Annotated in this window: 54 protein-coding genes and 1 rRNA gene; 21 read left to right on the top strand and 34 right to left on the bottom strand. The window is 70.8% G+C overall.

Features of this window, described 5'->3' with window-relative positions; translation table 11 throughout:
* Positions 1-612: 612 nt before the first annotated feature.
* Positions 613-1,080, bottom strand: coding sequence for an HIT family protein (locus ACFWRO_RS24380; RefSeq protein ID WP_384513206.1), 468 nt, complete (start codon positions 1,078-1,080; stop codon positions 613-615).
* Between the two features lie 343 nt (positions 1,081-1,423).
* Positions 1,424-2,101 (bottom strand): GAP family protein, encoded by a 678-nt coding sequence (locus tag ACFWRO_RS24375; RefSeq protein ID WP_384513205.1) that lies wholly within the window; start codon positions 2,099-2,101, stop codon positions 1,424-1,426.
* Positions 2,102-2,179: 78 nt separating this feature from the next.
* Here ACFWRO_RS24375 and ACFWRO_RS24370 point away from each other — a divergent pair, with 78 nt between their 5' ends.
* The 5 genes from ACFWRO_RS24370 (at position 2,180) to ACFWRO_RS24350 (ending at position 8,167) form a co-directional block, all read left to right on the top strand.
* On the top strand, positions 2,180-2,302 hold the full coding sequence (locus ACFWRO_RS24370; RefSeq protein WP_384513203.1) for a hypothetical protein: 123 nt from the start codon (positions 2,180-2,182) through the stop codon (positions 2,300-2,302).
* A gap of 769 nt (positions 2,303-3,071) precedes the next feature.
* Positions 3,072-3,524 (top strand): nucleoside deaminase, encoded by a 453-nt coding sequence (locus ACFWRO_RS24365; protein WP_384513201.1) that lies wholly within the window; start codon positions 3,072-3,074, stop codon positions 3,522-3,524.
* Positions 3,517-4,437 (top strand): isopenicillin N synthase family dioxygenase, encoded by a 921-nt coding sequence (locus ACFWRO_RS24360; protein WP_384513199.1) that lies wholly within the window; start codon positions 3,517-3,519, stop codon positions 4,435-4,437. Before ACFWRO_RS24365 ends, ACFWRO_RS24360 begins: the two co-directional genes overlap by 8 nt.
* A 126-nt stretch (positions 4,438-4,563) precedes the next feature.
* A complete protein-coding gene (locus ACFWRO_RS24355; protein ID WP_384513197.1) occupies positions 4,564-6,624 on the top strand; it encodes a hypothetical protein in 2,061 nt (686 codons plus the stop codon).
* A gap of 4 nt (positions 6,625-6,628) precedes the next feature.
* A complete protein-coding gene (locus ACFWRO_RS24350) occupies positions 6,629-8,167 on the top strand; it encodes an ABC transporter substrate-binding protein (RefSeq protein WP_384513195.1) in 1,539 nt (512 codons plus the stop codon).
* An 11-nt stretch (positions 8,168-8,178) separates the two neighbouring features.
* Here ACFWRO_RS24350 and ACFWRO_RS24345 read toward each other — a convergent pair whose 3' ends face one another.
* The 8 genes from ACFWRO_RS24345 to hemL all read right to left on the bottom strand — a co-directional run bounded on the left by ACFWRO_RS24345 (position 8,179) and on the right by hemL (position 16,643).
* On the bottom strand, positions 8,179-8,709 hold the full coding sequence (locus ACFWRO_RS24345; protein WP_384513193.1) for an SRPBCC domain-containing protein: 531 nt from the start codon (positions 8,707-8,709) through the stop codon (positions 8,179-8,181).
* Positions 8,710-8,746: 37 nt separating this feature from the next.
* Complete coding sequence (gene ccsB / locus ACFWRO_RS24340; protein WP_384513289.1) at positions 8,747-9,832, bottom strand: c-type cytochrome biogenesis protein CcsB; 1,086 nt, start codon at positions 9,830-9,832, stop codon at positions 8,747-8,749.
* Between the two features lie 11 nt (positions 9,833-9,843).
* The gene (locus tag ACFWRO_RS24335) at positions 9,844-11,598 is read right to left on the bottom strand and encodes a cytochrome c biogenesis protein ResB (protein ID WP_384513191.1); all 1,755 of its coding nucleotides are present in this window, start codon (positions 11,596-11,598) and stop codon (positions 9,844-9,846) included.
* A 3-nt stretch (positions 11,599-11,601) separates the two neighbouring features.
* A complete protein-coding gene (locus ACFWRO_RS24330) occupies positions 11,602-12,339 on the bottom strand; it encodes a cytochrome c biogenesis CcdA family protein (RefSeq protein ID WP_384513189.1) in 738 nt (245 codons plus the stop codon).
* Positions 12,340-12,343: 4 nt separating this feature from the next.
* A complete protein-coding gene (locus ACFWRO_RS24325) occupies positions 12,344-12,949 on the bottom strand; it encodes a TlpA family protein disulfide reductase (RefSeq protein WP_384513187.1) in 606 nt (201 codons plus the stop codon).
* A 111-nt stretch (positions 12,950-13,060) separates the two neighbouring features.
* On the bottom strand, positions 13,061-14,314 hold the full coding sequence (locus ACFWRO_RS24320; protein WP_384513185.1) for a hypothetical protein: 1,254 nt from the start codon (positions 14,312-14,314) through the stop codon (positions 13,061-13,063).
* Positions 14,315-14,601: 287 nt separating this feature from the next.
* Entirely contained in the window at positions 14,602-15,339 is a 738-nt protein-coding gene (locus tag ACFWRO_RS24315) for a histidine phosphatase family protein (protein ID WP_384513184.1), read from the bottom strand.
* On the bottom strand, positions 15,336-16,643 hold the full coding sequence (gene hemL, locus ACFWRO_RS24310) for a glutamate-1-semialdehyde 2,1-aminomutase (protein WP_384513183.1): 1,308 nt from the start codon (positions 16,641-16,643) through the stop codon (positions 15,336-15,338). The genes ACFWRO_RS24315 and hemL overlap by 4 nt, the downstream gene beginning before the upstream one ends.
* Positions 16,644-16,911: 268 nt before the next feature.
* Here hemL and ACFWRO_RS24305 point away from each other — a divergent pair, with 268 nt between their 5' ends.
* Positions 16,912-17,517, top strand: coding sequence for a hypothetical protein (locus ACFWRO_RS24305; protein WP_384513181.1), 606 nt, complete (start codon positions 16,912-16,914; stop codon positions 17,515-17,517).
* 3 nt (positions 17,518-17,520) lie between these two features.
* Here ACFWRO_RS24305 and ACFWRO_RS24300 read toward each other — a convergent pair whose 3' ends face one another.
* Positions 17,521-19,488: an APC family permease gene (locus ACFWRO_RS24300; RefSeq protein WP_384513180.1), complete on the bottom strand. Its 1,968-nt coding sequence runs from the start codon at positions 19,486-19,488 to the stop codon at positions 17,521-17,523.
* Between the two features lie 79 nt (positions 19,489-19,567).
* Between ACFWRO_RS24300 and ACFWRO_RS24295 the strand changes: the two genes are divergently transcribed.
* Entirely contained in the window at positions 19,568-19,954 is a 387-nt protein-coding gene (locus ACFWRO_RS24295) for a MerR family transcriptional regulator (RefSeq protein WP_384513287.1), read from the top strand.
* Positions 19,955-20,276: 322 nt separating this feature from the next.
* Here the strand turns inward: ACFWRO_RS24295 and ACFWRO_RS24290 are convergent, their stop codons facing one another.
* Complete coding sequence (locus tag ACFWRO_RS24290; RefSeq protein WP_384513178.1) at positions 20,277-21,161, bottom strand: ABC transporter substrate-binding protein; 885 nt, start codon at positions 21,159-21,161, stop codon at positions 20,277-20,279.
* A gap of 306 nt (positions 21,162-21,467) precedes the next feature.
* On the opposite strand from ACFWRO_RS24290, the gene ACFWRO_RS24285 reads away from it, so the two are divergent.
* The 3 genes from ACFWRO_RS24285 to ACFWRO_RS24275 are packed head-to-tail and all read left to right on the top strand — an operon-like array spanning position 21,468 to position 23,176.
* A complete protein-coding gene (locus tag ACFWRO_RS24285; RefSeq protein WP_384513176.1) occupies positions 21,468-21,713 on the top strand; it encodes a hypothetical protein in 246 nt (81 codons plus the stop codon).
* A gap of 51 nt (positions 21,714-21,764) precedes the next feature.
* Positions 21,765-22,619: a DUF6597 domain-containing transcriptional factor gene (locus ACFWRO_RS24280; protein WP_384513174.1), complete on the top strand. Its 855-nt coding sequence runs from the start codon at positions 21,765-21,767 to the stop codon at positions 22,617-22,619.
* 20 nt (positions 22,620-22,639) lie between these two features.
* Positions 22,640-23,176, top strand: coding sequence for a GNAT family N-acetyltransferase (locus ACFWRO_RS24275; protein ID WP_384513285.1), 537 nt, complete (start codon positions 22,640-22,642; stop codon positions 23,174-23,176).
* On the opposite strand, the gene ACFWRO_RS24270 is transcribed toward ACFWRO_RS24275, so the two are convergent.
* Positions 23,173-23,616 carry a GNAT family N-acetyltransferase gene (locus tag ACFWRO_RS24270; protein WP_384513172.1) on the bottom strand — a complete coding sequence of 148 codons (444 nt, stop codon included), beginning with the start codon at positions 23,614-23,616 and terminating at the stop codon, positions 23,173-23,175. The genes ACFWRO_RS24275 and ACFWRO_RS24270 overlap by 4 nt on opposite strands.
* Positions 23,617-23,750: 134 nt before the next feature.
* Here ACFWRO_RS24270 and ACFWRO_RS24265 point away from each other — a divergent pair, with 134 nt between their 5' ends.
* Both ACFWRO_RS24265 and ACFWRO_RS24260 read left to right on the top strand, forming a co-directional pair.
* Positions 23,751-24,638 (top strand): NAD(P)H-binding protein, encoded by an 888-nt coding sequence (locus ACFWRO_RS24265; protein ID WP_384513170.1) that lies wholly within the window; start codon positions 23,751-23,753, stop codon positions 24,636-24,638.
* Between the two features lie 93 nt (positions 24,639-24,731).
* Positions 24,732-25,469, top strand: coding sequence for a Mut7-C RNAse domain-containing protein (locus tag ACFWRO_RS24260; protein WP_384513168.1), 738 nt, complete (start codon positions 24,732-24,734; stop codon positions 25,467-25,469).
* 81 nt (positions 25,470-25,550) lie between these two features.
* Here the strand turns inward: ACFWRO_RS24260 and ACFWRO_RS24255 are convergent, their stop codons facing one another.
* Positions 25,551-26,036 (bottom strand): MarR family winged helix-turn-helix transcriptional regulator, encoded by a 486-nt coding sequence (locus ACFWRO_RS24255; RefSeq protein ID WP_384513167.1) that lies wholly within the window; start codon positions 26,034-26,036, stop codon positions 25,551-25,553.
* A gap of 247 nt (positions 26,037-26,283) precedes the next feature.
* Here ACFWRO_RS24255 and ACFWRO_RS24250 point away from each other — a divergent pair, with 247 nt between their 5' ends.
* Entirely contained in the window at positions 26,284-27,705 is a 1,422-nt protein-coding gene (locus ACFWRO_RS24250; protein WP_384513165.1) for an FAD-dependent monooxygenase, read from the top strand.
* Positions 27,706-27,754: 49 nt separating this feature from the next.
* Here ACFWRO_RS24250 and ACFWRO_RS24245 read toward each other — a convergent pair whose 3' ends face one another.
* Positions 27,755-28,159, bottom strand: coding sequence for a hypothetical protein (locus ACFWRO_RS24245; protein ID WP_384513163.1), 405 nt, complete (start codon positions 28,157-28,159; stop codon positions 27,755-27,757).
* A gap of 217 nt (positions 28,160-28,376) precedes the next feature.
* Between ACFWRO_RS24245 and ACFWRO_RS24240 the strand changes: the two genes are divergently transcribed.
* On the top strand, positions 28,377-29,141 hold the full coding sequence (locus ACFWRO_RS24240) for an SDR family NAD(P)-dependent oxidoreductase (protein ID WP_384513161.1): 765 nt from the start codon (positions 28,377-28,379) through the stop codon (positions 29,139-29,141).
* A gap of 70 nt (positions 29,142-29,211) precedes the next feature.
* Here ACFWRO_RS24240 and ACFWRO_RS24235 read toward each other — a convergent pair whose 3' ends face one another.
* The gene (locus ACFWRO_RS24235; protein ID WP_384513160.1) at positions 29,212-30,405 is read right to left on the bottom strand and encodes an RtcB family protein; all 1,194 of its coding nucleotides are present in this window, start codon (positions 30,403-30,405) and stop codon (positions 29,212-29,214) included.
* Positions 30,406-30,579: 174 nt separating this feature from the next.
* Here ACFWRO_RS24235 and ACFWRO_RS24230 point away from each other — a divergent pair, with 174 nt between their 5' ends.
* The 3 genes from ACFWRO_RS24230 (at position 30,580) to ACFWRO_RS24220 (ending at position 33,715) form a co-directional block, all read left to right on the top strand.
* Positions 30,580-31,461 (top strand): DUF3558 domain-containing protein, encoded by an 882-nt coding sequence (locus tag ACFWRO_RS24230; RefSeq protein WP_384513159.1) that lies wholly within the window; start codon positions 30,580-30,582, stop codon positions 31,459-31,461.
* A gap of 105 nt (positions 31,462-31,566) precedes the next feature.
* Positions 31,567-32,292 carry a DUF3558 domain-containing protein gene (locus ACFWRO_RS24225; RefSeq protein ID WP_384513157.1) on the top strand — a complete coding sequence of 242 codons (726 nt, stop codon included), beginning with the start codon at positions 31,567-31,569 and terminating at the stop codon, positions 32,290-32,292.
* A gap of 163 nt (positions 32,293-32,455) precedes the next feature.
* The gene (locus ACFWRO_RS24220; protein ID WP_384513155.1) at positions 32,456-33,715 is read left to right on the top strand and encodes a DUF2637 domain-containing protein; all 1,260 of its coding nucleotides are present in this window, start codon (positions 32,456-32,458) and stop codon (positions 33,713-33,715) included.
* 34 nt (positions 33,716-33,749) lie between these two features.
* On the opposite strand, the gene ACFWRO_RS24215 is transcribed toward ACFWRO_RS24220, so the two are convergent.
* On the bottom strand, positions 33,750-33,956 hold the full coding sequence (locus ACFWRO_RS24215; RefSeq protein WP_384513153.1) for a hypothetical protein: 207 nt from the start codon (positions 33,954-33,956) through the stop codon (positions 33,750-33,752).
* Positions 33,957-34,081: 125 nt separating this feature from the next.
* Positions 34,082-35,806: a lysine--tRNA ligase gene (lysS, locus tag ACFWRO_RS24210; RefSeq protein WP_384513151.1), complete on the bottom strand. Its 1,725-nt coding sequence runs from the start codon at positions 35,804-35,806 to the stop codon at positions 34,082-34,084.
* Between the two features lie 199 nt (positions 35,807-36,005).
* On the opposite strand from lysS, the gene argS reads away from it, so the two are divergent.
* The gene (gene argS, locus ACFWRO_RS24205; protein ID WP_384513150.1) at positions 36,006-37,769 is read left to right on the top strand and encodes an arginine--tRNA ligase; all 1,764 of its coding nucleotides are present in this window, start codon (positions 36,006-36,008) and stop codon (positions 37,767-37,769) included.
* 116 nt (positions 37,770-37,885) lie between these two features.
* On the opposite strand, the gene ACFWRO_RS24200 is transcribed toward argS, so the two are convergent.
* The 7 genes from ACFWRO_RS24200 to ACFWRO_RS24170 all read right to left on the bottom strand — a co-directional run bounded on the left by ACFWRO_RS24200 (position 37,886) and on the right by ACFWRO_RS24170 (position 44,853).
* Positions 37,886-38,155: a DUF1876 domain-containing protein gene (locus ACFWRO_RS24200; RefSeq protein ID WP_384513283.1), complete on the bottom strand. Its 270-nt coding sequence runs from the start codon at positions 38,153-38,155 to the stop codon at positions 37,886-37,888.
* Positions 38,156-38,206: 51 nt separating this feature from the next.
* On the bottom strand, positions 38,207-39,220 hold the full coding sequence (gene hemB / locus ACFWRO_RS24195; protein ID WP_384513149.1) for a porphobilinogen synthase: 1,014 nt from the start codon (positions 39,218-39,220) through the stop codon (positions 38,207-38,209).
* Between the two features lie 246 nt (positions 39,221-39,466).
* The gene (locus ACFWRO_RS24190; RefSeq protein ID WP_384513147.1) at positions 39,467-41,137 is read right to left on the bottom strand and encodes a uroporphyrinogen-III synthase; all 1,671 of its coding nucleotides are present in this window, start codon (positions 41,135-41,137) and stop codon (positions 39,467-39,469) included.
* A complete protein-coding gene (gene hemC / locus ACFWRO_RS24185) occupies positions 41,134-42,120 on the bottom strand; it encodes a hydroxymethylbilane synthase (RefSeq protein WP_384513145.1) in 987 nt (328 codons plus the stop codon). Before hemC ends, ACFWRO_RS24190 begins: the two co-directional genes overlap by 4 nt.
* Positions 42,117-43,499, bottom strand: coding sequence for a glutamyl-tRNA reductase (locus tag ACFWRO_RS24180; RefSeq protein WP_384513144.1), 1,383 nt, complete (start codon positions 43,497-43,499; stop codon positions 42,117-42,119). Before ACFWRO_RS24180 ends, hemC begins: the two co-directional genes overlap by 4 nt.
* Positions 43,496-44,287: a redox-sensing transcriptional repressor Rex gene (locus ACFWRO_RS24175; protein ID WP_384513143.1), complete on the bottom strand. Its 792-nt coding sequence runs from the start codon at positions 44,285-44,287 to the stop codon at positions 43,496-43,498. Before ACFWRO_RS24175 ends, ACFWRO_RS24180 begins: the two co-directional genes overlap by 4 nt.
* A 272-nt stretch (positions 44,288-44,559) precedes the next feature.
* Positions 44,560-44,853 (bottom strand): glutaredoxin family protein, encoded by a 294-nt coding sequence (locus ACFWRO_RS24170; protein ID WP_384513141.1) that lies wholly within the window; start codon positions 44,851-44,853, stop codon positions 44,560-44,562.
* Positions 44,854-45,009: 156 nt separating this feature from the next.
* On the opposite strand from ACFWRO_RS24170, the gene ACFWRO_RS24165 reads away from it, so the two are divergent.
* From ACFWRO_RS24165 to ACFWRO_RS24155, 3 genes are all read left to right on the top strand, one after another.
* Positions 45,010-45,966, top strand: coding sequence for an HAD family hydrolase (locus ACFWRO_RS24165; protein WP_384513140.1), 957 nt, complete (start codon positions 45,010-45,012; stop codon positions 45,964-45,966).
* Positions 45,967-46,398: 432 nt separating this feature from the next.
* Complete coding sequence (locus tag ACFWRO_RS24160; protein ID WP_384513139.1) at positions 46,399-47,190, top strand: ECF subfamily RNA polymerase sigma factor, BldN family; 792 nt, start codon at positions 46,399-46,401, stop codon at positions 47,188-47,190.
* A 340-nt stretch (positions 47,191-47,530) separates the two neighbouring features.
* Positions 47,531-48,739, top strand: a complete 1,209-nt coding sequence (locus ACFWRO_RS24155; protein ID WP_384513138.1) for a DUF5667 domain-containing protein — start codon at positions 47,531-47,533, stop codon at positions 48,737-48,739.
* Positions 48,740-48,823: 84 nt separating this feature from the next.
* Here ACFWRO_RS24155 and ACFWRO_RS24150 read toward each other — a convergent pair whose 3' ends face one another.
* From ACFWRO_RS24150 to rrf, 9 genes are all read right to left on the bottom strand, one after another.
* Positions 48,824-49,882, bottom strand: a complete 1,059-nt coding sequence (locus ACFWRO_RS24150; RefSeq protein ID WP_384513137.1) for a lysophospholipid acyltransferase family protein — start codon at positions 49,880-49,882, stop codon at positions 48,824-48,826.
* Between the two features lie 2 nt (positions 49,883-49,884).
* Positions 49,885-50,925 carry an NAD-dependent epimerase/dehydratase family protein gene (locus tag ACFWRO_RS24145; protein ID WP_384513136.1) on the bottom strand — a complete coding sequence of 347 codons (1,041 nt, stop codon included), beginning with the start codon at positions 50,923-50,925 and terminating at the stop codon, positions 49,885-49,887.
* A 218-nt stretch (positions 50,926-51,143) separates the two neighbouring features.
* Positions 51,144-51,242 carry a 30S ribosomal protein bS22 gene (locus tag ACFWRO_RS24140; RefSeq protein WP_003948845.1) on the bottom strand — a complete coding sequence of 33 codons (99 nt, stop codon included), beginning with the start codon at positions 51,240-51,242 and terminating at the stop codon, positions 51,144-51,146.
* Between the two features lie 121 nt (positions 51,243-51,363).
* A complete protein-coding gene (locus ACFWRO_RS24135; RefSeq protein ID WP_158988220.1) occupies positions 51,364-51,573 on the bottom strand; it encodes a helix-turn-helix domain-containing protein in 210 nt (69 codons plus the stop codon).
* A 128-nt stretch (positions 51,574-51,701) separates the two neighbouring features.
* Positions 51,702-52,517, bottom strand: a complete 816-nt coding sequence (locus ACFWRO_RS24130; protein WP_384513135.1) for a phosphatase — start codon at positions 52,515-52,517, stop codon at positions 51,702-51,704.
* Positions 52,518-52,613: 96 nt separating this feature from the next.
* Positions 52,614-53,792 carry an acetoin utilization protein AcuC gene (locus ACFWRO_RS24125; protein WP_384513134.1) on the bottom strand — a complete coding sequence of 393 codons (1,179 nt, stop codon included), beginning with the start codon at positions 53,790-53,792 and terminating at the stop codon, positions 52,614-52,616.
* The gene (locus ACFWRO_RS24120; protein WP_384513133.1) at positions 53,761-54,963 is read right to left on the bottom strand and encodes an MFS transporter; all 1,203 of its coding nucleotides are present in this window, start codon (positions 54,961-54,963) and stop codon (positions 53,761-53,763) included. The genes ACFWRO_RS24125 and ACFWRO_RS24120 overlap by 32 nt, the downstream gene beginning before the upstream one ends.
* Positions 54,964-55,006: 43 nt before the next feature.
* Positions 55,007-55,654 carry an HAD family hydrolase gene (locus tag ACFWRO_RS24115; protein WP_384513132.1) on the bottom strand — a complete coding sequence of 216 codons (648 nt, stop codon included), beginning with the start codon at positions 55,652-55,654 and terminating at the stop codon, positions 55,007-55,009.
* Between the two features lie 72 nt (positions 55,655-55,726).
* Positions 55,727-55,818: ribosomal RNA gene (gene rrf, locus ACFWRO_RS24110) — 5S ribosomal RNA — on the bottom strand; the annotation flags it as partial.

Here is a 55,818-nt window from a genome sequence, read left to right as displayed (position 1 = left end):
AGGCCGCGGACGTAGTACGCGAGGAATCCGAGGCTGACACTGCGTGATCGTTGACTGATCGTCACCGTTCCCGGCAAGGGCTCTTGCGTTCTGCCCACCGCCGGGCAGAACGGCCCCGGGACGGAGGCCTGAGGAGAGGCTCTCGGGCCGAACGCCGACGCGAGCTTCTGGCGGGGCCGCCCTCTCTCCGAGAGTCGCACCTTCCACCGCCGCGTCAAGGGCGCTCCCTGCGGTCGCGTCGCTCCGCGATGGCCTACGGCCACCCTTGACCCGGCGCCTCCAGGCGCGAAAACACTCTCGGAGGGCGCCCCGGGGGCGTGGCCACGGGGGAGGCCGGGGATCGCTCCGGTGACGGGACCGGCCTGCGGCCCGGTGGGTGGGGGGCCGGGCATCGCTCCGGCCGGACGGGTCCCTCCCGCCCGGTGGGTGGGGGGCCGGGCATCGCTCCGGCCGGACGAGTCCCTCCCGCCCGGTGGGTGGGGGCTCGGTTCGCGGCGGGGGCAGGTGAGTTAGTGCCGGTCGGTCCAGAGTGCGCGGCAGTGGCATGGGGCGGTGGCGGCCCCTGCTCAGCGACTGACGCCGGGCGGGCGGCCGGGCTTCAGGCCTGGCTGGTCACTGAGCGTTCGGGTGCCCGTGAAGGTGAGCTCGGAGAGAGTGGGCGATTTGGTCTGCCTGGCCAGCCGTTACGCGCTCCTGCTCTGGTCGCCGAAGCAGCTCGAAAATGCCCGGCCCGCGATGCTCGGGTTGCAGATCTGCCATGCGCGGAACGATGTGGAAGTGCACATGCGCGAAGCCTTCTGCTTCCGCGAATTGGACGACGTAGGTCTTGGCGCAACCAGTCAGGTTTCGGAGAGCGCGGGAGAGCTTGACCTGCCACCCCCCTAGGGCAGCTGCCTCTGTGTCGGTGAGGTCATGAACCGCGGCAACGTGGCGCCGAGGCAGCAGCACCAGCCAGCCGGGCACTGCGGTGTTGAAGGCGTGGACAACCCGCCAGTGCTGGTCATATGCGACGCACTCGCGTGGGGGAAGGTCGTCGAATTCTGCTTCCTTGCTGCATACGTAGCAGTCGGGAGTGGTCATGAACTGGGATCGTAGAGCTGTCGCACTGCGAATCGCCTGTCGTCCTCCGAAGGCCGACACGACGGCCATCCCGTCACTCACGCCAAGGCGGGTCGGGGCGGGAAGGGCCCCGTGGCTTCGTCGATGTCTCGTGACAGCCCTTGTGCATGGGTTCCGGCGGCAGTTGGTGATCAGCTCGCCCTGGGTTGCTGATGAGAAATGACGGCACAGCAGGTTGCCTCGCGCGCCGCGTCGAGCACGCGCTGTGCCTGGATGAGGGCCTCTGTGGGGTTCGTGCATCGCGAAGGAGAGCGAGCCGGCCATTCGGGGTTTGACGCCTCACCCGTGCTGACGATGGGAGGACTCACCGACCAAGTCCGGTGAGTCCGTCGCCCAGGATGCTGGCGCCCAGAACGAGGAGCACGATCACGGTGATCACGGTGCTGTTGGTGATCATGAATTGCCTGACACTGTCAAGGAACGACGCCGCGCGCGGACCGCCGAAGAGATGGATGATGACGGCGCCGAGGACGGTGCAGGAGCCGACGAGAACGAAGACAATGACGGCCAGAGTGAGATCGCCGTTGTGAGCCCCCGCTTCGACGATCGACGTGGTGGCCGAGGCCGTCAGGACGAGGTTCTTCGGGTTGGCGCCCGACAGCAGCGCGCCGAGGAGCAGCGCCCGCCGGGCCGAGACGTCATCGAGTGATGCCATCCAGCGTGGCGTCTCGGTCTCGGTGCCGGCACCTGGACGCTGCCACCATTTGCGCGCCCCCAGCACGATGAGGGCGACTCCGGCGAGTACCCGTCCCCAGTCTGCGATCGCTGACGAAGGGCTTTCGGGGTCGTCGGCTCCACCGAGCACGACCACGACGAGCGTTGCCACGGTTCCGAGCCCGGCGATCCACCCGGCCGTGAACAGCAGGCCGTTGCGCCGGCCCTGTCGGCCGGCCAGGATCAGCACGATCCCGATCAGAGGGAAAGGGCTGAGGGCGACCGCGAGCGCCGCCGGCAGCACGGCTCCAATTGCCTGGATCAACACCGGTTCCCCTTCCAAACTCCATGCCCAGGACGCTGCGCAGCGCCCTCCCGGGACCGTACCGAGCGCACCATCTGGCGCATGACCAGCACCTTTCGCCAAGAGCATCCCGATGCTGCCCTGGCAAGAGCCACCCTGCCTCCCGAACTCGTCAACATCACCCGCCCGTGGATCGGGGCGCCTCCCAAGCCCATCGACAAGTGACGTCACTAATGCTCGACAAAGCCAGGCCCCGGGTTCGCCGCTCAGGTGCATGTTTCTCCCCCAAGTCGCCACCAGTGCCCGAATTGCCCGCTCCTAGCTGCTGTTCACATGGTGATGCGCGCAGTTCGGGGCAGTTGAGACACCACACGCGGGCCCATGCCTTCCCTTGGCCGCTCAAAGCGGTGCCCGCAGAACTCTCGGACCCACCGGCAGTGATCAGCCGGGCATGAGGCCCAGCCGGACGACGGCCGCCGGCCGCTGAGCCGGTGCCGTCACCGCCCCACGCCACTGCCGCCCACCCCACGCCGACCGGCACCAACTCACCCGCCCCCGCCGCGAACCGAGCCCCCACCCACCGGGCGGCGGGCCGCCCTCATGCCGGAGCGATACCCGGCCCCCACCCCACCGGGCGCAAGGGACCCGCCCCGCCCGGCCAATCCCCGAGCCCCCACCCCACCGGGCCGCCACCCCGCCCCCGTCACCGCAGCGATCCCCGGCCGGCCCGGTGGCCACGCCCCCCGGCCGCCCCCCGAGTAAAAGCAGGCGGCCGGAGGTGGTGTGTCAAGGGTGGAGCGAAGCGCAATCGGCGAAGCCGACGCGACCGCAGGGAGCGCCCTTGACCCACCACCGGAGGTCGCCACACTCAGAACGAGGGCGGCCGAACCAGAAGCCCGCCAGACCCCCGAACACGACCGCCCCCCTCCCCCCCCCGTACCCCTTCAGCCGTTTCGCGGGTGATGTGGGTGGTTGTCCGGGGAAGAGTCACCCCGTGGACCAAGAACAGGCACGCCAGTGGCTCGCCACCGCTCTCGCCGAAGCCCGGGCCGGGCTGGCCGAGGGTGGGATTCCGATCGGCGCCGCCCTCTACGCCGCCGACGGAGCCCTCCTCGGGCGGGGGAGGAATCGGCGGGTGCAGGACGGGGATCCGTCGCTGCACGCCGAGACCGCCGCCTTCCGGGCCGCCGGGCGGCAGCGGTCGTATCGGGGGACGACCATGGTGACGACGCTCTCGCCGTGCTGGTACTGCTCCGGGCTCGTCCGGCAGTTCGGTATCTCGCGGGTGGTCGTCGGGGAGGCGGAGACCTTCCACGGCGGCCATGACTGGCTGGCCGAGCACGGGGTGGAGATCCTCCTGCTCGACGATCCTGCATGCGTCGCGCTCATGCGGGAGTTCGTCGCCCAACACCCCGCTCTCTGGAACGAGGACATCGGTCATGGTTGAGCAACCCCCCACAACCGCCCTCCCCACCATCGACCTCCGCCGCGCCCCCGCCCCCCAGCTCCCCGCCGTCGACCGTGCCCTGCGCGAAGCCGGGTTTCTGCTGGTCAGCGGGCATGGGGTCGACGCGGGGCTGCGGGCCGAGATCCGGGACGTCGCCCGGCGGTTCTTCCATCTGCCGGCCGCCGTCAAGGAGCCGTACGCCGTGCGGGTCGGCGGGCGCGGGTGGCTCGGGCCCGGGGCGGAGGCCAACGGGTACGCGGAGGGGACCGTCACCCCGCCCGACCTGAAGGAGTCGCTGTCCTTCGCGGCCGACCGGCCCACCGGCGACGCCGCCATCGACGCCGAGTGGTTCCTGCCCAACACCTGGCCCGCCGAGGTGCCCGAGCTGAAGCCGCTCGTCGAGAGCTATCTCACCGCCATGCAGACGCTCTCCGACCACGTCCTCGATCTCCTCGGCGAAGCCCTCGGCGAGGAGCGGGACTTCTTCACCCGGCACACCGGACACCCCACCTTCGGCTTCAACATCAACTGGTACCCGGGGCGCGAGCGGACCGGTGAGCCCGAGCCCGGGCAGTTCCGGATCGGGCCGCACACCGACTTCGGTACGGTCACGATCCTCGACCGGCAGGCCGGCAAGGGCGGGCTCCAGGTGTACACCGACGCCGGCGGTTGGCAGGACGCGCCATTCGATCCCGAGGCCTTCACCGTCAATATCGGGGACTTGATGGCGGGTTGGACCGGGACGCGCTGGCGCTCCGGTCGGCATCGCGTGCTGCCGCCGCCCGCCGACGTGCCCAGCGAGGAACTCATCTCGCTCGTCTATTTCTACGAGTGCAATCCCGGCACCACCATCCACGGCATCGAGTCCCACTCCTACCTCCGGGGGCAACTCGACGCGATCGCCACGGACTGACCCCTTCCACGCAACAGACCCACAACAGAGTCGAAAGGGCGGCCGCCAATCCAACACCCCCTCGATATCCTGGAGTTGACTGTGGCAGGTGGGGCGGCGCAGGTGGCGTGACGGGGGTGGCGGCACGTGGACAGGGAGCTGTACGGGCGGGAGGCGGTCTTCCAGGACGCCGGGCTCGCCGCGCGACTGGTCGGGCTCACGCCGTACCGCTACGCGCGTACCCCGTACGAGCACGACGACGACCCGCCCGTCACCGTCTTCACCGGCGGCCGGGGCATGGGCAAGACCGCCCTGCTCAAGCAGGTCCGCAACGCCTACAAGGCCGCCACCCCGCTCGCCCTGCTCGACTGCGCGCACATCGAACCGCCCGCCGACCACGGCCCCGGCTGGAACCCGCTCACCGGCGCCCTCGCCGAGCTCGCCGTGCAGTTGGCGCCGCGCGTGCTCGCCGCGAAGCCCGTGCAGTTCCCGCGGCTCTCGCTCGGTCTCGTCGCCGTCGCCTCCATCAGCTGGTCCCAGGAGGACGACGAGCGGGCCCGGCGCGACCTGCAGCGGCTCGGGCCGGTCCTGTCCACCGTCGACGCGGCCAAGGGCGCCGCCGCGAACTGGGTCACCAAGGTCCTCGCCAAGCTCGCCGCCAACTTCGCCGAGGCCACCGCCCCCATGGCCGGGCTGCTCGCCGAGGCCACCGTCGAGACGGTCCTGGAAGAGGTGTTCGGGCGCTTCCAGCAGAAGGCCGAGGGGTGGTACGGCAGTTATCGCAACGCCGGTGGGCGCGGCAAGGCCGGGCTCCAGCAGCTCGCGATGGACTTCTCGCAGGGCGGCGGCCGCCGCCGCGAGGCCGAGGACTTCCTCGTCGGCGCCCTCGTCGAGGACCTGGCCCGCGCCTTCACCGGCCTCGCCAACCGCGGCGCCCGCCGGGGAAGACCCGTGCTCCTCCTCGACAACGCCCACGAGCCGCTCGGCCGGCGCCTGATCGAGCCGATCCTGCGGGCCCGCGCCGACGGCCGCCGCGACCGGGTCGTCGTCATCGCCGCCTCCCGCGTCCGCGACCACGACGGCATCCGGCACGCGACCCGGCTGCGGCTGCCCGAGACCGCGCACCGCGCGCCCTGCCCGCGCGGCCCGGACGTCACCTCCGGCATCCTCGCCGTCGAACTGCCCCCGCTGTCGCCCGCCCAGACCCGCAGCGCCTTCGACCGCTTCGACCCGGCCGGGCGCACCCCCGCCGAACTGGCCCGCGCCATCCACCGGCTGACCGGCGGCCGGCCCCTCGGCGTCGTCCTCCTCGGCCGCGCGGCCGGCGAGGCACCGGCCGGCCAGAAGCCCTCGCTGACCCCCGGCGCACTCCTCGACCTCACCGTGGAGCTGCGCGAGGACAGCGCCCCCGTGCCGGTCGCGCCCACCCTCCTCGAAGTGCTCCTGCCCGGCCTGCGCCACGCCACCTTCGCCGTCCTCGCCGCCGCGCACGACGAGGACTCGGCCCGGCTGCTCGCCCGGACCCGGCTGCGCGGCGAGTCCCTCGACGGCGACATGGCGCTGCGCGTACGGGACCTGCTGCGCGCCGAGGACTGGCCCGAGGGCCCCGAGCGGTTCGTCGCCGATCCGCTGCTGCGCGCCCTGCTCCTGCACCGGCTCCGCTTCGAGGACGGCGAGGAGTACGCGACCTGGCGCGCCGTCCACGAGACCCTGCACCGGCACTACGCCCCCGGGCCAGTCCCGTACCGGCTGCACCAGGAGCTGGCGCTCGGCCGCACCGAGGACGCGGTGACCCACCTGCGCGTCACGTTCCCCGACGCGGATGTCCTGGGCTGGCTCGAACGGCTCCGGTTCATCGCCTCGGCGCCGTACCCGCGCGACCGGCACAGCCCCGGCCAGCCCGATCCGCGCCGGGCGACCGCGCTCGGCCAGGTCAGCGGCGACCCGCTGCCGAACACGTACGACGACGACACCGTCGAACTCCACCTCTCGCTGCGGCGGTTGCTGCACGCCGTCTGGCTGCTCACCGATCCGCTCGCGCTGCCCGACGAGGCGGTGACCGACAAGCTGGCGCACGAGCTGCGCCAGCTCTCCGGCCGCCACCGCACGGGGAACAGTCCGCTCTGGGACGCGGCCACCCACTGGCCGAGTGACATCCGTGCCTGGCGGGGCCTCTCGCTCCCGCCCGGCACGGAGAACGGAGACTGAGGCCATGGTCAGCCGGCTGCGCGCCCGCTTCTGGTACACCGCCCGTCAGAAGATCCTCACCGGCGTGGTCGCCGTGGCCGTCGTCGGCTCCGTCGCCGGGTACGCCGTGGACCGCGCCCTGACCCCGGAGGACCGTTCCTGCGCCGCGGGCGTGGAGCGTCCGGCGGGCAGCGCCGAGTGCGTCGGCGTCAACGGCGACGGGTACGACTTCGGCGTCCCGGATCTCACCGAGATCGCCGGTCTCATCCGCACCGAGAACCGCTCCCTGAAGTCCGGCGAGTACGCGACGATCGCCCTGCTGCTGCCGCTGACCTCCACCGACCCGGGCATGCGGAAGAAGGTCCTGTACGAGATCCAGGGCGCGTACGCCCGCCAGTACCGGGCCAACCACGAGTCGAACAGCGAGACCCCGAAGATCCGGCTCGTCCTCGCCAACACCGGCAAGGGCAACGCCCATTGGAGTACGACGGTCGAGCGGCTGAAGCGGATGACCGGCGGGGAGGACCGGCTGCGCGCGGTCTCCGGGGTCGCGACCTCCTCCACCGAGGTACGGCAGGCGGTGGCGGCCCTGACCGGCGCGGGCATCGCCGTCGTCGGCACCACCATCACCGCCGACGACATAGCCAACGGCGCGGGCGCCGGCAAGAACCGTTACCCCGGTCTCGCCCGGGTCTCCCCCACCAACGGCGACGAGGCCAAGGCGCTCGCCCACTTCGGGAAGGTCGAAGGGGCGAAGGCCCTGCTCGTCCAGGACACCCGGACCGGCGACCACTACACGGACACCCTGAAGGCGGCGTTCTCGGCCTCCCTCAAGGGCGCGCCGTACGAGCCGCAGCTCTTCACCTCGCCGCCGGACCCCACGGAGGAGGGCACGACCGCGAACACGTTCCGCCAGATCACGCACCTCATCTGCGACACGAGGGCGGAGACGGTCTTCTTCGCGGGCCGCCACACCCAGCTGCGCCAGTTCATCAACGCGCTCGGCGCGCGGGGCTGCGCCGAGCGGCCGTTCACGATCCTGACCGGCGACGAGGGCTCGTACCTGGGCGCCGACGCCAAGCTCAACCGGTCCGCCCTGAAGGCGAAGCTGACCGTCCGCTACGCCTCCCTCGCCCACCCCGACGCCTGGCAGCCGGCCCCCGGCCGCGCGGTCCCGGCGACGGGCGGTTCGACGGCCGCGTACGAGACGTTCCTCGCGGACATCGCCCGCGCGTCGGCGAAGCCGGTCCCGCTCGCGGACGGCCAGGCGATCGTGGCGTACGACGCGATGGCGACGGCGGTCCACGCGATCCGGCAGGCGACCCCGCAGGGCGCCCAGTACCCGGAACTGGCGGACGTGAGCACGCAGTGGCCCCAGGTCAAGGGCTCGCTCCGGGTCGAGGGCGCGAGCGGCTGGATCTGCCTGGACAACTACGGCAACCCGTTCAACAAGGCGGTCCCGATCGTGGAGCTGTCCCAGGACGGCACCCAGAAGTTCGTCCAGATCGCCTGGCCGGAACGCACCCCGCCGAAGGAGAACTGCCTCCCGCCGAGGAGGGGGTAAGAGCGGGGTCTTTACGGCTCCCACTTGGGCCAGGGCGCCTCGTCCCGCTCGTACAGATCCCGTAGGTGCTGCCACCGCTCGGCCGTCCAGGTCCGCCAGTCGGTGGGGTCACCGTCCAGCGCGCGCACGAGCCGCTCGAAGTGGTCGTGCCACCCCGCCATGACGTCCAGCTTCTCGTCCCGCGTCGCCCGGAACTCGTTCGTGAAACGCAGCACGGTCGAGCCGTCGCCCCCGCCGGACGGTTCCAGATGGAACCGGATCCGGCCGTGCGTCGGCTCGACCGTGTACTCCGCCACGTACTCCGGGTCCCAGGCCGTCACCGTCCCCGAGACCACCGTGTCCCCGTTCAGCCAGCGCAGCGTCACCGCCCCGCCGAGCCTCGGCTCCAGCGGATCCGCCGCGCAGAGCCACTGCGGCAGGCCCTCCGGCGTCGCGACCGCCGCCCAGACCCGTACGGGCGGGTGGGGCAGATCGATCACGTACCGCAGGTGACGCAGGTTGCCGTCGTGGGACTCGCAGCTGCCCCGGGGTATCTCGCTCATACCTCAAGCGTCCCGCCGGGGCAGATACCGTGCCAGCTCAGACGCCCGCGTACGAGTGCTTGCTGCTCACGAAGATGTTCACGCCGTAGTAGTTGAAGAGGAAGCAACCGAAGGCGATGAGCGCGATGTACGCGGCCTTGCGGCCCTTCCAGCCGGCCGTGGCACGCGCGTGCAGGTACGCCGCGTAACCGACCCAGGTGATGAAGGACCAGACCTCCTTGGCGTCCCAGCCCCAGTAGCGGCCCCACGCGTCGCCGGCCCAGATCGCGCCCGCGATGATCGTGAAGGTCCACAGCGGGAAGATCGCCGCGTTGATCCGGTACGAGAACTTGTCCAGGGAGGCCGCGGACGGCAGCCGCTCCAGGACGGAGCGGGCGAAGGAGCCCGGGTTGCCGCCGGTGGCGAGCTTGTTCTCGTACGAGTCGCGGAAGAGGTACAGCAGCGTGGCGACCGCGCCCAGGTAGAAGACGGCGCCGCAGAAGATCGCGGTGGAGACGTGGATCCACAGCCAGTACGAGTCGAGCGCCGGGACCAGCTGGTCGCTGTCGGTGTACAGCCAGGTGGTGGCCAGGCCGAGGTCGAGCAGGACGGTCGTCACCAGCGGCAGACCGATCCAGCGGACGTTCTTCTTCGCGACGAGGAAGCCGAGGTACGCGCCGACCGCCACGGTGGAGAACGTGGTGGAGAACTCGTACATGTTGCCCCAGGGGGCGCGCTGCACCGCGAGGGCACGGGAGACGACGCCTGCGGCCTCGATCAGGAACGCGAGGGCGGTGAGCGAGACGGCGATACGGCCGTACAGGTCGCCCTTGACCGTGCCGCCGGCCGCGCCGGGGCCGTCGGGCACGTCGCGGACGCCCGCGCCTGACCGGGTGACGACCGTGGGCTTGTCGAGGACGGCGGTGGCGCCACCGGCCTGCTTCACCTGGACGGCGGGGGCGGAAGCGGTCGCCTTCGCCCGGTCCGTCAGCGCGGCGGCCGTACGGCCGACCTTGCTGCGGCTGCCGAGCACCCACTCGGCGATGTGCGCGAGGAAGGCCAGGGTGTAGACGGCCATCGAGGCGTAGATGAGCTCGTTGCTCAACTGCGCCAGGCTCTCGTTGGTCTCGGCGGCGAGACTCACGGCGGCGAGATTCACTTCTCAGCCCCTTCGGCTTCGGCAGGATCGGCTGCTACGAGATCAGCTGCGGGTTCCGCGGTTTCCGGCGCGGTCGGCGCCTGTGCGTGGAGCGCGGCCGCCAGTTCGGCCAGCTCCTCCGGGAGCTTGGCGGACTCGCTCCGGCCAAGACCCGCCATCTCGACGACGGTCACGCCGTCCTTCCCCCGTACGGCCCGCACCCAGATCCGGCGGCGCTGGATGAAGAGCGAGCCGGTCAGGCCCGCGATCGCCGCGATCGCGCCCGCGAGGGCGAGACCGTTGCCCGGCTGCTGGGAGATCTGGAAGCTCGCCCACTCCTTGATGTCCTTCTCGAAGGTGATCGAGCCGGCACCGTCGGGCAGGGTCATCGTCTCGCCGGGCAGCATCCGCTGCGCGACTCCGGTCCCCGACTCGACCTTGAACTGCTTCATCTTGGACGTGTCGAGCTGGTACACGTTCTGTGGCAGCCCCGAGTTGACGCGCAGGTCGCCGTGGTAGCCGGTGAGGGCCATGACGGGGAAGTCGAGCGCCGGGAACTGGGAGAACATGTCGCCCTTGCCGGCGCCCGCGAACGTCGGCACGAAGAAGGCCTGGAAGCCCAGCTGCTCCTTCTTGCCGTTCTTGTCGCGGTAGCCGTCCATCACCTTGATCGCGCCGGTCGAGGTGATGTTGTTGTCGAACGGCAGCAGCGGGACGGCGCCGTGGAAGACGACCTTGCCGCGGCCGTCCTTGACGGTGACGACGGGCGCGTACCCGTGGGCGATCAGATAGACCTTGGAGTCGCCGACCTTCAGCGGCTCGTTGACCCGGACGATCGCCTTCTTGTCCTTCCCGCCCGCCTCGGAGTACGTGACGGCGGCCTCGAAGGTGCGCGGGGTGCCGCGCTGCGGGCCGCTCTTCTCGTACGTACCGGTGAAGGTGTCCAGCTGGAAGCTGAACGGGGCGAGGTCGTCGGTGCTGTAGAGCGAGCCGGACTTGAAGTCGTCGTACTGGGTGAGGGTGTTGGCGAAGCCGTCGCCCTCGATGATCAGCTTGCCGCCCTCGGACTTGAAGAGCTGGCCCCAGGCGAAGGCGACGAGCATCACGATCAGCGCGATGTGGAAGAGCAGGTTCCCCGTCTCTCGGAGGTAGCCCTTCTCGGCGGCGACGGCGTCCTTGACGGTGTGCGCGCGGAACCGGCGGCCCTTCAGGAGCCCGAGCGCGACCTCGCGGACCTGCTCGGGCTCGGCCTCGGTCCGCCACGTCGTGTACGCGGGCAGCCGGGTGAGGCGGCCGGGGGCGCCGGGCGGGCGGCCGCGGAGCTGGCCGACGAACTGCCAGGTGCGCGGGACGATGCAGCCGATGAGGGAGACGAACAGCAGTATGTAGATCGCGGAGAACCACACCGAGCTGTAGACGTCGAAGAGCTGGAGCTTCTCGTAGATCGGCGTGAGCGTCGGGTGGGCGTCCTTGAAGGTCTGCGCCTTCAGCTCGTCCGCGTCGGTCTGCGGGACGAGGGAGCCGGGGATCGCGCCGAGGGAGAGCAGGAAGAGCAGGATCAGCGCCACCCGCATGGAGGTGAGCTGCCGCCAGAACCAGCGGATCCAGCCGATGACCCCGAGGGTGGGGCCGGCGACGGCGGTCTCGGCGGCGGTCTCCTCGCGGGGCGCGGTGGACAGCTGCGAACCGGCGGCGCCGAGCTCGTCGCGCTCGTCGCCGTCGTGTGGGCCGGTCTCGTTCGGGTCCGTGTGGCTTGGGCTGGTGTGGGTCATGGATCAGATCCCCGGGGTAAAGCCGGCAGTCCAGACCTGCATCTCGGACACGATGCGATCCCAGGCTCCGGTGACGAGCAGCAGGCCGGTCGCGATCAGCATGATGCCGCCGACGCGCATGACCCAGACATAATGCCGCTTCACCCAGCCGAAGGCGCCAAGGGCCCTGCGGAAGGCGATCGCGGTGAGGATGAACGGCAGGCCGAGGCCCAGGCAGTAGGCCACGGTGAGGACGGCCCCGCGCCCGGCGCTGGCCTCGTTGGAGGCGAGCGCGAGGACGGCGGCGAGGGTCGGGCCGATGCAGGGCACCCAGCCGACGCCGAACAGCACGCCCAGCATGGGCGCGCCGAGGAGCCCGGTCACGGGCCGCTTGTGGAAGCGGAACTCGCGCCTCGTGATCGAGGGCATCGCGCCCATGAAGAAGAGGCCGAGCAGGATGGTCAGGGCGCCGAGGACCTTGGAGATGACCTCGCGGTGTTCCTGCAGGGTGTTGCCGAAGCCGCCGAAGAGGGCGCCGCCCGAGACGAAGACGGCGGTGAAGCCCAGGACGAACAGCGCGGCCCCGCCCGCCATCCGGCCGCGCTTGGCCTCGGCCAGGTCGGTGCCGGTGACGCCGGTCACGTAACTGAGGTAGCCGGGGACGAGCGGCAGGACGCACGGGGAGAAGAAGGAGACCAGGCCGCCGAGCACGGCGATGGGCAGGGCGAGCAGGAGGGCCCCGCTGAAGACCGTCTCGTTCACCGGATCACTTCTCCGCGAGAAGCGGCTCGATCATCGAGCGGAGCTTCTTCTCGTCGAGGGCCATCAGGGCGCGGGCGGCGATCTTGCCGTCCTTGTCGAGGACGACGGTGGACGGGATGGCCTGGAGGTTGAGCGTGCCCTTGGGGAATCCGTTGAGGATCACCTTCCCGGCCGGGTCGTACAGGCTCGGGTAGGGGACCTCGTAGTTCTCCTCGAAGGTGATCGCCTGCTGCTTGTTGAAGTCGCGGGTGTTCAGGCCGACGAATTCGACGCCCTTGCCCTTGAGGTCGTTCGCGACCTTGGCGAAGTGCGCGGCCTCGGCGCGGCAGGGGCCGCACCACGAGCCCCAGGCGTTGAGGACGACGACCTTGCCCTTGAGGTCGGCGACATCGAGCTTCTCGCCTTCGAGGGTCTCGCCCGCGATCTTGTTGGGTGCCGTGCGCTCGCCCTTGGCGACGGTGGAGATACCGCCCGTGTTGGTCACGAAGTTGGTTCCGCCGCCGCCTCCCGACTTGCCGTTGGAGTCCGAGCTGCAGGCCGACAGAGCGAGGGCGGCCGACAGGGCTCCGACGGCGAGCAGGGTGCGTCGAGGGGCGCGGCTAAGGCTCATGTGAAAAGTTTCGCATGGGCGTTTGGGGGATCTTGGGCGCCCCCCTGGGTGCCCGTAAAGAACCTTGTCAAGGGGGCCTAAGGGACGTACTCCGCTTATGACGCGGGCTTCCTATGCCGCGGCCTTCAGGAACGTGCTCCAGCCGCCGGTGGGCGACTGGCCGACTTCGAGCGTACGGAGCTTGGCGAGGATCTTGGGGTCCTGCACGTCCAGCCAGTCCACGAACTGGCGGAAGGAGACGAGCCGCACGTCCTTCTTGCCGGCCATGCCCTTCAGCGCCGCCTCGACGGCGTCCATGTAGATGCCGCCGTTCCACTGCTCGAAGTGGTTGCCGATGAAGAAGGGCGCGCGGTTGGACTCGTAGGCGCGGTTGAATCCGGCGAGGTACGCCTCGGTGGCCTGCTTGCGCCAGCCCGGGTAGCGGGAGGGCATGCCCTTGGTGGTGTTCTTCGACTGGTTGGCGAGCATGTTGTAGTCCATCGACAGGACCTCGAAGGAGTGGCCGGGGAACGGCACGGCCTGCAGCGGGAGGTCCCAGATGCCCTGGCGCTTGTCCGGCCACATCTGGCGGCCGCCGGGCGAGCTGGCGTCGTAGCGCCAGCCGAGGCGCTTGGCCGTGGGCAGCAGCTTGTCCTGGCCGAGGAGGCAGGGGGTGCGGCCGCCGACGAGTTCCTTGCTGTAGTCGAAGGGCAGCGGGTCGAGGTCGGTCCAGCCGCTGTTGGTCTTCCACTCGGTGACGAACTTCATCGCCTGGTCGATCTCGCTCTGCCACTGGGCCGGGGTCCAGTTGCCGACCGAGCCGGAGCCGGCGCAGAAGTGGCCGTTGAAGTGCGTGCCTATCTCGTGCCCGTCGAGCCAGGCCTGGCGGACGTTCTTGAGGGTGTCCTTGATGTGGTCGTCGGTGAGGTAGCCGATGTCGGAGGCGCCGACGCGGTTGTTCGGCGGGCGGTAGAGGTCCTTCTTGGACTCCGGGAGGACGTAGACCCCGGAGAGGAAGAAGGTCATCGCGGCGTCGTGGTTCTTGGCGAGTTCCAGGAAGCGCGGGAAGAGACCGTTGCCGACCTCGCCGGCGCCGTCCCAGGAGAAGATCACGAACTGGGGCGGGGTCTGGCCGGGTTCGAGCGGGACGGGGGCGTCGGGCTGGTTCGGCTGCTTTCCGGTGTCGGCGGTGGAACCGTCGCCGATGAGTTTCACCTCTGGACCGGTGGGCTTGGCGGCGCTCGGCGATCCCGAGGCGTCGCCACCCTTACCAGGTCCGGAAGTTCCCGATTTGTCCGACCCATTGGTGCTGCACCCGGCGATCCCGATCGCTGCGGCCGCGCCAACGCCTGCCCCTATGAGGCCCCTTCGAGTGATCCCGCGCATGACGTCCCCATTCGCGTTTACGTATGACCGAATGGTCATCCGAACCGACAATGAGTGAGATGCCAGGAGGAACACGGAGGTTCCGGGAATTAGCACAAAAATTTCAAGGCGACCAGATGACTTCACGTCATCCGATCGCCTTGACGGTCTACCCAGATGTGCGGGACTCGAACAAAGTGCGTAGGGGTCGACCCGGCTAGGGGTGCGGGGAACTGCGCGACCAGCCACAACGGACCGGCACGTGCGCACCGACCCTTGTGGCTCCTACCGGTCTCCCCCGCGGAGCGCTACGCCCCGAAGGCCTTCGCCTTCCCCTTCACCGGCTTCGCGCCCGCCAGCAGGTGCGCGGGGACGAGGTCACGCGCCGGCTCGCTGTAGCCGACCGAGACGATCTTGTCGCCCCGGTACGTGAACGAGGTCAGCGAGGCCAGCGTGCACTGGCGGCGGCGCGGGTCGTGCCACAGCCGCCGCTTCTCCACGAAGCTCCGCACGATCCAGATCGGCAGCTGGTGGCTGACGCAGACCGCCTCGTGCCCGCGCGCCGCGTCCTTCGCCGCGTCGAGCGCGCCCATCATCCGGACGACCTGCTCGACGTACGGCTCACCCCAGGACGGCTTGAACGGGTTGGTGAGGTGCTTCCAGTTGCCCGGCTTGCGCAGGGCCCCGTCGCCGACGCCGAAGGTCTTGCCCTCGAAGACGTTCCCTGCCTCGATCAGCCGCCCGTCCGTGGCCAGGTCGAGGCCGTGGCTCTTGGCGACCGGCTGCGCCGTCTCCTGCGCCCGCTCCAGCGGGGAGGCGACGGCGTACGTGATGTCCCGGTCGGCCAGGTGCTCGGCGACCCGGTCGGCCATCTGGCGGCCGAGCTCGGAGAGGTGGTAGCCGGAGCGGCGGCCGTAGAGGACGCCGTCGGGGTTGTGCACCTCGCCGTGGCGCACCAGGTGGACGACGGTGATCTCGTCGTCGCCGCCGGTGCCGTTGCCGGCACTGCTGCTGTCGCCGCTCGGAAGGCTCCCGCTGACGCTCATGCGGTGGCCTCCGCTGCGGCGCGCGCGGCGGCGGGCAGCGCGGCGGCGATCCGCTCGACCGCGCGCTCGTCGTGGGCCGTCGACACGAACCAGGACTCGAACGCGGACGGCGGCAGGTAGACGCCGTCGGCCAGCATCGAGTGGAAGAAGGCGTTGAAGCGGAAGGCCTCCTGCTTCTTCGCGTCGTCGTAGTTGCGGACCTCGGTGGACGTGAAGAAGACGGAGAACATGTTGGAGGCGGTCTGCAGCCGGTGCGCGACGCCCTCCTTGGCGAGCGCGTCGGTGACGAGCCCCTGGATCTCCGTCGAGACCGCGTCGACCTTGTCGTACGCGGCCTGGTCGAGCAGCCGCAGCTGCGCGAGGCCGGCGGCGGTGGCGATCGGGTTACCGGAGAGGGTGCCCGCCTGGTAGACCGGGCCGGCCGGGGCGAGGTGCCCCATCACGTCGGCGCGGCCGCCGAAGGCCGCGGCCGGGAAGCCGCCGCCCATGACCTTGCCGAAGGTCAGCAGGTCGGGCTTCACGCCGTCGACGCCGTACCAGCCGGCGCGCGAGGTCCGGAAGCCGGTCATGACCTCGTCGGAGATGTACAGGGCGCCGTTCTTCGCGCAGGCGTCCTTCAGGCCCTGGTTGAAGCCGGGCCGCGGCGGGACGACGCCCATGTTGCCCGGCGAGGCCTCGGTGATGACGCAGGCGATCTCGCCCGGGTACTTGTGGAAGGCCTCCTGCACGGCCTCCAGGTCGTTGTACGGCAGGACGATCGTGTCGCCGGCCTGCGCGCCGGTCACGCCGGGCGTGTCGGGCAGGCCGAACGTGGCCACGCCGGAGCCGGCGGCGGCGAGCAGCGCGTCCACGTGGCCGTGGTAGCAGCCGGCGAACTTCACGACCTTCGCCCGGCCGGTGAAGCCCCGGGCGAGCCGGATCGCGGACATCGTGGCCTCCGTACCGGAGGAAACCAGCCGAACCTGCTCGACGGGCTCGATCCGGGCGACGATCTCCTCGGCGAGGGCGACCTCGCCCTCTCCGGGCGTACCGAAGGAGGTGCCGCGGGAGACGGCGGCCTGCACGGCGGCGATGACCTCGGGGTGGGAGTGGCCGAGAATCATCGGCCCCCACGAGCAGACGAGGTCGACATACTCTCGGCCGTCCGCGTCGGTGAGGTACGGGCCGGTACCGGACACCATGAACCGGGGCGTTCCGCCCACGGCCCGGAAGGCGCGCACCGGTGAGTTCACGCCGCCGGGCGTCACGAGGGACGCGCGGTCGAAAAGCGTCTGTGAGACTGGGGCTTCGTATGAATACGGCACTGTGGTCCTGACCTGCGAGTACGGCTGCGAGTACGGAGGGAGGGTGTGAGCACTCCTTGACGTGCCCCGTGCATTACGCCGGGGCGTGGATCCTCCGCGTCTGCGAAACTGGGGCGTCATAGGGATGACTCACGGAATCCATGGTGTCAGAGGGCCGGACGTTCTTGCGGACAGGTGTTTCACCGCGAGAGCGTGGGGGAGGTCACTGTCACGTTGATCGGGTTGCACGACGGGGCTCGTGTTGCCGAAAAAGCAGTCGGGTGGAGATATGCATCGCGGTGGCGGACTGGGTGAGGGGACGGACGATCTGGGTCCGGAGCCTGCCCGTCGGGGGAAGCACCGGCGACGGCGTACGGAAGAGCCCGCGCAGTCCCCGGGGTCCACGGGCGGAACGACGGGGTCGACGGAGCACGCGACGGGAAGCGGGAGTGGCCGGTTGGGGGTGACGTACAAGTACTTCGGTGCGCCCGACGGTGCCACGGCGGCCCGCGTCCCGATTTCCATGCGCCCGGAGGAGCTGGGCGGCGACGAGCTCGGCATGGGTGGCATGTTCACCAAGATCAAGCCCGAGACGATAGCCGCGATGGTCCTCACGGGCATCCAGGGCATGCCCCTGCACAAGGTGCCCCCGCTGGAACTGGTGGTCCTCCACCCCGACTACGCCGTGGTGAAGCTGCCCATGACCGTGGTCGACCCGCTGCGCGGCATCGGCGAGGAGTCGGTGGGCGCGGCGGCCTTCATCTGGTCCACGGTCCCGGACCGCGGCGGCCCGCGCGACGCGTTCAACGTCTACCAGCTGCTGCACGAGTGGCAGGACTTCTCGCACCGCCTGCACGAGGCGGGGCACCAGCCGTACTGCCTGGTCTGGCCGTAGGACTCACTCTCCTTCGCTGTCGCGCGCGGCGGCGGCCTTGGCCCGCTCGGCGGCCAGCTCGCGGGCGGAGGCGAGCCGGTAGGGGACGTCGATGACGACGACGTTCTTCATGAACAGCAGCCGGGCCTTGAGCCGTAGGGCGCTCTGGTTGTGCAGGGGCTGCTCCCACCAGTGCCCGACGACGTACTCGGGGATGACGACCGACACCACCGAGTCCTCCCGCCGCTCGGGCGCGTCCCGGATGTGCCGCAGGACCGGCTGGACGACGGAGCGGTACGGAGAGCTGAGCACCCGCAGCGGTACGTCGATGCCGTGGGCGTCCCAGGTGGCGCGGAGGACCTCGGCCTCGGCGGGGTCCTCGGCGACGGTGACCGCGGTGAGCGAGGCGGGGCGCAGGGTCTTGGCGTAGGACAGGGCCCGCAGGCTCGGGGCGTTGATGGTGGCCACGAGGACGATCACGTGGTTCCCGGAGAGCGGGCGGGGGCGCGCGCCTGGCGGGACGGCGACCTCGGCGGCGACGGCTTCGTAGTGCCGGCGCACGCCCTTCATGCCGGCGAAGAGGACGGGCATGGCGAGGACGACGATCCAGGCGCCGTGCGTGAACTTGGTGATCAGCACGATGACGAGGACGACGGCGGTGAGGCAGGCGCCGAAGGCGTTGATGGCGAGGCGGCGCAGGATGTGGACGCGGTTCGCGGCGCCGGCCGGGGTGGCGAGTTCTCGCCGCCAGTGCTTGACCATGCCCGCCTGGGACAGGGTGAAGGAGACGAAGACGCCGATGATGTAGAGCTGGATGAGCCGGGTGAGGTTGGCGTCGAAGGCGACGATCAGGGCGATGGCGGCGAGGGAGAGCAGCAGGACGCCGTTGGAGTAGACGAGCCGGTCGCCGCGGTGGAAGAGCTGGCGGGGCGCGTAGCGGTCCCGGCCGAGGACGGAGGCGAGCATGGGGAAGCCGTTGAAGGCGGTGTTGGCCGCCATGATCAGGACGGCGGCGGTGACGGCCTGGAGCAGGTAGAAGAGGAAGTGCCAGCTGCCGAAGGTGGCGCGGCCGATCTGGGCGAGCGCGGTGGGCATGGCGGTGCCGGGGGCGCGCCCGAGTTCGGTGGGGTCCTCGGCTACGTGCACCTCGTAGACCATGGCGAGGGTGGTGATGCCGAAGAACATGGTCACGGCGAAGCCGCCCATGATCGCGAGGGTGGTGGCCGCGTTGCGGCTCTTGGGCTTCTCGAAGGCCGGTACGCCGTTGCTGATGGCCTCGACGCCGGTCAGGGCCGTACAGCCGGAGGCGAAGGCCCGCATGGCGAGGAGCACGAGCGCGAGTCCGGCGTAGGTGGATTCGGCGTTCACGGGCAGGTCGGCGGATTCGGCGCGGATGGTCGCGCCGGTGGCCATCCGGACGGCGGCGACGGCGAACATCAGGTAGATGGTGGCGATGAAGGCGTACGTGGGGATGGCGAAGTAGCGCCCGGACTCACGAACACCCCGCAGATTCAGCCAGGCGAGGATCGCGACGAATCCGACGGACAGACCGACGGCATACCCGTCGAGCGCGGGCACGGCGGAGGTGATGGCCGCGACGCCGGAGACGATCGAGACGGCGACGGTCATGACGTAGTCGATGAGCAGGGCGCTGGCGGCGGTGAGCGCGGCGGTCTGGCCCAGGTTCTCGGCGGAGACGACATAGGCCCCGCCGCCGCCGGGGTAGGCGTAGCAGGTCTGCCGGTAGGACGCGACGACGACCACCAGCAGGATGACGATCGCGACCGCCGCGTACCAGGCCAGATGGAGCACGGCGAGCCCGCCGAGGGCGAGGATCAGCAGGATCTCCTCGGTGGCGTACGCGACGGAGGAGAGCGGGTCGCTGCAGAAGATCGGCAGGGCGAGCCGCTTGGGCAGCAGGGTCTCGCCGAGCCGGCCGCTGTCCAATGGCCGTCCGACGAGCAGGCGTTTCGCCGCACTTCCAGCTCTCATAAGTGCTGAAGTTAGGACAAATGACTTCTGGGTGCGCGGAAGCCGCGCGGGAAGGACGGGTGCCGTGAGCAGACTGCGCATGGCCGGCGAACCCATGCAGATCGGCGAGGTCGCCGCACGGACGGAACTGTCCCTGCGGACCATCCGCCAGTACGAGGACAGCGGCCTCGTCGTCCCCTCGGCGTCGTCCCAGGGCGGCTTCCCGCTCTACACGGAGGCGGACGTCGACCGCTTGATGGTGATCCGCCGGATGAAGCCCCTGGGCTTCACGATCGAGGAAACCCGCGACCTCCTGGAGGCAGCCGCCCGTCTCACCGACCCCACCCTCACCACCCCAGAACGCACCACCCTCCTCACCCGAATCCGCCACTACGAGCAGGCAGCATGGGAGCGGGTAGCGGAACTCCGCACCCAACTGGCAAGGGCGGAGGAATTCGCGGGGTCGTTGCGGGCGAGGTTGGGGTAGGGGCGGTGCTCCCGCGCCCCCCGTTGTGGGCAATCGTCCCGCAGGGCGGGACGGGTGGGCACAACCCACGGGGGCGGTGCCCGTCACATGCCCCCCGTCGGGGACCCGCAGGGGCGACGCCCGTAACCGGCCGGGGCGGCCCTCCCGCGACCTGCGTTGTGGGGGGGTACTCCCGCGATCCCCGTTGTGGGCAAACGTCCCGCAGGGCGGGACGGGTGGGCACAACCCACGGGGGCGGTGCCCGTCCAGGGGCCGTTCGGCCAGGGCCCGCACCCGGGACGGGGGCCAGGGGCCAGACCCGCACCCGGGGGCCAGGGCGGACCTACGCCCGGAGCGCCTCCGCAAGCTCCAAGAAGAACGCGGCGTACGCCACCCCGCTCGGCGGCGTCTCCGGATTCCAAGGCGCCACCCGCGCACCCCCCACCGCACCCCCCACCGGCCCCGGCCGCACCGCGTTCGCTCGGCTGTCGTACAGCACGAGCCCCGGCTCCAACGCCGCCACCCGCCCCCAGTCCGCCGTCAGCCAGTTCGCCCCGGGCCCGGGGCCGGGATCCACCAACCGGACCCCCAGCTCAGCAAGCCGCGCCAGCTCGGGCCACGCCTGCGGCCGAGCAAGGTGAACCTGGTCGGGACCGGCCCCGGAGAGCGCGAGCACGCGCACGTCCACCCCCGCGGCCGCGTCCCGCAAGACCGCCTCCGCGGAAACCACGGGGTCGACGGAACCGACGGGCCCGACGAGGCCGTCCACCCCAAGCCCCACGACACCCCCACCCCCGCCCCCACCCAACGCCACCGCCAACTCCCCGAACCGCCCGATGATCGCCGAGAGCGTCCCCTCGTTCCCCACCGAGAGCGCCACCACCGGCACCCCCACCCGCTCCGCGACCCCCTCGTCCAGCGCGTACGCGCTCTTCCCGTCGTACGTGACGTCGACGATCAGATCCGGCCGCGGACCCCCCAGCCGGGCCTCGTCCAACGCCCGCCCCGCCCCCAGGTACGGGACCCCGGCCGATTCCAGCCGACCCGCCTTGACCGAATCCAGGACGTTCCCGTCGTGCCCGGAGCCGTACACCGCGACCGGCGTCACCCCCAGGTCGAGCAGGGCCGCCCCCGCCCGTACATAGGCCGCCACCCGCACCGGCGCGCGTACGGCCTCCACGGCCGTACCCCTGTCGTCGGTGAACCCCCACGCCCTCATCTCCGACATGCGACTGCTCCCTCCCCGGCCTCCCCGGCCGAAACCCGCCATTCCGCCATGCCGCCATTCCCACCAATGCCGCCACCTTGGGGCGCTTCACCGGCCCGCACAAGAGGGCCTCCGGCCCATCCGAAGCGCTTCCGGAGCGGCACACGCACCGGCCGGGACCAAGGTCCCGGACCCCCCTGCCGAAAGTCCCCGGAATGGTGTTGACTGAACAGGTCGGGAGGAAGCAGCAGGAATCGTCAGCGCCGTGCGCGCGCGCCGTCTGCCAGGGCGCGTAACCGCAGGGCCCCTCGCTCCCCGGAGTCAGCCATGTCGTCCTTGCCCGGCCAGTTCTCGGACCCCCGCGTGATCACCCTCGTCGGGCTGGTCGCCGTATCCACCGCCGTGTGGGTGGCGCTGAGCCTGCGCTCCCACGCCCGCCGCGCCCGGGCGGACGCTCCACTGGAGCGGGTCTGGCACCCCCAGGAGACCGTGTCCCTGACACCGGCCGAGGAGGACGCCTTCGGCCAGGTCGTCTCCCGCCTCACGGTGGGCTCGGCCGGCCGCCTACGGTGAGCCCTGCGCCCCGCACGCCCACTGTCCGAGCGCGCCCCTAGGCTCCGCGCCATGACTGATTCCGGTCCCCGCCGCGACACCCGAGGCATCGTCGACGCCGCCGAACTCCTCGCCCGCGTCCGGTTCCGCCGCCACGACCCGGCACCGGAACTGCGCCCGTACCTGGAGCACTACTGGTTCATCGACTGGGAGCTCGATGAGCCGTACGCGAGCCACGTCGTCCCCCACCCCTCGGTGAACGTGGTCTTCCAGCGCTACCGCGACGAGGACACGACCTTCGCGGAGGTCGCCGGGATCGGCCTCGAACTGTTCACCAAGAAGCTCACCGGCGTCGGCCGGGTCTGCGGCGTGCAGTTCCGGCCAGGCGGCTTCCGGCCCTTCGCCCCCGACCGGCCGGTGTCGGAGTGGACCGGCCGGCGCGTCCCGCTCGACACGGTGTTCACCGACACCGACGCCACCTCCGCCTCCGTCGCCACTTCCGTCGCGGCCGTCCTCGACCCGGAGACCGACCACGCGCGCGTGGCGGCGCTCGACGCCTTCCTGCTCGCCCACGGCCCCGCACCCGATCCGCAGGCCACACAGGCCATGGAGCTGGTGCAGCTGACCCGTACGGACCGGTCGATCCGCCGCGTCTCCGAACTGGCCAGCGCGGCGGGCCTGTCCAGCCGCTCGCTCCAACGGCTCTTCGCCAACTACGTCGGCGTCGGCCCGAAATGGGTCATCCTCCGCTACCGCATCCACGAGGCCCTGGAGCGCGCCGAGGCCACCGGGACCGAGGGCTCCCCGGACTGGGCCGGCCTCGCCGCCGAGCTGGGCTACAGCGATCAGGCCCATCTCGTACGGGACTTCACGGCCACGGTCGGCGTCCCACCCACCGCGTACGCCCGCCAGGTGTCAGACCCCTGACCTACAGTGCGGCCATGGACATGGACAAGGCCTCCCCCATACGCCTCGAAGCATGGTCCGAGGACGACCTCTGGCTGCTGCGCGCCATGAACGCCCCCGAGCTCATGGAGCACCTGGGCGGCCCAGAGACCGAGGAGGCCCTGCTCAAGCGGCACCGGCGCTACGTGGACCTGAGCGAGCGGCGGACGAACGCGGGGCTGATGTTCCGGATCGTGCTGCTCCCCGAGGAGGTCGCGGTCGGCAGCATCGGCTTCTGGGAGCAGACCTGGGACGGGGAGCCCGTGTACGAGACGGGCTGGACGGTGCTGCCCGGTTTCCAGGGCCGGGGCGTCGCGACGGCGGCCACGCGCGCGGTCGCCGGCTTCGCCCGGGCCACGCGCGCCCACCGCCACCTGCACGCGTTCCCGTCGACGGACAACGGGCCGTCGAACGCGGTGTGCCGCAAGGCCGGTTTCGAGCTGCGCGGCGAGCGCGAGCTGGAGTACCCGCCGGGCCACGCGCTGCGGTGCAACGACTGGCGCCTGGACCTGAACGCGGACCCGGAGCCTCTTGCCTAGCCGTCCTCGGGCCTGAGCATCTTGCTGAAGTGGAAGGCGACGATGTCGAGGCGCTCGCGCAGGTAGAAGCGGTGGGCTCCGGTGCGGTGCGTGGCGGAGTCGAGGTCCAGCTCCCGGCAGTCCGCCTCGCGCGCGTGCTCCTCCAGGTGGGACAGGAGCGCGTGGCCGACGCCGGTGGAGCGGGCGTCGTCGGCGGTCACCAGGTCGTCGACGTAGAGCTTGCGGATCGTGCTGGTGTTGTCGACGATCCGCCAGCCGGCGGCACCCACGCAGGTGTCGTCGTCCGCGTAGGCGGCGGTGAAGCGCAGCCCCTGGGCGTGGCCCCGCTCCTGCACCTCGTGGAAGAGCTGCGGCGTGAGGTGGGGGCGCAGTTCGCGCAGGACGGGGAGCAGGTCGGAGTCCAGGCGCGGGTCACCGGGCTCGAGGTCGACGATCTTCATGTCGGGGACGGTATCTCAGGGCTCTCCCGTCAGGGTTGATTCAGGGTTGACGGGACTGGGGACCCTCGCGGATATTTATCTGCGTGACACAGATTCTTCCTTACGCAGCCGACCTCACCGAAAGGACCCCTCACATGACCGTCCTCGTCACCGGAAGCCGCGGCCGCGTGGCCTCGACCCTCCTCGGCCTGCTCCACAGCGCGGGCATCAAGGTCAGGGCCGCCTCCAAGAACCCCACGGATCTCTCACCACCAGGCGGCACCGACAGCGACAGCGGCACCCGCTCCGCCCCCGACATCGACACCGTCCGCTGCGACCTCTCCAACCCGGCGGACTTCGACGCCGCGCTCGAAGGCGTCGACTCCGTCTTCCTGTACGCGGAGCCCTCGCACATCGAGACCTTCCTCGCCCGGGCCACCGTGGCCGGGGTCCGGCACATCGCCCTGCTCTCCTCCAGCTCCGTGCTCGCACCGGACGCGGCCGAGAACCCGATCGCCGCCTCGCACCTGGCCGTCGAGCGCGCCCTGGAGGCCGCCGCCGCCCGGGGCGACGTCGAGGCGACCCACCTCCAGCCGGGCGCGTTCGCGACCAACGCCCTGCAGTGGTCCTGGGCGATCAGGGCAGGGCGCCCGGTGGAGCTCCCGTACCCCGGTTCGCACGGTGACCCGATCCACGAGCGGGACGTCGCCGAGGCCGCGTTCGCGGTCCTGACCGAACCCCGGCTGCGCGGCTCCTCCTACCTGCTGACCGGCCCGGAGTCACTGACGTTCGCCGAGCAGCTGGCGATACTCGCCGAGGCGACCGGCCGCCCCACGCCCTACACACCGGTCACCCCGGAGCAGTGGAAGACGTCCATGTCCGCCCACATCCCGGAGACCTTCGCCGACGCCCTGCTCTCCTACTGGGCTTCGTACGACGGCCGACCCGCCCCACTGTCCCGGACCGTGGAGGAGCTGACCGGGCACCCGGCACGGACCTTCGCCCAGTGGGCCACCGAGCACGCGGAGGCCTTCCGCCCCTAAGGACCACGCCTCCGGGCCCCCAGCAGCAGCGACAAGCCTCGCCCCGGCCGAAATACCTGGCCGCGCCGCGGGCCCCGGTGACATCCTGTCCCCGTGAACGGACCGGAGATCCAGATCAGTTTCGCCCCCGGCCTGAGGCTCTTCGTCTCGGCGGAACGACGCGCGGGGCGCACCCCTGTGACCACGGACGGCGCCTCGACGCTCGGCCATGTCGTGGAGTCGCTGGGTGTGCCGCTGACCGAAGCCGGCCGGATCCTGGTCGACGGGCACCCGGTGGAGGTGTCCCACATCCCGGCCGCCGGCGAGACGATCGAGGTCGAGGACGTCGAGCGCCCCCAGTCGGTGCCCGGCGCCCCGCTCCGGTTCCTCCTCGACGTCCATCTGGGCACGCTCGCGCGGCGGTTGCGACTCCTCGGAGTCGACGCGGCGTACGAGAGCGAGGACATCGGCGACCCCGCGCTCGCGACGCTCTCCGCGCGGGAGCGACGCGTGATGCTCTCCCGCGACCGGGGGCTGCTGCGCCGCCGGGAGCTGTGGGCGGGCGCCTACGTGTACAGCGACCAGCCCGACGACCAGCTCCGTGACGTACTGGAGCGGTTCGCGCCGCCCCTGAAGCCCTGGACCCGCTGCACGGCCTGCAACGGGCCGCTGACGACCGCCGACAAGGACTCGGTGCGCGAGCGCCTGGAGCAGGGCACGGAGAAGACGTACGACGTCTTCGCCCGGTGCACGGAGTGCGAGCGGGTGTACTGGCGGGGCGCCCACCACGCCCGCCTGGAGGCGATCGTCACCGACGCCCTGCGCGAGTTCGGCGGCGCGGCAGCCCACTGACCGGAGCCTTCGGATGACCGGAGCCTTCGGCCCCGAGAGCTCTGCCCCGAGAGCTCGACCCCGAGCAGGCCGGCCGCTCCGTCAGTCGAGGTCGCCCGTACGCAGCCGCTCGACCTGGGTCGCGCTGAGCTCCACCGTCCGCTTCATATGGGCGATGAGCAGGGCGACTTCGGCGTCGCTGTAGGCGTCGAACATGGTGCCCCAGGCGCCGTTGAGCCGCCGCCAGAACGCGCCCAGCTCCGCCATCCGCTCCGGCACGACGGTGACGAGCACCCGCCGCCGGTCCTCGGAGTCCCGCTCGCGCGTGAGGTAGCCGGCCCGCTCCAGACGGTCGACGAGCCGGGTCGCGGAGCCGGTGGTCAGCCCGGTCAGCTCGGCGATCCGGCCCGTGGTCACCGGGCCGGGCTCCAGGGAGAGCAGGTTCAGGCACTGCACGTCGGTCGGGTGGAGCCGCAGATGATCGGCGACGGCCTGGTTGAACAGCGCGTAGGCGGCCATGTAGCGGCGGGACTCGTCGTACAGCTCGCTCATGAGGCCGTCGCGCCGGGCGGAATTCTTCTGCGGCATGCAGAAAGTGTACGAAGCAGACTCCCGCGCTCGGCCCTGCGCCGCCTCGGCCCTACGCTGCCCCGCGAAGATCGCCTGCAGGCGCTCGACGCCGGCCGGGTTGGTAGCCCAGGCCCGCAGGAGCGCGGTCAGGACGTCGTCGCGCTCCCGGCGTTCGAGCCGACCGGCCCTACCGTTGCCAAGAAGCGTTGACCAACAACGGTTGGCAAACGCCGTTGATGGCGCACGCACCCACCTGGAGGCAGCCATGAACCACCTCGACACGGACGTCCTCGTCGTGGGCGCGGGCCCCACCGGAATGCTCCTCGCCGGCGACCTCGCCGCCGCGGGCCTCCGCGTCATCCTCCTCGAACGCCGCCCCGAGGGGATCAGCAACATCACCCGGGCCTTCGCCGTCCACGCCCGCACCCTGGAGCAGCTCGACGCCCGCGGCCTCGCCGACGAACTCGTCGCGACCGGCACCCCCGTCGCCCGGCTGCGGCTCTTCGGCCGCCCCGCCCTCGACCTGACCCGGCTCCCCTCCCGCTTCCCCTACCTCCTCGTCATCCCCCAGTACGAAGTCGAGCGCGTCCTCGAACGCCGCGCGCGATCCACAGGTGTGGACATCCGGTACGGCACGCGACTGCGCGGACTCACCCAGGACGCCGACCGGGTCACCGCAGAGGTCACCGCAGAGGCCACCGACCCCGAGGCCACCGACCCCGACAGCACCCCCCTCACCCTCCACGCCCGCTACCTCGTCGGTACCGACGGCGCCCGCAGCGCCGTCCGGACAGCGCTCGGCCTGCCCTTCCCCGGCACAGCGGTGATCCGCTCCCTCGTCCTCGCCGACGTCCGCCTCACCGAAGAACCCGCAGACCTGCTCCGCGTCAACGGAGTGGACGACGCCTTCGCCTTCATCGCCCCCTTCGGCGACGGCTGGTACCGCGTCATGGGCTGGAACCGCACCCGCCAGGCCCCCGACAGCGACCCCGTCGACCTCGACGAGGTCCGCGAGATCACCCGCCTCGCCTTCGGCACCGACTACGGCATGCACGACCCCCGCTGGATCTCCCGCTTCCACAGCGACGAACGCCAGGCCCCCCGCTACCGCGTCGGCCGCGCGTTCCTCGCCGGCGACGCCGCACACGTCCACTCCCCCGCCGGCGGCCAGGGCATGAACACCGGCCTCCAGGACGCCACCAACCTCTCCTGGAAGCTCGCCGCCGTCCTCCACGGCGACACCCCCGACCCCGAGGCCCTCCTCGACAGCTACCAGGCCGAACGCCACCCCGTCGGAGCGGCGGTGCTCCGCAGCAGCGGCGCCATCGTCCGCCTCGCCATGGCCCGCGGCCCCCTCCTGCGCACCGCCCGCACCCTCGCCGCACAACTGCTCGGCAAGGTTCCCGCGGCCTCCGCCAAGGCGATGGGCATGATCAGCGGCCTCGGCATCGCCTACGGCCGGGCACACCGACGCGTCCCCGACCTGAAACTCCGCGAGGGCAGGCTCTACGAACTGCTGCGGGCCGGCGAGTTCGTCCTCATCACCCCCGAAATCGCCCCCGAAGGCACCACACCCGACCTCCCGGCCGCCGCCCCCACCACACCGACCCGCGTCGTCCGGGCCACCTGGACCGACCCCACCCGCACCACGACACTCCTGGTCCGCCCCGACGGCTACACCTACTGACCACGCGACTCAGAAGACATCAGAGGAGATCAGAAGACATCGGCAGACTTCAGAAGACGTACGGATCGCCCGTGGCGAGCACCAGCACCCGATGCCGATCGTTCCGGGGGTTCGCGTCAACGGCCCCGTCCATCCAGAGCGTGGAGATGTCGACGGTCACCTCGTCCGGGGACGCCGCCGTCCGCAGCTCCAGCGCCAGCTCCTCCGCCGCCCCCGCGGCCCGAAGCTCACCCGTCCGGCAGACGACCACCCGGTCGCTCTCCCACAGACAGGACGGCGGCAGCTCCTGCCCACCCGCCATCGGCTCGGAGAACGCCAGCCGCACCGTCGCCTGGGACACGTCCGACGGCCCGTGGTTCTCACTGACCAGCCGGACCCCGATCCGCCACTCCCAGAGGGAGAGCTGCCCATGATGAGCAAGATCGGCCTCGGCCCCCGCGGCACGAGCACCCACACCCGTCCCACCGACAACCACACTCGCGAGAACCACCCCGACCAGAGCCCTACGCATCGCACCCATAGCCAGAAGATACCGACGAATCGGCACATATTCTGACTATCCATCAGCCAGCGTGTCCGATCCCACCCCGCGGCCGGCGATCTCCCTGAACTCCCCGACCTATCCTGACCACGCGATCGACACAATCGACCACACGCGCGAGGAGCACGTCATGACCGCCGCCGGTACCCCCATCGCCGTCGTCACCGGAGCGAGCGGCGGCATCGGCGCCGCCACGGCCAGGCAGCTGGCCGCCGCCGGATACCGCGTGGTCCTGACCGCCCGCCGCAAGGACCGCGTCGAAGCCCTCGCCGCCGAGATCGTCGAAGCGGGCCACCAGGCCACCGCCTACGCCCTCGACGTCACCGACCGCACCGCCGTCGAGGAGTTCGCGACCGCCTTCCGCACCCTCGCCGTCCTCGTCAACAACGCCGGCGGCGCACTCGGCGCCGACCCCGTCGCCACCGGCGACCCCGACGACTGGCGCCAGATGTACGAGGTCAACGTCATCGGCACGCTCAACATCACCCAGGCCCTGCTCCCGGCCCTCACGGCGAGCGGCGACGGCACGGTCGTCGTTGTCTCCTCCACCGCCGGCCACTCCGCCTACGAAGGCGGCGCGGGCTACGTCGCCGCCAAGAACGGCGCCCGCGTCCTCGCCGAGACCCTCCGCCTGGAGATCGTCGGCACCCCCGTCCGCGTCATCGAGATCGCCCCCGGCATGGTCAAGACCGACGAGTTCGCCACCACCCGCTTCCGCGGCGATACCGAGAAGGCCGCCAAGGTCTACGCCGGCGTGGCCGAACCCCTCACCGCCGACGACGTCGCCGACACCATCACCTGGGCCTGCACCCGCCCCCCGCACGTCAACATCGACCTCCTCGTCGTCCGCCCCCGCGCCCAGGCCTCCAACACCAAGGTCCACCGCGAACTCTGACGACACCGGCCGACCGCCGCCGTGACACGCGCGACGGCGAGGACGTCCCCCGTCTCTCGCCGTCGCGCACTCAACCCTTCACGCAGATGACCTGCTTCAGCTTGGCGACGACCTCCACCAGGTCCCGCTGCTGCTCCATGACCTTCTCGATCGGCTTGTACGCACCCGGGATCTCGTCCACGACACCGGAGTCCTTCCGGCACTCCACGCCCCGCGTCTGCTCCTCCAGGTCCCGCGTCGAGAAGCGCCGCTTCGCCGCGGACCGGCTCATCTTCCGGCCGGCGCCGTGCGAGGCCGAGTTGAAGGAGGCGTCGTTGCCGAGCCCCTTCACGATGTACGAGCCCGTGCCCATCGACCCCGGGATGATCCCGAAGTCGCCGGAGCCGGCCCGGATCGCGCCCTTACGGGTGACAAGCAGGTCCATGCCCTCGTACCGCTCCTCCGCCACGTAGTTGTGGTGGCAGGAGATCACCGGGTCGAAGGACACCTTCGCCTTGCGGAACTCCCGGCGCACGACCTCCTGGAAGAGCGCCATCATGACCGCGCGGTTGTACTTCGCGTACTCCTGCGCCCAGAAGAGATCGTTCCGGTACGCCCCCATCTGCGGGGTGTCCGCGACGAAGACGGCCAGGTCCCGGTCCACCAGACCCTGGTTGTGCGGCAGCTTCTGCGCCTCGCCGATGTGGTACTCGGCGAGCTCCTTGCCGATGTTCCGCGAGCCGGAGTGCAGCATCAACCAGACGGAACCGTCCTCGTCGAGACAGAACTCGACAAAGTGATTCCCAGATCCCAGCGTTCCCATCTGCTTCTCGGCACGCTCGTGACGGAACTTGACCGAGTCCGCGATCCCATCGAACCGCGACCACAGGTCGTCCCACCCCTTCGTCCCGAACTGGTAGAGCCGCGTCGGATCCACCATGTCCCGGTGCATCCCACGCCCCACCGGAATCGCCTGCTCGATCTTCGACCGCAGCCGCGACAGGTCCCCGGGCAGGTCGTTCGCCGTCAGGGACGTCTTCACCGCCGACATCCCGCAGCCGATGTCCACACCCACCGCCGCCGGACACACCGCCCCTTGCATCGCGATCACCGAACCGACCGTCGCGCCCTTGCCGTAATGCACGTCCGGCATCACAGCGAGGCCCTTGATCCACGGAAGGGTGGCCGTGTTGTGGAGCTGGCGCATCGCGCCGTCGTCGATCATGGAAGGATCGGTCCACATCCGGATGGGCACCTTCGCACCCGGTACCTCTACATACGACATACTTCCTCAATTCCCCCAAAAAGCCTGATAACGCAAAAACCGGTTCCAAGGCCCGTACAGGTGACGACGGACCGGCATCAACGGCAGCGCGTGCGATAGACATTGTGTCCACCGACCGGTCTCCGGCGGCAAAGGGTTTTCGGGGGAGTCCTCGGGAGAAGGGAGCCTGGGAGCGTGCAGCGACAGGCGTACGTACCGGGTCTGGTGGCGCTCGGCGCCGCCCTCGTCCTCGGGCTCACCGGATGCTCCGCCGGCAGCGGGGCCGGCACCGGCGCGGTCGACTCCAAGGCCGGTCCGGCCGCCCCCGCCGCGCCCCCCGGCCGCTACCGCACGCTCTTCGAGCCCTGCGGCGCGGTCCCGCACAACACGCTCCGCGACCTGCTCCCCGGCGCCACCCAGCTCCCCGACGACGAGCGGGACGCCGCGTACCGCGGTACCGCCGCCGTCACGTACGACACCGACCGCCGGGTCGGCTGCAGCTGGAAGGCGGACACTCCCGACTCGATGCACCGGCTGCGGCTCGACATCGAGCGGGTGGTGTCGTACGACCCGGCCGTGAGCGACGACGATCGCGCGCAGGAGGTGTTCGCGGGCAAGCAGCTCGCCGCGGACCTCCCCCAGCCCCCGCCGCCCCCGACGGGGACCACCCCGAGCGGCACGGGCACCCCCGGCGGCACGGCGACCGGCACCCCGAGCGCCCAGGGCACCCAGAGCACCCCGAGCGCCACGACGGCCCCCGGCGCCCCCCAGGGCACGCCCTCAGGCACCTCCACCGGCACCGCGGCCACCACGCCCACCACCGCCCCCACCACCGGTCTTGAGCCCCGCGTCCTGGCGGGTCTCGGTCAGGTGGCGTTCCTCGACGACGCGCTCAGCGCGGGCGGCGCGAACGGCCGGCACCGCACGGTGAGCGTGGTGTTCCGCACATCCAACGTGATCGTGACAGTCGAGTACGTCGAGCAGACGACGGGTTCCGCGGAGGCCCCCGACAGCCAGGAACTGCAGGAAAAGGCCCGGAATCTGGCCCGTCTGCTCGCCGAGCGCCTCGAGGAGTAGCCGCCGGGTGGGCGTCCGGAGCCGCTCCGCGGCGATTCCCGGACCACGTAACGTGTCGGCGTACTCCCTCCTGACCGGACCGTACGACAAGCGACTGAAGGAACCATGCACCGATCAGCCCCGCGACTCACCCGCATACTCGCCTGCGCAGCCGTCCCGGTGATGCTCGTCGTCGCCGGCTGCTCCTCGGACTCCGACGGCGCTTCGGGCACCCCGGACAAGGGCAAGGGTTCGGCGTCGTCGGCGCCGAACGCCTCGCAGTCGACGAAGACGGTCGAGCCCGCGAAGTTCGCGAAGCTGCCCGATGTCTGCAAGTCGATCTCCGCGAAGACGACCGCGGGTCTGGTGCCGAAGGCGAAGGCGAAGAACGGTACGGCGGCGCCGTCCAGCGATGTCGAGAGCCGTGGCGGCTGCTCGTGGAACGGTCTGGACGACAAGGGCGTGAAGGGCTCGCAGTACCGCTGGCTCGACGTCTCGTTCTACCGCTACGCCTCGGACGCCTCGCTCGGCAGCGGCCAGGAGCGTGCCCAGGCCAACTTCGCCAAGGAGCTGGCGAAGGTCGAGGCGACGGCGGGTGCGAAGAAGGTCCGTACGGCGGACGCTTCGGGCATCGGCGAGCAGGCGAAGACGGTGGCGTACGAGCTGAAGAAGACCGACGAGGACTTCAAGTACGTCTCGGTCGTCGCCCGCACGGGCAATGTGCTGGTGCTGCTGACGTACAACGGCGCCGGTTACGCGGGTGCGGACGCGCCCTCGGACAAGACGGTGATGGACGGCGCGGTGAAGGCCTCCAAGGAGGCGGTCGCGGCGGTCGCCGCGGCGAACAAGTAGGCCGCCAAGAAGCCGTCGGGAGTCGTGGCGCGTCGCGTACACGTCGCGTACACCCGATTTTGCACGTGTTTTCGAGGAGCCTGTCCCTCCCCCTGGGGCCGGGCTCCTCGCGCATGTGCCACGCTGTGCCCGCGAGATGTGGATTGACGGGAGGGGATCGCGGGTGGCCGCGGTGCAGCTGACACGCACGCACAAGATACTGATCGGTGTGGTGATCGCCGGTGCGGTGGTCATCGCCGGTATCGGTTTCGCGGGTTCGTACGCCGCTGTGCGCGAGCTCGCCGTCGAGAAGGGCTTCGGCAACTTCTCCTACTTCTTCCCCATCGGTATCGACGCCGGCATCTGTGTGCTCCTGGCACTGGACCTGCTGCTGACCTGGATCCGGATCCCGTTCCCGCTGCTGCGCCAGACGGCGTGGGTGCTGACGGCGGCGACGATCGCGTTCAACGGCGCGGCGGCGTGGCCAGACCCGCTGGGTGTCGGTATGCACGCGGTGATCCCGGTGCTGTTCGTGGTGTCGGTGGAGGCGGCGCGTCACGCGGTGGGCCGAATAGCCGACATCACCGCCGACAAGCACATGGAGGGCGTGCGGCTGACGCGTTGGCTGCTCTCGCCGATCCCGACGTTCCGGCTGTGGCGGCGGATGAAGCTGTGGGAGCTGCGCTCGTACGAGCAGGTGATCAAGCTGGAGCAGGACCGGCTGATCTACCAGGCGCGGCTGCAGGCCCGGTTCGGGCGTGCGTGGCGGCGGAAGGCGCCGGTGGAGGCGCTGATGCCGCTGCGGCTCGCGAAGTACGGCGTGCCGCTGGCGGAGACGGCCGCGGCCGGTCTCGCGGCGGCGGGCGTGGAGCCGATGCTGCTGCCCCCGCAGCCGGTGGTCGCGCAGGCGGAGCCGGTGGCGGTTCCGGCCGCGATGGCGCCAGTGGCGCCGATGGCGCCGCAGCTTCCGCAGGGCTCTGTGCAGCAGGACCAGCGGACGGCGGTCCCGGAAGGCCCCGAGCAGGAGCCGAACCACGACAGTCCGTGGTTCCAGGCTCAGCAGCTGCCTCCGGAGGCGTACGAAGGGGCGTACGCGCCCCAGATCGTCGAGGGCCTGGAGCCCACGCCTGTGGCGGTGCCCTACGGCCCGGAGGAGCTCCCGATCCCCGACCCGCGCCAGGAGCAGGGCGCGGAGCAGTTCGAGGAGTACCCGGAGTACGTCGATCAGGAACCGCCCCTGGAGGAGTTCGCGGAGGCGGCCTACAAGGCGCTGCTCACGTACTACGGGGAGAACGAGCTTCCGCCGAGCGTGGAGCAGCTCGACATACTGCTGAGTGACCGGTACGGCGCACATCACCCGCGCAGCGCCTCGCTGCTCCGGCAGTGGATGCCGGGCCTGAGGCAGCGCATGGAGCGGGAGCTGTCGGAGGACCACATCGCCTGACGGGCGACTGCCTGACCGGCCGCTGCCGCATCGCTCAGGCCTTGGCCCGCTTCTTCGCGTTCTCGCCCCAGAGGGCGAGCGCGAGTCCCGCGACAGCGAGGACGACGTATCCGGCGGTGGGGATCTCCCACCACTTCTGGAGCAGGCCCCAGGCCTTGTCGCCGAAGGTCTGCCCGCCGGCGCCGAGTCCGCCCTGGACGAGGGCGATCCAGCCGATGATTGCGATGGCTTCGTTCTTCATGTCTTCACGGTCTCGCGCGGGGCGCCGCGTTTCGTCGTGCGCACGTCGGAACCGGGTCTAGTCCGAAGGTCGCAGAAGGGCCGCCACCGGACCCCCGGTGGCGGCCCTTCGTCACATCTGTACGGTTACGCGCCGAGCAGCTTGCGCACGCGCCCGGCGCCGACCGCGAGGAGGAGCGTGGGCAGGCGGGGCCCGGTCTCGCGGCTGACGAGGAGCTTGTAGAGCAGAGCGAAGAAGGAGCGCTGGGCGACCTTCAGCTCGGGGGTCGGCTTGGCCTCGGGGTCGAGGCCCGCCATGACCTTCGGGACGCCGTAGACGAGCGTGGTGAGGCCGTCCAGGGACCAGTGCGAGTCCAGGCCCTCCAGGAGGAGGCGCAGGGACTCGCGGCCCTCGTCGTCGAGCGAGCCGAGGAGCTCGGTGTCGGGCTCGTCGCGGACGATGGTGCGCTGGTCGGCCGGGACCTGGGTGGTGATCCAGTTCTCGGCGCGGTCCAGGCGGGGCCGGACCTCGTCGAGGGTGGTCACCGGCTGCTCCGGGTCCAGCTCGGTGAGGATCCGGAGGGTCTGCTCGTCGTGGCCGGCGGTGATGTCCATGACCGAGGCGAGCGTGCGGTACGGCAGCGGGCGCGGGGTGCGCGGCAGCTCACCGGCGGCGGTGCGGGCGGCGCGGGCGTGCGCGGCGGCGTCCGCCGGGAGCACGGTGCCGTCGGCGACCTTGGCCTCCAGCTTGTCCCACTCGTCGTAGAGCCGCTGGATCTCCTGGTCGAAGGCGATCTTGAAGGACTGGTTGGGCCTGCGGCGGGCGTAGAGCCAGCGCAGCAGCGGCGCCTCCATGATCTTCAGCGCGTCGGCCGGGGTGGGCACGCCGCCCTTCGAGGAGGACATCTTGGCCATGCCGCTGATGCCGACGAAGGCGTACATGGGGCCGATCGGCTGGACGCCGTCGAAGATCTCGCGGACGATCTGGCCGCCGACGACGAACGACGAGCCGGGGGACGAGTGGTCCACGCCGGACGGCTCGAAGATGACGCCTTCGAACGCCCAGCGCATGGGCCAGTCGACCTTCCAGACCAGCTTGCCGCGGTTGAACTCGCTGAGCTTCACGGTCTCGGCGAAGCCGCAGGCCGTGCAGGTGTAGGCGAGCTCGGTGGTCTCGTCGTCGTACGACGTGACGGCCGTCAGGTCCTTCTCGCAGCGGCCGCAGTACGGCTTGTACGGGTAGTAGCCGCCGGTGCCGCCGGAGCCGTCGTCCTCGTTGGCCGCGCCGGAGCCTTCCTCGGCCTCCAGCTCGGCGTCGTCGACGGGCTTCTGCGACTGCTTCTTCGGCGTCTTCTTCGTCCGGTACTGGTCGAGGATGGCGTCGATGTCGCCGCGGTGCTTCATGGCGTGCAGGATCTGCTCGCGGTAGGTGCCCGCCGTGTACTGCTCCGTCTGGCTGATGGGGTCGTACTCGACGCCCAGTTCGGCGAGCGCGTCGACCATGGCGGCCTTGAAGTGCTCGGCCCAGTTCGGGTACGCCGATCCGGCCGGGGCCGGGACGGAGGTCAGCGGCTTGCCGATGTGCCGCTCCCAGGACGCGTCGATGCCCTCGACGCCGTTAGGCACCTTGCGGTACCGGTCGTAGTCGTCCCAGGAGATGAGGTGGCGGACCTCGTGGCCGCGCCGGCGGACCTCGTCGGCGACCAGGTGCGGGGTCATGACCTCGCGGAGGTTGCCGAGGTGGATCGGGCCGGAGGGGGAGAGTCCGGAGGCGACGACGACCGGTTTGCCAGGCGCACGTCGCTCCGACTCGGCGATGACCTCGTCCGCGAAACGGGAGACCCAGTCGGTCTCTGTGCTGCTCTGAGCCACGGTCGGTACGTCCTTCTTCCTTGATTCCCTCGAACGCCTTGCAGCCTTACGTCAGACATTCTCCCAGACGAAAGGGGGCACCCCGAGGTTGTCCACAGCCCTGAAGTTGTCCACAGGTGGAGAAAACACGTTGCCCGCCCATGGGACACTTGACAAGCGATAAAGCCCACCATTGAACCACCGACAGGAACGGAAGCTCATGGCCTCGGTCCCTTCCCTCGCTTCGACCGTGCAGCAGCGTCTCGCGGAAGGTCTCTCGGCAGCCCTGCCGGAGGCCGGTTCCGCCGACCCGCTGCTGCGACGAAGCGACCGGGCCGACTTCCAGGCCAACGGCATCCTGGCGCTCGCCAAGCAGCTCAAGGGCAATCCGCGTGAGCTGGCGACGAAGGTCGTCGACGGAATCCCGGCGAACGACGTGCTGAAGGAGATCGAGGTCTCCGGCCCCGGCTTCCTGAACATCACGGTCACGGACCAGGCGATCGTCAAGACCCTCGCCGCGCGCGCCGCGGACGACCGGCTCGGTGTGCCGTTCGCCGAGGACGCCGGCACGACGGTGATCGACTACGCCCAGCCGAACGTGGCCAAGGAGATGCACGTCGGCCACCTCCGGTCGGCCGTGATCGGCGCGGCGATGGTCGAGATCCTGGAGTTCACGGGCGAGAAGGTGGTCCGTCGCCACCACATCGGCGACTGGGGCACCCAGTTCGGCATGCTCATCCAGTACTTGATGGAGCACCCGCACGAGCTGGACCACAGGTCCGAGGACGAGGTCTCCGGTGAGGAGGCCATGTCCAACCTGAACCGGCTGTACAAGGCCTCGCGCGCGCTGTTCGACTCCGACGAGGAGTTCAAGACCCGGGCGCGGGCGCGGGTCGTGGACCTCCAGGCGGGCGACGAGCAGACCCGTGCCCTGTGGCAGCGGTTCGTCGACGAGTCGAAGATCTACTTCTACTCGGTCTTCGACAAGCTCGACATGGACATCGACGACCCGGACGTGGTCGGCGAGTCGGGCTACAACGACATGCTGACGGAGACCTGCCGCATCCTGGAGGACTCGGGCGTCGCGGTCCGCTCCAACGGCGCGCTGTGCGTGTTCTTCGACGACGTCAAGGGCCCGGACGGCAACCCGACCCCGCTGATCGTGCAGAAGTCCGACGGCGGCTTCGGCTACGCGGCGACGGACCTGTCGGCGATCCGGGACCGGGTGGGGAACCTGAAGGCGACGACCCTGCTGTACGTGGTCGACGCCCGGCAGTCCCTGCACTTCAAGATGGTCTTCGAGACCGCCCGCAGGGCCGGCTGGCTGAACGAGGACGTGAAGGCGGTCCAGCTGGCCTTCGGCACGGTGCTCGGCAAGGACGGCAAGCCGTTCAAGACCCGTGAGGGCGAGACGGTCCGGCTGGTGGACCTGCTGGACGAGGCGATCGACCGGGCCGCGTCCGTGGTCCGCGAGAAGGCCCGCGACCTGACCGAGGACGAGATCGCCGAGCGTGGCGCCCAGGTGGGCATCGGCGCGGTCAAGTACGCGGACCTGTCGACGTCGGCGGCGCGGGACTACAAGTTCGACCTGGACCAGATGGTGTCGCTCAACGGCGACACGTCGGTGTACCTCCAGTACGCGTACGCGCGTATCAAGTCGATCTTCGGCAAGGCCGGCGACCGCACCCCGCTCGCCCACCCCGAGCTGGAGCTGGCCCCGGCGGAGCGCGCGCTCGGTCTGCACCTGGACCAGTTCGGCGAGACGGTGGCCGAGGCCGCCGCCGACTACGCCCCGCACAAGCTGGCCGCGTACCTGTACCAGCTGGCGTCGCTGTACACGACGTTCTACGACCAGTGCCCGGTCATCAAGCCGGAGCCGCCGAAGGAGGTCGCGGAGAACCGCCTGTTCATCTGCGACCTGACCGCGCGCACGCTCCACCAGGGCATGGCCCTGCTGGGCATCCGGACGCCCGAGCGCCTCTGATCCGTACTGGTCCGAGGAGACCTGAGGACCTGAGGGCATGACGACGTGAGGAAGGCCCCGGCACGGGAAACCGTGCCGGGGCCTTTCCGTCGCCATCCCTGGAACGCGTGCGGGCGTCACCGAATCGGGTGGGACGTGCGTCCCGACACCTCGTCGATCTCCACGTGGGCCTTCTGGAGAAGCTGCGAGGCGAGATCCATGAGCGCGCGGGCGCCCGCGATCTCCTCGCCGACCCGCAACTGCTCCGGGTCGGACGGGTGCCGCTGGGCGTTGCCGTGGGCGCGGAACTCCGTGCCGTCGCTCAGCCGCACCATGGCGGCCGCCCTCGTCCGGTCGCCTTCTTCCTGGAACTCCATCTCGACGTGCCATCCCACGAGCGTGTGCATCATGAGGACCACCTCCTGAGGTACTTCCAGGGTGCGCCGCCGGGCCCTTCCTTACCAACCGCTCCCCGAGGGGCGGCCGAGCTTCTGGGCGACCTCGGTGGCCCAATAGGTGAGGATCATCTGCGCGCCGGCGCGCCTGATCCCGGTGAGCGTCTCGAGGATGGCCTTGTCGCGGTCGATCCAGCCCTTCTCGGCGGCGGCCTCGACCATCGCGTACTCACCACTGATCTGGTACGCGGCGACCGGCACGTCCACGGCCTCGGCGACCTTCGCGAGCACGTCCAGGTAGGGGCCGGCGGGCTTCACCATCACCATGTCGGCCCCCTCCTCCAGGTCGAGCGCGAGCTCGCGCAGCGACTCGCGGAGGTTGGCCGGGTCCTGCTGGTAGGTCTTGCGGTCGCCCTGCAGGGAGGAGCCGACGGCCTCGCGGAAGGGGCCGTAGAAGGCGGAGGAGTACTTCGCGGTGTACGCGAGGATCGACACGTCCTCCTTGCCGATGGTGTCCAGGGCGTCGCGGATCACCCCGACCTGACCGTCCATCATCCCGGAGGGACCGACGACGTGGACGCCGGCGTCGGCCTGGACCTGGGCCATCTCGGCGTAACGTTCCAGCGTCGCGTCGTTGTCGACGCGCCCGTTCTCGTCCAGGACGCCGCAGTGCCCGTGGTCGGTGTACTCGTCGAGGCAGAGGTCGGACATGATCACCAGGTCGTCGCCGACCTCGGCCTTCACGTCACGGATGGCGACCTGCAGGATCCCGTCCGGGTCGGTCCCGGCGGTCCCTGCGGCGTCCTTCTTCTCGTCCTCGGGCACGCCGAAGAGCATGATCCCGGAGACCCCGGCCTCCAGCGCCTCCACGGCGGCCTTGCGCAGGGTGTCCCGCGAGTGCTGCACCACCCCGGGCATCGCGGTGATCGGCCGCGGCTCGGTGATCCCCTCGCGCACGAACGCGGGAAGGATCAGGTCGGCCGGGCTCAGCCGCGTCTCGGCCACCATCCGCCGCATGGCAGGAGTCGTCCGCAGCCGCCGCGGCCGCGCCCCGGGAAAGGTTCCGTACGAGTTCATAAGCCCGAGGCTACGCCCGCCGCCGGACCGCTTTTGCCGACCCATTGTGGGCATCCGCCCGCCCCCGTGTGGGCAATCGTCCCGCAGGGCGGGACGGGTGGGCACACGGGACGGCGCCCTCACGGGCGCGACAAGCTCCGAGTTCCCCTACGCACCGGGGCCGGCGCCCTTCACAAGGCCCCGAAACGCACGAGGTGCGGGACCTCCAAAAGGCCCCGCACCCCGAGCAACACACCTCAGCGACGACTACGTCGTGCGACGCCTCCGCGCACCCGGCCGCCGCTCCGACGGCCGCGTCACCGGGTCGCCCGCCTCCAGCGCCGCGGCCCGCCGCCGCAGACCGAAGTCCGCGAGCGCCTCCGCGAGCTTGTGCACCGACGGCTCCGGCGAGAGCACGTCCACCCGCAGCCCGTGCTCCTCCGCGGTCTTCGCGGTGGCGGGCCCGATGCAGGCGATGACGGTCACGTTGTGCGGCTTCCCGGCGATACCGACCAGGTTCCGCACCGTCGACGAGGACGTGAAGAGCACGGCGTCGAAGCCACCGCCCTTGATCGCCTCACGCGTGTCCGCCGGCGGCGGCGACGCCCGCACCGTCCGGTAGGCGGTGACGTCGTCGACCTCCCACCCGAGCTCGATGAGGCCCGCGACCAGTGTCTCCGTGGCGATGTCGGCCCGCGGCAGGAACACCCGGTCGATCGGATCGAAGACGGGGTCGTAAGGCGGCCAGTCCTCGAGCAACCCAGCCGCGCTCTGCTCCCCACTGGGCACCAGATCCGGCTTGACCCCGAAGTCGACCAGCGCAGCCGCCGTCTGCTCGCCCACCGCCGCGACCTTGATCCCGGCGAAGGCCCGCGCGTCGAGCCCGTACTCCTCGAACTTCTCCCGCACCGCCTTCACGGCGTTGACCGACGTGAACGCGATCCACTCGTAGCGCCCGGTCACGAGCCCCTTGACGGCCCGCTCCATCTGCTGCGGCGTCCGCGGCGGCTCGACGGCGATCGTCGGCACCTCGTGCGGCACCGCACCGTACGAACGCAGCTGGTCGGAGAGCGACGCGGACTGCTCCTTCGTGCGCGGCACGAGCACCCGCCAGCCGAAGAGCGGCTTGGACTCGAACCACGCCAGTTGGTCCCGCTGCGCCGGGGCGCTGCGCTCGCCGACCACGGCTATGACCGGCCGGTGGCCCTCGGGCGAGGGGAGCACCTTGCCCTGCTTGAAGACCTGGGCGATGGTGCCGAGCGTCGCGGTCCAGGTCCGCTGCCGGGTCGTGGTGCCGCCGATGGTCACGGTGAGCGGGGTGTCCGGCTTACGGCCAGCCGCCACCAGTTCACCGGCCGCCGCGGCCACCGCGTCGAGCGAGGTGGAGACGACCACGGTGCCGTCCGAGGCGCCGACCTCGGTCCAGCAGCGGTCGTCGGCGGTACGGGCGTCCACGAACCGCACGTCGGTGCCCTGCGCGTCGCGCAGCGGGACACCGGCGTACGCGGGTACGCCGACGGCCGTGGCGACACCGGGCACGACCTCGAAGGGGATGCCCTCGGCGGCGCAGGCGATCATCTCCTGACCTGCGTTTCCGTCGAGGCCGGGGTCGCCGGTCACCGCACGGACGACCCGCTTGCCGCCCCTCGCGGCCTCCATGACAAGATTGGTCGCATCCCTCAACACGGGGACACCGGCGGTTGTTGACGCCTCGTCAACAACGGTCAGCTCAGGCGTGCTCACCCCCGCGCGCGCATGACACCGGACTACTTCGAGCACCTCGGGCTCGGCGATCAGTACGTCCGCGCCGGCGAGGGCTTCGACGGCCCGGAGTGTCAGCAGTCCTGGGTCGCCGGGTCCGGCGCCTAGGAAGGTGACGCTCCCGTGTCCGAAGACGGCCGCGGGCGCGGGGCTGGTGGTCGGGCTGGTGGGGCTCAAAGTGCTCGCTCCCCCATAAGACCGGCCGCACCCTTGGCGAGCATCTCGTCCGCGAGTTCGCGTCCGAGCGCCATCGCCTCGTCGTGCGACGCGGGTACGGGACCGGTGGTGGACAGCTGCACCAGCGTCGAGCCGTCGGTGGTGCCGACGACGCCACGCAGGCGCATTTCAGTGACAATCTGCCCGCGGCCGGAATCCTCGGCCAGCAGGTCGGCCAGCGCACCCACGGGTGCGGAGCAGCCGGCCTCCAGGGCGGCGAGCAGGGAACGCTCGGCGGTGACGGCGGCCCGGGTGAGCGGGTCGTCGAGTGCGCCGAGCGCGGCGACGAGACCGGCGTCGGACGCCGGACACTCGATCGCCAGTGCCCCCTGGCCGGGGGCGGGCAGGACGGAGTCGACCGACAGGTGGTCGAGCGACAGGGAGCCGGTGAGCTCCGCCGTCCCGCCGATGCGGTTGAGACCGGCCGCGGCGAGAACCACCGCGTCCAGCTCTCCGCCTCGTACGTATCCGACGCGGGTGTCGATGTTCCCGCGGATCGGCACGGTCTCGATGGTCAGCCCGTGGCTGCGCGCGTACGCGTTGAGCTGAGCGGTCCTGCGCGGCGAACCGGTCCCGATCCGGGCGCCCGAGGGCAGCCGGTCGAGCGAAAGCCCCTCGCGGGTGACGAGGACGTCGCGCGGGTCCTCACGCTCGGGGATGGCGGCCAGCACAAGCTCGGGGTGCTGGGCCGTCGGCAGGTCCTTCAGGGAGTGGACGGCGAAGTCCACCTCGCCGGCCAGGAGCGCGTCGCGCAGGGCGGCGACGAACACGCCGGTGCCGCCGATCTGCGCGAGGTGCTCACGGGAGACGTCCCCGTACGTCGTGATCTCCACGAGCTCGACGGACCGGCCGGTCGCGCGCCGCACGGCGTCGGCCACCTGACCGGACTGGGCCATGGCTAGCTTGCTGCGCCTGGTCCCGAGCCTCAGTGCCCTCTCGGTCATACTCGCCCTCGGTTCTTGACGTCGGCGTCATTCAGGTCGGCCCGGGAGACGGAGGCGACCGTCTCCGGGTCGAGGTCGAAGAGTGTCCGCAGCGCGTCGGCGTACCCGGCGCCGCCGGGCTCGCTGGCCAGCTGCTTGACCCGCACGGTCGGCGCGTGCAGGAGCTTGTCGACCACCCGGCGGACGGTCTGGGTGATCTCGGCGCGCTGCTTGTCGTCGAGGTCGGGCAGGCGCCCTTCCAGCCGGGCGACCTCGCCGGCGACGACGTCGGCGGCCATGGTCCTGAGCGCGACGACGGTCGGGGTGATGTGCGCGGCGCGCTGGGCGGCGCCGAAGGCGGCCACCTCGTCGGAGACGATGGAGCGGACCTGGTCGACGTCGGCGGCCATGGGTGCGTCGGCGGAGGCCTCGGCGAGCGACTCGATGTCGACGAGGCGGACGCCCGGCATGCGGTGGGCGGCGGCGTCGATGTCGCGGGGCATGGCGAGGTCGAGCAGGGCGAGCGGGGCCTCACGGCCCGCCGTCGCGGTCTCGACGGCGTCGCCCGTCAGGACGAGTCCGGTGGCTCCGGTGCAGGAGACGACGATGTCGGCACGTGTCAGTTCGTCGCCGACGGCAACCATCTCGACCGCCCGGGCGGCCACGCCCGTTCCTCCCCCATAGCTCCGCATGGGGGGACCCCCAGGCTCGTTGAGGATCTGGACCAGCCGGTCGGCGCGGGCGGCCGTACGGTTGGCGATCACGATCTCGGAGACGCCGACGCGCGCGAGGGTGGCGGCGGCGAGCGAGGACATCGAACCGGCGCCGATGACCAGCGCCCGCTTGCCCTTCGCCCAGCTCTCGACGTCCGCCCCGTCGGCGAGCTGCTGGAGCCCGAACGTGACGAGCGACTGCCCGGCCCGGTCGATCCCGGTCTCGCTGTGGGCGCGCTTGCCGACCCGCAGCGCCTGCTGGAACAGGTCGTTGAGGAGCCGTCCCGCGGTGTGCAGGTCCTGGCCGAGCGCGAGGGCGTCCTTGATCTGGCCGAGGATCTGGCCCTCGCCGACGACCATGGAGTCGAGCCCGCAGGCCACCGAGAAGAGGTGGTGGACGGCCCGGTCCTCGTAGTGCACGTACAGATAAGGGGTGAGCTCTTCCAGCCCGACGCCGCTGTGCTGGGCGAGGAGCGTGGACAGCTCGGCGACACCGGCGTGGAACTTGTCCACGTCGGCGTAGAGCTCGATGCGGTTGCAGGTGGCGAGGACCGCGCCCTCGGCGGCCGGTTCGGCGGCGAGGGTGTCCTGCAGCAGCTTGGCCTGGGTGTCCGTGGCGAGCGAGGCCCGCTCCAGGACGGAGACGGGTGCGCTGCGGTGGCTGAGGCCGACGACGAGGAGGCTCATGCCGGCATCACGGCGGGGACGTCCCCGTCGGGTCCCTTGCGACCGGTGTTCTTGGCCTGGGGCTCGCCCGCCGGGGTGAGCGGCGCGGGCGGCGCCGGTGCGGCGGCGGCCTCGGCCTCCGCCTCCTCGCCGGCCTTGCGCTGCTCGTGGAAGGCGAGGATCTGCAGCTCGATGGAGAGGTCGACCTTGCGCACGTCCACGCCGTCGGGCACGGAGAGCACGGTCGGGGCGAAGTTCAGGATGGAGGTGACCCCGGCGGCCACGAGCCGGTCGCAGACCTGCTGGGCGACGCCGGCGGGGGTCGCGATGACGCCGATGGAGACGCCGTCCTCGCTGATGATCTTCTCGAGGTCGTCGCTGTGCTGGACGGGGATCCCGGCGACCGGCTTGCCGGTCATGGCGGGGTCGGCGTCGATCAGCGCGGCGACGCGGAAGCCTCGGGAGGCGAACCCGCCGTAGCCGGCGAGGGCGGCGCCGAGGTTACCGATACCGACGATGACGACGGGCCAGTCCTGCGTCAGGCCGAGCTCACGGGAGATCTGGTACACGAGGTACTCGACGTCGTAGCCGACGCCACGCGTCCCGTACGAGCCGAGGTAGCTGAAGTCCTTGCGCAGCTTCGCGGAGTTGACGCCCGCGGCGGCTGCGAGCTCCTCGGAGGAGACCGTGGGTACGGAGCGCTCCGACAGTGCGGTGAGCGCACGCAGATACAGCGGAAGCCGGGCGACGGTGGCCTCGGGAATTCCTCGGCTACGGGTCGCCGGTCGGTGAGTTCGGCCAGTTGCCACGGTGCTCCTGCGGGATGAGCGGGGCTGCAGGCGGCCGTGTGTCCCAAGACCGCCCCGTCGAATGCAGGCTATGTCTTTGTGAACGCGTGCACAAAGATGGTGTCCGTTTTGTCCGGCCAAAGTGACCGGGGTCACGCGACAGGAACGCGCCAGGACGGAACCGGGGAGCGTGTCGGCCCGTTGAGTACCCGAAGGGGGCAAAACCGCACACTCTCCTCACGATCACGCCCCCGAAACCCATCAAAGCGTCCACGATGGTAGCCGTCTTCGCGTCAGCCACCCAGTTCACGCCGAAGTCGCGCGGCGTCCACACGCCAGAAGGTGTGCTGCTCGCCGTCGACCAGAACCACCGGAATCTGCTCCCAGTACGCCCGGTGCAACGCCTCGTCCTGGGTGATGTCCTTCTCCTCCCAGCGCGCCCCCGTCTCGGCGCAGACGGCCTCGATCACGGCCCGGGCGTCGTCGCAGAGATGACAGCCCGGCTTCCCGATCAGCGTCACCGTCCGCGCGGCGGCGTCGGAAGCGGCGGAGGTGTTCTTCTTCGCTCGTCCAAACATGCCGTCCATTCTGCGCCGCGCCGGGCGCTGCCCCCGGCCTTCACGGCCGTGGCCCCTGTATCCAGCTTGCCCCCATTGTCCGTTTAACAGGAGAGTCGCGGAGTGTTCACGCCTCGGCACCCCGGGAGGTCGGGAAGTACCGAACAGACTGGCTATGCTCACGACATGGCCGCATTGGGATGGCTCACCCCCCGTAGGCGCTCCGCCACCGCGCGCAGCGTTCTGGCAGGCGAGGCCGCCGCGGAGGCGGCGCGCAAGACCTCGCAACAGCTCGAAGCGGAACGGGAGACGGCGCGCGCCGCGACCGCACTCCCCGAGAAGCCCGCCGAGCCCGAGTTCCCCGTCGTCGGGGACTCCGAGGCCGCCGCCTTCTTCGACCTCGACAACACCGTGATGCAGGGCGCCGCGATCTTCCACTTCGGCCGCGGCCTGTACAAGCGGAAGTTCTTCCAGCGCCGCGAACTGGCCCGGTTCGCCTGGCAGCAGGCGTGGTTCCGGCTGGCCGGCGTCGAGGACCCCGAGCACATGCAGGACGCCCGCGACAGCGCCCTGTCCATCGTCAAGGGCCACCGCGTCTCCGAGCTGATGTCCATCGGCGAGGAGATCTACGACGAGTACATGGCCGACCGCATCTGGCCCGGCACCCGCGCGCTCGCCCAGGCCCACCTCGACGCCGGCCAGAAGGTCTGGCTCGTCACCGCCGCGCCCGTGGAGACGGCCACGATCATCGCCCGCCGCCTCGGCCTGACCGGCGCGCTCGGCACAGTCGCCGAGTCCGTCGACGGCGTCTACACCGGCAAGCTCGTCGGCGAACCGCTGCACGGACCCGCCAAGGCGGAGGCCGTGCGCGCGCTCGCCGCCGCCGAGGGCCTGGACCTCAACCGCTGCGCGGCGTACAGCGACTCGCACAACGACATCCCGATGCTCTCGCTGGTCGGCCACCCCTACGCCATCAACCCGGACACCAAGCTGCGCAAGCACGCCAAGGCCCGCGACTGGCGGCTGCGCGACTACCGGACGGGCCGCAAGGCCGCCAAGGTCGGCATCCCGGCCGCTGCGGGCGTCGGCGCGCTCGCGGGCGGCACGGCCGCCGCGGTCGCCCTGCACCGCCGGCGCCGCTGACCCCGACTCCGGTCCCGCCAGGCGTGGCGGGCCGCTGCCGATACGTTTCGGCTGCGATCGTCTCCGACAACCCGAGACCAACTCTCCTCACCCGTGCGTGGTCGAACACCACCGCACAGGTCGACTCGCGCGCATTCGCGGCTTCTTACCCCGCACCGGCGCGGATCACTCCACGCCTTAGCACTTGAGCACAACAGAGCGTGCGCGCAGTCACACTCGGAAGCAATTCGATCAACAACCGGTCACGAAGCGCGATCGATCCCGCCCACAAGCAGTAACCAATGCGACGGAATCGATGATTTGAGCAACTGGGTGTAGCGCCGCCTGTACGAAGCGTTATTCTCCTCAGACGCACAACGGAACCCACACGTCGCCACGACGAGTGAACGGTCCCGCACTGCACGTGATGGAAGCTCTGCCTCTGGGAGTCCCGTGTACCCACACGTCGGGGTTGACACCTCGGGCCTGGCTACGCTGCGCGCAACGGTCCTCGACCAGTTGCGCGGCTTCGTCCCCACCGCGTACGCCGGCCCCGTCCCCGCCTTTGCCTTCGCCACACCGGCACCCGCCGGTCCCTGCTATGCCCTCGCCGAGAGCGGAGCCGCTGTCGGCAGAAGGGGCAGTCGCGGCGGCACCGGAACCTCGACCGCCGCCCGCCGCCCCACCGCCGACAGCGACAGCGCCCGCATGATGGACCTCGTCGAGCGCGCCCAGGCCGGTGAGGCCGAGGCCTTCGGCCGGCTGTACGACCAGTACAGCGACACCGTCTACCGCTACATCTACTACCGCGTCGGCGGGAAGGCGACGGCGGAGGACCTGACCAGCGAGACGTTCCTGCGCGCCCTGCGCCGGATCTCCACCTTCACCTGGCAGGGCCGCGACTTCGGCGCCTGGCTGGTGACCATCGCCCGCAACCTGGTCGCCGACCACTTCAAGTCGAGCCGCTTCCGCCTCGAAGTGACCACCGGCGAGATGCTCGACGCCAACGAGGTCGAGCGCAGCCCCGAGGACTCGGTCCTGGAGTCCCTCTCCAACGCCGCGCTCCTCGACGCCGTCCGCCGGCTCAACCCCCAGCAGCAGGAGTGCGTGACCCTGCGCTTCCTGCAGGGCCTCTCCGTCGCAGAGACGGCCCGGGTCATGGGCAAGAACGAGGGTGCGATCAAGACCCTCCAGTACCGGGCCGTGCGCACCCTGGCACGCCTGCTCCCGGACGACGCCCGCTGACCCTTCGCGCCCCCCACACGCGCCCCCACCAACCGCGTCGCGCCCCGCCCCCCACCTTCCGGCGCCCTTTCCCCCACCCTCCCGCGCCCTTCTCCCCACCCTCCCCCCACATCCCCCCGACCCCCGCCCAACTCACAGTCGGTGACGCCTCGATGACGCACTGGTCCGATCATCTTTCGCGCGTAACCCAAGTGCCGCGCCGCTCGTTGTGCGGGATGCAGGCTCCCTGTGGTCACGCCATGCCCACAGCCACTCACTCGTTCGTGTGGATGTGTTCAAGGTGTGCAACCTTCCGGACACCCCAGGGAGTCGACCGTCATGACGAGAGGAGGTGCCGCCAGTGATCGCGAACGTATCGGCACACCGGCGGGCGAACGCCTTCGCCCAGGCCCTGGACGATCGGACGCCCGAGGACACCGCGGCCGACCGGCCCGAGGTCTCGGCCGAACCGTCCGAGCCGGGGCGGCTGTTGGCCCTGGCGAACGGTCTCGGCGAGCTGCCGAAGCCGGAGATGGACCCTGAGGTCAAGGTGGTGCAACGAGCCCAGCTCGTCGCCGCCATGGAAGCGATGCTCGCGGAGGGGAGCGCAGCCGCGGGCCCTACGGTGCCGGAGCAGCGGACATCGAGCGGGCGGGGTGCCCACCGGGCCTCCCCGCTCCGGAAATTGCGCCCACGCTCCCGCTGGTCGAAGGGGATCGCCGCCGGCGGTCTCACGGTCGGTGTGGCCGCGGGCGCTTTCAGCGGTGTGGCCGCTGCGAGTTCCGACGCCCTCCCCGGTGACTCGCTCTACGGGCTGAAGCGCGGGATGGAAGACATCAAGCTCGGGATGGCGGACGACGACGCCGACCGGGGCGGGATCTACCTGGACCAGGCCTCGACCCGGCTCAGCGAGGCCCGCAGGCTCATGGAGCGCGGCCGCGCGGGCGACCTCGACCACGAGTCGCTCAGCGAGATCCGGCGCGTCCTCGGCGGCATGAAGCACGACGCCTCCGAGGGCCACCGGCTGCTCCGCCAGGCGTACGAACGGGACGGCGAGATCGGCCCGATGGCCCGGCTCAACTCCTTCGCCCAGGCCCACCGCTCCACCTGGATCGGCCTGCGCGACCGCCTGCCGGTCCAGCTCACCGACGTCGGCAACGAGGTCAACGACGTCTTCGTCGCCATAGACGAAGAGGTCGAGCCACTCCAGGGCATGCTCCCCCGCACCCCGGAGAAGGGCGCCGTCGACAGCGGCGGCGCCGCCACCCCGCAGGACACACCGCGTACGCACACCCAGCGCCCGCCGTCCTCCCCCGCCGCCCCCACCGCCGGCGGCGAAGGCTCCACCCGGCCCCAGCCCTCGGGCAGCGGCCCGGGCACGGGCTCCCCGGAGAACGACGGCCTGCTCGGTGGAAACACCGGTGGGCTCCTCGACCAGGCGCCGACGGGCGGCACCCTGCCGACCCCCTCGGGCAGCCAGTCGATGCCCCCGATGCCGGACGTCACCCTGCCGCCGCTGCTGCCGGGTCTGCTCCCCGGCCTCGGCATCGACAGCGAGGACGCCCCCTAGGAGGCGTACGGACACGGCAGTGGGGCGCCCCCTCTCAGGAGGGAGCGCCCCACTGCCGTACGCCATCGATCCGAAGAACACGGATCAGAAGAACACGGACCTCCGCTGCACCAGCAGCTTGTAGAGGGTGTGCTGGATCTGCTCACGGACCTGGTCGGTCAGGTTGAACATCAGCATCGGGTCCTCCACCGCCTCCGGCGGATAGCCGTCCGTCATGATCGGCTCGCCGAACTGGATCGTCCACTTCGTCGGCAGCGGCACCGCGCCCAGCGGCCCCAGCCACGGGAACGTCGGCGTGATCGGGAAGTACGGGAAGCCGAGCACCCGCGCCAGCGTCTTGGCGTTGCCGAGCATCGGGTAGATCTCCTCCGCGCCCACGATCGAGCACGGCACGATCGGCACCCCGGCCCGCAGCGCCGTCGACACGAACCCGCCCCGGCCGAAGCGCTGGAGCTTGTACCGCTCGCTGAACGGCTTCCCGATGCCCTTGAAGCCCTCCGGCATGACGCCGACGATCTCCCCGGACCGCAGCAGCCGCTCCGCGTCCTCCGCGCACGCCAGCGTGTGCCCGGCCTTGCGGGCCAGCTCGTTTATGACCGGCAGCATGAAGACCAGGTCCGCCGCGAGCAGCCGCAGATGACGGCCCGCCGGATGGTTGTCGTGCACGGCGACCTGCATCATCAGGCCGTCCAGCGGCAGAGTCCCGGAGTGGTTCGCCACCACCAGGGCGCCGCCCTCGGCGGGAATGTTCTCCACGCCCTTCACTTCCACCCGGAAGTACTTCTCCGCGAGCGGCCGCACGAGCGACATCAGGACCTGGTCGGTGAGCTCCTTGTCGTAGCCGAACTCGTCGACCTCGTACTCACCCGTCACCCGCCGCCGCAGAAAGGCGAGCCCGCCCGCGAGCCGCCGCTCCCACGAGTCCCCGCGCCCCGCCGAGTCCCCGGGGCCCACGGAGTCACCCGCGGCACCGTCCGCCACGGCCTCCAGAGGCTCCACCGGCCCCGCGGCCCGCACAACCGACTCCTCCGGCCCCTGCTGCCCCGGCAGAGCCCGTACGGCGGCATCCCTGGCCGCCCTGCCGAAGCGCCGGCGCGTCCGGGAACGGTCGTCGTCGAACGGAATGACCTTGGCGTCCGCCATCGTTACCTGGGCTCCTTCTGATCCAGCCGGGCAGCGACCCGGTCCACGGCCCCCGCGAGCTTGTCCGGCGGCAGCAGCCCCGGCCCCCTGCTGCGGACGAAGTCCGCGAACGTCTCGGCCGTCGTGTACCGGGGGCTGAAGCCGAGCGTCTCGCGCATCTGGACCGTGGAGACCACCCGGCCGTGGGTGAGGAGCCGGATCTGCTCGGGCGAGAAGTCGGTCACCCCGACCGTCCGCAGCGCCGAACCCACCCAGGTGACCGCCGGCAGCAGCACCGGCACCGTCGGCCGCCCCAGCCGCCGCGCGCACTGCGAGAGCAGCAGCACACCGTCCCCCGCCACGTTGAACGTGCCGCTGTTCAGCGTCGCCCGGCGCGGCTCGCCCGCCGCCAGGTGCAGCACGTCGACCACATCGTCCTCGTGGACGAACTGCAGCCTCGGGTCGTAGCCGAACACGGTCGGCATGACCGGCAGCGACAGGTACTCACCGAGCGGGGAGTCCACCCGGGGCCCGAGGATGTTCGCGAACCGCAGCACGCACACGGCCACGTCGGGCCGACGCCGCGCGAAGCCGCGTACGTACCCCTCGACCTCGACGGCGTCCTTCGCGAAGCCACCGCTCGGCAGCGACTTCGCCGGGGTCGTCTCGGTGAACACTGCCGGGTCCCTGGGCGCGGAGCCGTAGACACTCGTACTGGACTTGATCACGAGCCGCCCGATCCGCGGCGACTTCTGGCACGCGCCGAGCAGCTGCATGGTGCCGATGACGTTGGTCTCCTTGATGGACGTCCGGCCACCGGCGCCCAGCGCCGTCCCCGTGACGTCCATGTGGACCACCGTGTCCACCTCGTGCTCCGCGAGCACCCTGGCGATGGCGGGCTGGCGGATGTCCGCCCGCACGAAGGCGGCCCCACCGAGGTCGTGCGGCGGCGCGACCGCGTCCACGGCGACCACCCGCTCCACATCGGGATCCCGCTGGAGACGCCGTACGAAACGGCCTCCGAGATGCCGGGCCGCACCGGTGACGAGCACGACCTTGCCCAAGATCAGCGCCTTCCGTCGGTTCTCCGTCGGTACGGGCCTCCGGATGCTCCCGCGAGGCCCTGTGCGCCACCGTAGCGCCTCGGTGTTGCGCCGCGATGACCGCCGTGGGCAACGTCAAGGAACCCGACCCGAAAACCCCACGAAAAAAGCGTGGCCCCGCACCGATTCCGGTACGGGGCCACGCTCGACGCACAAACAGCCGTCGTTACAGACGTCGCTTACTTCTTGTTGCGACGCTGAACGCGGGTGCGCTTGAGCAGCTTGCGGTGCTTCTTCTTGGCCATCCGCTTGCGCCGCTTCTTGATAACAGAGCCCACGACTACCCTCGCTCACTTCTTCTCACTCGGTGCGGGGCGTCTGGGCCCACACGACCTACGTCGGCCTAGCCTACCGGCCCGAGCGCCGAGCTTGTAATCCGAGGGGTTCACGAGCTCCCGGCTATGCCGTCTCCACCCCCACGAAAGACTCCCTGAGGTACTCGTGAACCGCCTGTTCCGGGACCCGGAAGGACCTGCCCACCCGAATCGCCGGCAGATGACCGCTGTGCACCAAGCGGTACACGGTCATCTTCGACACACGCATCACCGAGGCGACTTCCGCCACGGTAAGAAACTTGACCTCGTTGAGAGGCCTATCGCCAGCAGCCATGACCCACCTGTACCTTCCGCACACGACGCCCACCGGCTTCCCCTCCGGTGACCCTGCGTCGCTGTGCGCTCACGCTCCAGACTAGGGGCGTGTGGTACGAGTGGGGAAGAGGAGCAGCCACTGGCCGTTTACCGTGACAGACGCGCTCGATTGAGTACATAGCGAGTGAGCGGCCGGTAGTGGTCCGCACGTACCCCGTCGTCAAGCGGAACGGCCACGGAGACCTGCCCCTCGGCCTCCCCGACGAACAGCGCGGGATCGTCCGTATCGGCGAGCCCGATGGCCTCGATACCCAGCTGACCTGCCCCGCAGACCCATCCGTGGTCCCCGACGACCAATTCCGGAAGCGGCCAGCCGCCGTCCACGACCCCCTCCAGAGCGGCCCTAACCGGCAGCGGCGAGTGGGTGTGCGCCCCCGTCTCACGCCCGGTTCCCGACAGACCGGGTTCTCGCACCAACGCCACTCCGCGCGCGTAGTCGAGGATGTGCGTGCGTAGACCGAACCGGGTCGTTATGTCGACACATCTCCCCTGCGCGGGGGTGAGGACAAGACATCCCTCCGCCGACAGAGCGTCTGCGAGCGCGGCGTAGAAGCCCAGCAATCGGTGCGGATGTCCGGTCCCGAACAGCACCGGAGCCCGCCGGCCGGCCGCCTCGCCGAGCCGCTCCGCGAACGCGTCCAACGCGCTCAACGTCCGCTCCGGATCGATGACGTCGGGCCCCGAGCGGTGCGCCGGATCCCCCGACACCCCGCACTTGTCGGCCATCAGCCGCAGCAAGTCTCCCTCGCCCCAGCCCCATTCGGGGTCGAGACCCAGCATCACCCGTGGATCTCGCGCGGCGAAGAGCCGATAGCTGCGCAGACTCTCCTCCCGCGAGGTCGCCACCGTCCCGGCCAACCCCGCCGCCAACAGATGCGCCCGCAACGCCCCGGTACTCAGCACCTCTCGATGCTGACGCAGCGCACCTGACGAGGGGCCAAAACCCGTCCGAGACCCCACAGTCGGCGTAACCGCACGGGGCCGCCCCGGCCTCCCGTGCTACGCGAGCAGCCCCCGCAGCGGGAACGACGCCCGCCGCGTCGCGAGGACCGCCTGGTCGAGCCGGTCGGCGGGGTCGTACCCCTCCTCCCACTCGCGCCAGCCCACCGGCCACCGCCCGTCCGTCATCCGCGCGGGCCCCGGCTGCCGCGTCCGCGCGTACACCAGGTCCCGCCACGACGACGGGATCTCCGACTCCGGGGCGATCTCCGCGTGCCCGGCGATCCCCACCAGATGCGTCCACGACCGCGGTACGACATCCACCACCGCGTACCCGCCGCCACCCAGCGCCAGCCACTTCCCACCGTCCACGTGCGCGTGGGCCAGCTCGTGGCAGGCGACCTGCACCGCCCGCTGCGCGTCGAGCGACACCGCCAGATGCGCCAGCGGGTCCTCGAAGTGCGTGTCCGCCCCGTGCTGCGTCACCAGGAACTGCGGCCGGAAGTCCGCGATCAGCTCCGGTACGACGGCGTGGAAGGCCCGCAGCCACCCCGCGTCCCCGGTCCCCGCCGGTAGCGCCACGTTCACCGCGGACCCCTCGCCGGCACCGGCCGCGCCCGTCTCCTCCGGCCACCCGGTCTGCGGGAACAGCGTCCTCGGGTGCTCGTGCAGCGAGATGGTCAGGACCCTCGGGTCCTCCCAGAACGCCGCCTGCACCCCGTCCCCGTGGTGCACGTCCACATCCACGTACGCGACCCGCTCGGCGCCCAGCTCCAACAGCCGGGCGATCGCCAGGGACGCGTCGTTGTAGATGCAGAACCCGGACGCGGAGCCCGGCATCGCGTGGTGCAGCCCGCCCGCGAAGTTCACCGCGTGCGCGGCCTCCCCGCGCCACACCGCCTCCGCCGCCCCGACCGACTGCCCCGCGATCAGCGCGGACGCCTCGTGCATCCCGGCGAACGCCGGGTCGTCGACCGTACCGAGCCCGTACGCCTGGTCCGCGGCCCTCGGGTTGGCCGAGGCGGCCCGCACGGCCGCCACGTAGTCCTCGCGGTGCACGAGCCGCAGCGTCGAGTCACCGGCCGGCTTCGCCGCCACCACGTCCACGGCACGATCGAGCTCGTACGCCCGCACGAGACCCATGGTCAGCGCGAGCCGAACCGGATCCATCGGGTGCTGGGACCCGAAGTCGTACTCCGTGACAGCTTCATCCCACATCAACAGTGCGCGGCCGCTCATGCCCGCCACCGTATCGGGCCGCCCGAGAGCCGAACGACGTGGCGTACACCACCGTCACCAGGACCAGCACCATCGGCACGACCATCGCCCCCCGATAGCTCCACGCGTCCCCGAGCGCCCCCACCAAGGGGGACCCGATCAGGAACCCCACGTAGTTGAAGACGTTCAGCCGCGCGACCGCCGCGTCGCTCGCCCCCGGGAAGAGCCGCCCGGCCGCCGCGAACGTCTGCGGCACGATCACACTCAGCCCGAGCCCCAGGATCGTGAACCCGGCCATCCCCACCCAGGCCCCCGGCGCCACCGCGACCACAGCGAACCCCAGCGCCGCCAGAACCGCCCCACCCCGCACGACGGCGGTCGCCCCCAGCCGACGCACCCCGAAGTCCCCCACGGCCCGCCCGAGCAGGGTGGTGACCATGTACGCGTTGTACGGCACGGTCGCCAGCTCCTCCGAACTGCCGAGCACGTCCTGCAGGTACTTGGCGCTCCAGTTCGAGACGGTCGAGTCACCGATGTACGCGAAGGTCATGACGAGACAGAGCGGCAACAGCAGCTTGAAGGCCACGCCTCCACCCTCGCCCTTGCCCATCTCGACGGCCGCGGGCGCGGTCTCCCCACCGAAGTACCACCGACTGCCCACGAACGCCGCCGGCAGCAACACGGCCACCACGGGCAGATACGACACGAACAGCGGTAGATCCCAGTGCGCCCCGGCCCAGGCCAGCGAGGCCCCGGCGATCCCGCCCAGGCTGTACGCGGCATGGAACCCGAGCATGATGCTCCGCCCGTACTCCCGTTGCAGGCTGACCCCGAGCATGTTCATGGAGGCGTCCAGCGCACCGACCGCGAGCCCGAAGACACCGAGGGCGAGTGCGGCCTGCCACAGCTGCGTCCCCGCCCCGACGGCCAGCAGGCCGAGGAGTACGAGCGGCTGAGCCCACCGCAGCACCACGCCCGGCCCCACCCGCGCCACGACCTTCTCGGTGGCCACACTGGACACACCGGCGAGGATCGGCACGGCGGCGAGAAAAGCGGGCAACAGCCCGTCGGAGATCCCGTACCGGTCCTGGATCGCCGGTATTCGGGTCACCAGGAGCGCGAACGTCACTCCCTGCACAAAGAAGCTGACCGCCAGGGATCCCCGCCCACGCCGCAATCGCGCATCCGTCATGGCGGCACAGAGTAAGCCCCGGCTCTACCCATGGGTAGATGGATCACAGACCCAATATCGCCGGGAGCTCCTCCATCCCGCCGAAGAACCCGTTGGCGCCGACGAGCTTCTCCTCGGACGTCATCGCGGTGAACCCGTACACGTCCATCCCGGCGGCCAGCGCCGCCTGGACCCCGAGCCGGCTGTCCTCGACCACCACACACCGCTCGGGCGCGACCCTCATCCGCTCGGCGGCGTGGAGGAACAGGTCGGGCGCCGGCTTGCCCCGCCCGACGTCCTCGGCGCTGAAGATGTTCTCGTCCCTGAACCACGCGTCGAGCCCGGTCTTCCGGTGCCCGACCCGGATCCGCTCATGGGACCCGGAGGACGCGAGACAGTACGGAACCCCCTCCGCGACGAGCTGCTTCAACACATCGGTCACCCCGGCGACGGGCTCCAACTCCCGCTCGAAGCCCTCGAACGTGCGCGCGTGCAGCGTCTCGTCGAAGTCCGCAGGCAGCCGCTGCCCGGTCCGCTCATGGATCAGGTCGTGTACGCGATGGACTGCGGCGCCCATGTAGTCGCGCAGGGAGTCCTCGTAGGAGGTGGGGTGCCCGAGCTCGGTCAGATAGCCGGCCAGGATGGTGTTGGCGAGGGGCTCACTGTCGACGAGCACACCGTCGTTGTCGAAGACGACCAGGTCATAGCGCATGCCTCAACGATAGGTGCCCGTAAACGCAGAAAAGCCCCGCACCATAAGGTGCGGGGCTTTCCCACAATGATTGTTCGGCGGCGTCCTACTCTCCCACAGGGTCCCCCCTGCAGTACCATCGGCGCTGAAAGGCTTAGCTTCCGGGTTCGGAATGTAACCGGGCG

The organism is Streptomyces sp. NPDC058579 (genome assembly GCF_042718575.1).
GTDB lineage: Bacteria > Actinomycetota > Actinomycetes > Streptomycetales > Streptomycetaceae > Streptomyces.
Note: the sequence above shows the minus strand (reverse complement) of the source record. Positions and strands in the feature narration are given on the sequence as shown.

What these genes read in the sequence shown, in the direction of transcription:
- ACFWRO_RS24380 (WP_384513206.1), bottom strand. Translation starts at nt 1,080, where the DNA reads ATGACCACTCCCGACTGCTACGTATGCAGCAAGGAAGCAGAATTCGAC.
- ACFWRO_RS24315 (WP_384513184.1), bottom strand. Translation starts at nt 15,339, where the DNA reads ATGAGCGTCAGCGGGAGCCTTCCGAGCGGCGACAGCAGCAGTGCCGGC.
- ACFWRO_RS24350 (WP_384513195.1), top strand. Translation starts at nt 6,629, where the DNA reads ATGGTCAGCCGGCTGCGCGCCCGCTTCTGGTACACCGCCCGTCAGAAG.
- ACFWRO_RS24370 (WP_384513203.1), top strand. Translation starts at nt 2,180, where the DNA reads ATGACCAGCACCTTTCGCCAAGAGCATCCCGATGCTGCCCTGGCAAGA.
- ACFWRO_RS24255 (WP_384513167.1), bottom strand. Translation starts at nt 26,036, where the DNA reads ATGCCGCAGAAGAATTCCGCCCGGCGCGACGGCCTCATGAGCGAGCTG.
- ACFWRO_RS24225 (WP_384513157.1), top strand. Translation starts at nt 31,567, where the DNA reads ATGCACCGATCAGCCCCGCGACTCACCCGCATACTCGCCTGCGCAGCC.
- ACFWRO_RS24250 (WP_384513165.1), top strand. Translation starts at nt 26,284, where the DNA reads ATGAACCACCTCGACACGGACGTCCTCGTCGTGGGCGCGGGCCCCACC.
- ACFWRO_RS24360 (WP_384513199.1), top strand. Translation starts at nt 3,517, where the DNA reads ATGGTTGAGCAACCCCCCACAACCGCCCTCCCCACCATCGACCTCCGC.
- ACFWRO_RS24125 (WP_384513134.1), bottom strand. Translation starts at nt 53,792, where the DNA reads ATGAGCGGCCGCGCACTGTTGATGTGGGATGAAGCTGTCACGGAGTAC.
- ACFWRO_RS24275 (WP_384513285.1), top strand. Translation starts at nt 22,640, where the DNA reads ATGGACAAGGCCTCCCCCATACGCCTCGAAGCATGGTCCGAGGACGAC.
- ACFWRO_RS24215 (WP_384513153.1), bottom strand. Translation starts at nt 33,956, where the DNA reads ATGAAGAACGAAGCCATCGCAATCATCGGCTGGATCGCCCTCGTCCAG.
- ACFWRO_RS24290 (WP_384513178.1), bottom strand. Translation starts at nt 21,161, where the DNA reads ATGTCGGAGATGAGGGCGTGGGGGTTCACCGACGACAGGGGTACGGCC.
- ACFWRO_RS24285 (WP_384513176.1), top strand. Translation starts at nt 21,468, where the DNA reads ATGTCGTCCTTGCCCGGCCAGTTCTCGGACCCCCGCGTGATCACCCTC.
- ACFWRO_RS24335 (WP_384513191.1), bottom strand. Translation starts at nt 11,598, where the DNA reads ATGACCCACACCAGCCCAAGCCACACGGACCCGAACGAGACCGGCCCA.
- ACFWRO_RS24295 (WP_384513287.1), top strand. Translation starts at nt 19,568, where the DNA reads ATGGCCGGCGAACCCATGCAGATCGGCGAGGTCGCCGCACGGACGGAA.
- ACFWRO_RS24200 (WP_384513283.1), bottom strand. Translation starts at nt 38,155, where the DNA reads ATGCACACGCTCGTGGGATGGCACGTCGAGATGGAGTTCCAGGAAGAA.
- ACFWRO_RS24320 (WP_384513185.1), bottom strand. Translation starts at nt 14,314, where the DNA reads ATGCGCGGGATCACTCGAAGGGGCCTCATAGGGGCAGGCGTTGGCGCG.
- ACFWRO_RS24170 (WP_384513141.1), bottom strand. Translation starts at nt 44,853, where the DNA reads ATGGACGGCATGTTTGGACGAGCGAAGAAGAACACCTCCGCCGCTTCC.
- ACFWRO_RS24240 (WP_384513161.1), top strand. Translation starts at nt 28,377, where the DNA reads ATGACCGCCGCCGGTACCCCCATCGCCGTCGTCACCGGAGCGAGCGGC.
- ACFWRO_RS24165 (WP_384513140.1), top strand. Translation starts at nt 45,010, where the DNA reads ATGGCCGCATTGGGATGGCTCACCCCCCGTAGGCGCTCCGCCACCGCG.
- ACFWRO_RS24345 (WP_384513193.1), bottom strand. Translation starts at nt 8,709, where the DNA reads ATGAGCGAGATACCCCGGGGCAGCTGCGAGTCCCACGACGGCAACCTG.
- ACFWRO_RS24270 (WP_384513172.1), bottom strand. Translation starts at nt 23,616, where the DNA reads ATGAAGATCGTCGACCTCGAGCCCGGTGACCCGCGCCTGGACTCCGAC.
- hemB (WP_384513149.1), bottom strand. Translation starts at nt 39,220, where the DNA reads ATGAACTCGTACGGAACCTTTCCCGGGGCGCGGCCGCGGCGGCTGCGG.
- ACFWRO_RS24305 (WP_384513181.1), top strand. Translation starts at nt 16,912, where the DNA reads ATGCATCGCGGTGGCGGACTGGGTGAGGGGACGGACGATCTGGGTCCG.
- ACFWRO_RS24235 (WP_384513160.1), bottom strand. Translation starts at nt 30,405, where the DNA reads ATGTCGTATGTAGAGGTACCGGGTGCGAAGGTGCCCATCCGGATGTGG.
- hemC (WP_384513145.1), bottom strand. Translation starts at nt 42,120, where the DNA reads ATGACCGAGAGGGCACTGAGGCTCGGGACCAGGCGCAGCAAGCTAGCC.
- ACFWRO_RS24325 (WP_384513187.1), bottom strand. Translation starts at nt 12,949, where the DNA reads ATGAGCCTTAGCCGCGCCCCTCGACGCACCCTGCTCGCCGTCGGAGCC.
- ACFWRO_RS24265 (WP_384513170.1), top strand. Translation starts at nt 23,751, where the DNA reads ATGACCGTCCTCGTCACCGGAAGCCGCGGCCGCGTGGCCTCGACCCTC.
- argS (WP_384513150.1), top strand. Translation starts at nt 36,006, where the DNA reads ATGGCCTCGGTCCCTTCCCTCGCTTCGACCGTGCAGCAGCGTCTCGCG.
- ACFWRO_RS24135 (WP_158988220.1), bottom strand. Translation starts at nt 51,573, where the DNA reads ATGGCTGCTGGCGATAGGCCTCTCAACGAGGTCAAGTTTCTTACCGTG.
- ACFWRO_RS24180 (WP_384513144.1), bottom strand. Translation starts at nt 43,499, where the DNA reads ATGAGCCTCCTCGTCGTCGGCCTCAGCCACCGCAGCGCACCCGTCTCC.
- ACFWRO_RS24300 (WP_384513180.1), bottom strand. Translation starts at nt 19,488, where the DNA reads ATGAGAGCTGGAAGTGCGGCGAAACGCCTGCTCGTCGGACGGCCATTG.
- ACFWRO_RS24280 (WP_384513174.1), top strand. Translation starts at nt 21,765, where the DNA reads ATGACTGATTCCGGTCCCCGCCGCGACACCCGAGGCATCGTCGACGCC.
- ACFWRO_RS24150 (WP_384513137.1), bottom strand. Translation starts at nt 49,882, where the DNA reads ATGGCGGACGCCAAGGTCATTCCGTTCGACGACGACCGTTCCCGGACG.
- ACFWRO_RS24120 (WP_384513133.1), bottom strand. Translation starts at nt 54,963, where the DNA reads ATGACGGATGCGCGATTGCGGCGTGGGCGGGGATCCCTGGCGGTCAGC.
- ACFWRO_RS24115 (WP_384513132.1), bottom strand. Translation starts at nt 55,654, where the DNA reads ATGCGCTATGACCTGGTCGTCTTCGACAACGACGGTGTGCTCGTCGAC.